Origin of the sequence: Vibrio sp. 3-2(1), assembly GCF_963887575.1 — a bacterium.
GTDB classification, from domain to species: domain Bacteria; phylum Pseudomonadota; class Gammaproteobacteria; order Enterobacterales; family Vibrionaceae; genus Vibrio; species Vibrio anguillarum.
The window spans coordinates 1-57,671 of record NZ_CAWPGB010000064.1 but is presented as its reverse complement, the minus strand read 5'-3'; the positions used below and the strand labels follow the sequence as shown (position 1 = coordinate 57,671).

Sequence of the window (57,671 nt, the reverse complement as noted above, 5' to 3'; positions counted from 1 at the left end):
ATTTTTAGTACAGAACATCGCGGCGGATATTAGTGCCAATGGCCCAGTATTTACCCAAATGGCGATTGAGAGCGCACTACCGGGCGTGGGTAAACCTTTTGTTGCATTTGCTCTGTTCTTCTTCGCCTTCACCACGATTTTGGCATACTACTACATTGCTGAAACGAACATTGCTTACATTCGCCGCACCTTTAAAGTCGATGGCCTGATGTTCCTTCTTAAAGTAGTGATCATCGCAACGGTATTCTACGGCACAGTGAGAACCGCGAACCTTGCTTGGGCAATGGGTGATGTGGGCGTGGGTTTGATGGCGTGGCTAAACATAGTCGGGATTTTGACCATCTTCTTTATGGCTAAACCAGCTATTGCAGCACTCAAAGATTATGAAGAGCAACAAAAACAAGGTGTCGATGAGTATCTTTTCAACCCAGTAAAACTCGGCATTAAGAATGCGACATATTGGGAAGGAAAATATAAACGCAAAACGGGACAAGAACCAACCGTAGAAGAGAGCTCCGTGGGTGTTGAACAACCATCATCCTAACGGATTAGCTAAACTCATCAGCAAAAAGCATTCAAGGTAAACGCAAAAAGGGTTAGCAAACGCTAACCCTTTTTCTTTTTCATCAACCCGTATTAGGCTGCGATTTCTTGTGTCGTCAACTTTTCGACAACAGCGTTTTGCGCTTTCTTTTCACCAATCGGCAAAATAACACGGCCGTATTCGTTATTCAGAACTTGAGCCATTGCAAAATAAATCGCACTTGCGCCACAGAAGATACCTTCAAAGCCGGCAATCGTGCCGATAAGCTCGCTACCAGTGAAATCACGCGCCGCTAGCAAAGCAAATAGAATGGTCAGTGAGCCGAATACCACTTGTTTAGCTCGTGGGTAGCACAATGAACCGATAAACATGAAACCAGTGAAAATACCCCACAACGCTAAGTACCAACCCATAAAATGAGCAGGGCTTGCTGGTAGTCCCATGTATGGCATGACAATCAGTCCAACCAATGTGAGCCAAAATAGACCGTAAGAGGTAAACGCTGTGGTGCCAAAAGTGTCACCACGTTTGAAACACATGATACCCACGATGACTTGACTTAAGCCGCCGTAGAAAATACCCATCGCCAAAATCATAGAGTCGATAGGGAAAAAGCCTGCGTTATGGATATTAAGCAGGATAGTCGTCATGCCAAAACCCATTAGGCCTAGCGGCGCTGGATTGGCCAATTTAGTAGACATTCGCGAGTACCTTAAAAAATGTTGATAAAAATTACGCGCGGATTTTAGTGGAGTAGCACACAAAATGGAAAGAACGTTAACGAAAACTAAGATTGTAAATTTAACCACTTGATTGTTCAAAAAGAGAGCAGAGCAACCGAATTCGATCGTGCTGCTCTCCTTTTGCTAAATGTCACTCTTTATTGACAGTTTATTTCATCCCAAAACCAGTTACTTTGCGTGGGTGATTCCCATACTCCGGGGTTGTTTTTAGCTATAAAACACTTTCCATTATGCGTAATTTTATCGCCATTTTTTGCAACAGTACCCCCTGCAACCCAGCTTGAAAAATCACTGCTTGGTGGCGTAGGCTCTGGCGTGACGGGCGGTTCTGGCTCATTGACCACTGGTGGTGGCTCAACAGGGTCAGGTGTTGTGGGCGCTGTTGGTTCACCCGTAATAAGCTTCCAAGGATCACCTTGAGTGGGTTCATTACCTTGTGACCACCACTTAGCTTCATAAGTAGCGCCTTTATAGCTCACCTTATCGCCCGTGTTATATACCTTTGTTGCTTCCCAGCCGACGATGCCATCCACTGGTGGCTCTGGTGGCGTACCGGGATCAATCGCATCCACAACACGCACTTGGGGCCAGCTAGAATGTGAACCATAAAAGTTAGTCACACATTTTTCGTAATCACCAGCAACAAGGGCTGAATACGCGGTTTGGAAACCAACCAGTTCACATTCAAACGAGTAGCCACCTGGGCGATCAGAGTAATATTTCCAATTACCATCCCAGTTGGTATACAGCACATCCGTCGCACCGTTCAAATTTAAGCTACCGTAAGGCGTTTGCTGCCAACAGGTATTCTTTTCATCTGACTCAATCGGTATTTGATAATGATCCGCTAGCCCTTCCCAGTAGCGAATGCGATTAACCGGTTGACCCTTATCTTTGTTCTGTTCACCGCACTCAATGCCGCCATTGATAACGTTAATTGTGGTGCCAAAACCATAGCCAATACCAGCATCGCTTTCACGTTGCGAAGGTGTCCATGTACGGTCAATTACGTGCAACATTGCCGGTTTCGGTGCTTGAGGAGTTAAGAAGAACCAAATCGCTGAGGCTAAATTCAACCAAGAATCCGCTACTAACCCGGGGTTATTGAGCAGTACTTTGGCATCACCATCAAACATCACTTCAGAAAAAGCGCCATAGTTGAAATGGTAAGAGAGCTGCTTCGCGCCACGACCAAAATAACCTTGCCCGGCGGCGCACGGCCAACGAGCATTTTGCCAATCATTTTGGCCACAACCGGTTGTGTAGCCACTTTGCCCTTCAGACCAACCCATTTCACGCACATGAACTAATGCTTGCTGCCATTCTTCAAGCCTATTCGGATTATCAGATACGTTGTCTTTCGCAATGTGACCACCCGTTTCTTGTGAGAAATGAGCAAAAGCCGTCACAATGGATTTTTTACAAATTGCGTCAGAATCTCGGCCATCCGTATATTCGCCACAAAATGCGGGGAATTTGCCAATTGCCCGTAAGAAGCGTGTGTAGGTGTATTCGGGAGCCGCCATTTGAGTTAAGAAATCCCACTCGTACTGTGGAAAGACTCGTTCAACACGCTTAACGTTTTCAGGGTTAGAACTTAACCCCGGCACTATTGCTTCAACAATCGCATTCGAACGCGTTTCTAGTGCTTTCGACCAGATGGCATACATAGGATCCGCTGTTTTGGCTTTTTCTGCCGCTTGTAGCTCTACTTTAGAGACAATATAACCCGCGGAATTTTCAGGGTCAGGTAAGATATTTAACGCGTAACTGTTTGCGGCTAAGACACTGCTAATCAGCACGGCTAAATGCTTTGTTTTCAACATATCAATCCCTTATTTTTTGCTTAGTGGGTACGGTGAAAATAGTATGGATAGCCGAGCCATTGTTGACAGTGAAACTTATTAATTAAATGTCAAAATGCGAGTGGTTTCATCATGATGTAAACCAATTATCGTACGGCGACATCGCCCTTTGAAGGCAAGTCGATAAATATGAAAAAGCCTCAAAAAAGCTTGAGGCTTTTAGAGTTCAATCTATTTTTCATCAGGTTAAGTGAACAACCAATGCCTCAAATTTCTCAAGCATCATCGCACCGGCAATGGCTTAGCGCACATGAGCGTGGCCAGTAAAAAAGTGATGAACTGGGCCGCGACCTTGGCCAACATTCAGTTCATCGGCATGGCCAATAGCTTGCGAGATATACTGTTTAGCCAAATACACGGATTTGTGCAGGTTATTACCTTGAGCAAGATAGGAAACGATCGCAGAAGAGAGCGTGCAACCCGTCCCATGGGTATTTGGGGTTGGAAAACGCTTCGCACTAAGTAATTCTGACGAAGATTGCATGATCAAAAGATCGTTGCTGTTTTCATCTTGTTCTAAATGCCCACCTTTTAGCAACACCGCCTTTGCACCCAACGCTCGTAAATCAGCCACCATGTCATTCATTTCAGCTTCAGATTGAGGAACCGGCTTGTCAGTAAGTACTGCTCCCTCAAATAAATTGGGGGTAATAATGTCAGCCAAAGGGATCAACATTTCTTTTAATGTACTGATTGCCGATTGCTCAAGTAATAAATCACCACTGGTCGCCACCATCACGGTGTCAATCACAAGGCTCTTGGGTTGGTATTGCTGCATTTTTTGGGCAACGAGCTTGATGATACTGGCATCGGCTAGCATGCCAATTTTAACGGCCACGATCTTCAAGTCGCTAAAGACGGAATCTAACTGGCTTTCGATGTGATCAAGTGGAATAGGGAAAATGGCGGAAACGCCTTGAGTATTTTGTGAGGTAATGGCGGTAATAACGGAACATGCGAAACTGCCGGTTGCCGATATCGCTTTGATGTCGGCTTGAATACCTGCCCCTCCACCGCTATCAGACCCTGCGATAGTGAGTACAACAGGTATGTTTAATAGCGTCGTTTCTTGTGTGTGTTTCTGTATTGGTTGTGCCATGGTCGCTCCTATGACAAGACATACAGGAACTGACTTTGACCGTGGTTTGGAAAGTTCGGTAATCGAATTTACAAAAGTTAGCCGTTGTTATTCGGCTCGTGACAAAGTGCTCATAGTTCCCTACGTCAGTATTAACTGAATCAGGTTCGACGGGTCTCGAATTTCGATCTCAGCCGATGCAGAATCTGCATCGGCTCCCCGACTATTTCGCAGCAATCATAACAGGGCACTCACCGAAGGAGTACGCTTTTTTAGAGGAATTATTCCCACTCAATCGTGGCTGGTGGCTTACCTGAAATATCGTAAACCACACGAGAAATACCATTCACTTCATTGATGATACGGTTAGAAACCTTACCCAAGAACTCATAAGGCAGGTGCGCCCAATGTGCGGTCATAAAGTCAATGGTTTCCACAGCGCGTAGCGATACAACCCAATCGTATTTACGTCCATCACCCATAACGCCTACCGAACGAACAGGTAAGAAAACCGTGAAAGCTTGTGACACTTTGTTATACAGATCAGCGGCATGCAGCTCTTCAATGAAAATAGCATCGGCGCGGCGCAGCAAATCACAGTACTCTTTCTTCACTTCGCCCAACACGCGTACGCCAAGGCCAGGACCAGGGAACGGATGGCGGTAAAGCATGTTGTAAGGTAGACCAAGCTCTAGGCCAATCTTGCGTACTTCATCTTTGAAAAGCTCACGCAGTGGTTCAACCAATCCCATTTCCATATCATCAGGCAAACCGCCAACGTTATGGTGAGATTTAATCACGTGCGCTTTACCTGTTTTAGAGGCAGCCGATTCAATCACATCTGGGTAAATCGTGCCTTGCGCAAGCCATTTCGCATTTTTCAATTTCTTTGATTCTTCATCGAAGATATCAACAAACACATGGCCGATGATTTTGCGTTTCGCTTCCGGATCAGACTCACCTTGCAGTGCGTTGAGGAAACGATCTTCTGCATTAACATGAATGATGTTTAAACCAAACTTGTTGCCAAACATATCCATTACTTGCTGAGCTTCATTCAGACGCAATAGGCCGTTATCAACGAATACGCAGGTTAATTTATCGCCAATCGCTCGGTGAGCCAGCATCGCCACAACTGACGAATCTACACCACCCGATAGGCCAAGGATCACCTCATCGTCGCCGACTTGCTCTTTAATACGAGCAACCGCATCTTCGATGATAGACTCAGCCGTCCATAGACGCTCACAACCACAAACGTTGAGAACGAAATTCTCAAGCATTTTTAGACCGTTTTTGGTGTGCGTGACTTCTGGGTGAAATTGCACGCCATAATATTTTTTCTCTTCATTCGCCATTGCCGCATAAGGACAAGTTTCCGTTTGCGCTGTTTTGACAAAATCAGCCGGAATTTGCACCACTTTATCACCGTGGCTCATCCAAACATCTTGCGTTAGCTCAAGGTCGCTAAACAGGGTCGATTCACCCATTAACTGTACGGCTGCATAACCGAATTCACGTTCCTCAGAACTGGCCACTTTTCCGCCCAACTGTTCAGCCATGGTTTGCATGCCATAGCAAACACCAAACACAGGGACGCCAGAGTCAAACACATATTGTGGCGCACGCGGAGAGTTGGCTTCAGTCACGCTTTCAGGGCCACCAGAAAGAATAATGCCATCTGGGTTGAATTCACGGATGTCCGCTTCTTCAACATCCCAGCTCCACAGCTCACAATAAACACCGATTTCGCGAACACGGCGGGCAACCAGTTGTGTGTACTGAGAGCCGAAATCTAAGATCAGAATACGTTGGTCATGGATATCTTTAGTCATTTAAGGTCAATCTCAATCATTAATGTAGTGGATGGGGAGCATCGCGCTCCCCATAAGCTTCAAGCTATTCGTGGTTGGTCATTAACCCAAGCGGTAGTTTGGCGCTTCTTTGGTAATTTGAACATCATGCACGTGTGACTCTTTCATACCTGCACCAGAGATACGAACAAACTCGGCTTTAGTGCGCAGATCTTCGATAGTGGCCGAGCCAGTTAAGCCCATGCTTGAGCGTAAACCACCCATTTGTTGATGAACGATCTCTTTTAGACGGCCTCGATAAGCGATACGACCTTCGATCCCTTCAGGTACAAGCTTGTCAGCTGCATTGTCAGATTGGAAATAACGATCAGAAGAGCCTTGAGACATTGCACCCAGCGAACCCATACCGCGGTAAGCTTTATATGAACGGCCTTGGAACAAAATAACTTCACCCGGAGCTTCTTCAGTACCCGCAAACATGGAGCCGACCATCACACAAGATGCACCAGCAGCAATCGCTTTACAAATATCGCCAGAAAAGCGAATACCGCCATCAGCAATCACAGGAATACCGTATTGATCAGCCACTTCAACTGCATCAGAAATCGCCGTAATTTGAGGAACACCAACACCCGTTACAATACGCGTTGTACAGATTGAACCCGGGCCAATACCGACTTTGACCGCGCTTACGCCCGCGTCAATTAGAGCTTTCGCACCGGCACCCGTTGCAACATTGCCGCCGATAATATCGAGATCAGGATAAGCGGCGCGCGTTTCACGAATACGGTTAAGTACACCTTCTGAATGGCCATGAGAAGAGTCAATCAGTAGAACATCCACTCCCGCTTCCACTAATGCTTTTACGCGCTCTTCATTGCCAGCACCGGCACCAACAGCCGCACCAACACGTAAACGCCCTTGTTCATCTTTACAAGCATTCGGTTTGCGTTCTGCTTTATGGAAATCTTTCGCGGTGATCATACCAGTCAGTTTGAATTCATCATTCACTACCAAGACTTTTTCAACACGCGCTTTGTGCATGCGCTCTTGTACATCCTGACGAGATGCGCCCTCTTTAACTGTGGCTAAGCGATCTTTTGGTGTCATGACTGCTTCAACTTTTTTTGTTAAATCAGTAACAAAGCGAATATCGCGGCCGGTGATGATGCCGACAAGCTCATTGTGATCGCTCACCACAGGGAAACCGGCAAAACCATGTTTCTCTGTCAAAGCAATCACATCTTGAATGGTTGCGTCAGGGCGAACTGTTACTGGCGCTGTGACTACACCCGCTTCAAAAATTTTGACAAGACGGACTTGTTCAGCCTGCTCTTCAATGGGCATATTTTTGTGGATAAAACCAATACCACCCTCTTGGGCAAGAGCGATCGCAAGGCGAGCCTCTGTAACTGTATCCATAGAAGCTGAGATCATCGGAATGTTCAGTGCGATATTTTTGGTCAGCTGAGTATGGAGATCGGCTGTGTTTGGGAGAACAGTGGAGTGTGCTGGTACGAGAAGAACATCATCGAATGTCAGCGCTTCTTTGGCAATTCTTAGCATTTGCAATATCTCACAATTAAGAGGAGTGAATAAAAGGTAAATCCAAGTTGTCTCAATTTGCCCCAATACACAATGAACAGGATAAATCGATTTGGATTTGATATTGCGGTCGGATTATACGCCCGAGGTAATCGCTTGACCACTCATTTTTTCATTTTTAATTTGCATTCCAACCCTTGATATGTATTATATTGCCGCTAATTTCCATACCCTCGTCTAGGGGATTAGCCTTGCCTTCTTTGACCAACGAAAACATCTACACTGTCTCTCGTCTCAATGCTGAAGTACGCCTGTTACTTGAAAATGAAATGGGCATTGTGTGGCTCGTTGGTGAAATATCGAACTTCTCCGCTCCTGTTTCTGGCCATTGGTATCTCTCACTCAAAGATTCTCGCGCGCAAGTAAAATGTGCGATGTTCAAAGGCAATAATCGCTTTGTGACCTTCAAACCTAAAAATGGCCAGCAGGTACTTGTTAAAGCGCGTCTTTCTCTTTATGAACCCAGAGGTGACTACCAAGTCATTATCGAGAGCATGCAACCCGAAGGAGATGGTCGTCTCCAGCAAGAGTTTGAAAAGCTGAAGATGCAGTTGGCCGCGGAAGGGCTGTTTGCACAATCCAATAAGCGCCCCTTGCCGGAAAATCCTCAATGCGTCGGAGTTATTACTTCAAAAACTGGCGCAGCCCTGTTTGATATTCTTGATGTGCTCAAGCGGCGCGATCCAAGCTTGCCCGTCATCATTTATCCTACACTGGTTCAAGGCGAACAAGCGGCCATTCAAATTGCTCAAGCAATTGGTAGAGCAAATGCGAGGCAAGAGTGTGACGTATTGATTGTGGGTCGCGGTGGCGGTTCTTTAGAGGACTTATGGTGTTTTAACCACGAGATCGTAGCGCGCACAATTGCCGCTAGTCAGATCCCAATTATCAGTGCCGTCGGGCATGAAATCGATGTGACGATTGCTGATTTTGTGGCTGACGTACGTGCCCCAACCCCCTCCGCTGCTGCAGAATTAGTCAGCCGAGACAACAGTAATAAGCGACAAGCTTTCGCCTCATACCAACACAAGCTACAAAGTGCGATGCGCTATTACACTAGTCAACAAGCGCATCATTTACGCGCTTTGGTTCACGCGCTAGAGAAACAGCACCCCACTTATCGCTTGCAGCGTCAAAGCCAGCAACTTGATGACACAGAAATGCGCCTACAGCGGGCGATACAGCGCTATATTTCGACTCAGCGCGAGCACATTGGCCAGCAATACCATCAACTGCAGTTGCATTCTCCCGTACAAATCTTAGCGAAGCAGCAGCATCGACTAGCCAAAAGCGAGCAACGATTGCTGGACGTAATGGAGAAAAAACTCCTGCGCACAGCACACCGTTTAACGCTAGCTGCAGAGAAGCTTGACGCAGTAAGCCCATTAGCGACACTAAAACGAGGCTATTCGATCACGCGAGATAGCTCAGGCAAAGTGATTCACCGCGCTTGCGATCTAAAAACTGGCGATCAATTGATCACGCGAGTGGCGAATGGCGAAGTTTTCTCTACCGTTAATTAATCACTTAATCTTGTGCTTGAAACTCAAATCGAATCTTAGATTTTGATTTGAGCTCATTGCATGAATTACAGAAAAAGTTTGCTGCGCCACACGCCTGCAATTTTTCCAGCTCCGAATCACACTCAGGGCAAAAACCAATTTTGTTAAAGTGATGTTTGCACTGAGCACAATGGTAACGCCCATCCCACGCCAGTGGATTTTGGCAACAAGGGCAAAGATTTTCCTGCATATTGATCCCATCTCTCTTTGTGTCTTTCACATAACATCTTTCACATTGTGTGATTTTGGTAGATGTTTTATATCGTTCGTTTTAATAGATAGTTCGTTTTAATAGATAGCTCGTTTGCGTAGATAGTTCGTGCATGTGATAGCCGACACTTCATCAAACGGCACGTATGGTCTCGGATTATCGAGAGTTCAGCTTTGATCTCTATCACAATACCTTCAGGCTCACCAACCACCTCATACACATTAGGCTATGATCGATAAAAGATCTCAGCCTGATCATTTGCTTTATCTGCTCCGTTCAGCGATCTACTCTCAAAAGAACATTTATATAACCACACACCGAAAGCATAAGTTACATATTCTGCATATGGATTTATAGCGATATAAAAATCCAAATTATAGCTAATAAATCAAAAAAACCAGAATATATTAAAATGATCTTTTGGCGAAATGTTCTACTCATTTTGTTTGATACTTATACAAAGCAGCAACGTTGCCATGCTCTGTTTTTCACTCAATCATTTTGGTACTGCACTTCATTTCCAGACCGCCACGTTAGTGAGGCTCTATCGCCAATGATAAATTTTAGGCAAAAAAATACCCAAGTCTAAACTTGGGTATTTCAGTTATGAGGAAGGCTACTTGCTGCGTCCTTTCATCATCGTCATTAAGCGTTTACGTTTACGCTCTTGAGATAAGGTCAGCTTATTCACTTTTCCTTCAAATGGGTTATCACTGCTTTGGAACTGGATACGAATAGGCGTACCCATGATTTCTAAAGACTTACGGTAATAGTTCATCAAATAACGTTTGTAAGAATCTGGCAGCTCATTCACCAAGTTACCGTGTACAACGATAATCGGCGGGTTATAACCACCTGCGTGAGCGTATTTAAGTTTTACGCGGCGGCTACGAACCATAGGCGGTTGGTGATCATCGGTTGCCATTTTAAGAATGCGAGTCAATACCGATGTACCAACACGTGTTGTCGCCGATTTATACGCTTCTTGAACCGATTCAAATAGATGACCAACACCCGTACCATGCAATGCAGAGATAAAGTGGATACGAGCAAAATCGACAAAGCCTAAACGGCGATCGAGCTCTTTCTTGACACGTTCTTTGACGTCGTTATCGAGCCCATCCCACTTATTGACTGCAAGCACTATTGAACGTCCGGCGTTTAGTGCAAAACCTAGCAGGCTAAGATCTTGATCTGAGATATTCTCACGAGCGTCAATGACTAACAGAACAACGTTTGCATCTTCAACGGCTTTTAAGGTTTTGACGACCGAGAATTTTTCAACCGTTTCGTTAATGCGAGTACGACGACGCACGCCAGCAGTATCAATCAATACATACTCGCGCTCATCACGCATCATCGGGATGTAGATGGAGTCTCGCGTCGTTCCGGGCATGTCGTAAACCACAACACGCTCTTCACCGAGAATGCGGTTGGTGAGTGTCGATTTACCGACATTCGGACGGCCAATGATCGCCAGTTTTATCGGCTGATCTTGCAGACGTTTGTATTCAGCTTCGGCTTCTTCTTCGGTGTAATCTAACTTTTCTTCTTCGGCATCTTCAAAGTCGGTTAGATCTTCGATTTCGCCTTCAGCCTGCTCGATCATTTCTTCAGCAAGTGGATTCAAAGCTCGGTCGATAAGGATCCCAACACCACGACCATGAGCGGCAGCAATTTGGTACATTTGATCGACGCCCAATTGCCAAAACTCAGCACTTGCAGCATCAGCGTCAATGCCATCCACTTTATTCACGACTAAAATAGCGCGCTTTTCAATCTTACGCAGATGTTGGGCGATCACTTCATCAGCCGCCGTTAAACCAGCGCGACCATCAACCATAAATAGCACAACATCAGCTTCATCAATCGCGGCCAATGACTGTTGAGCCATTTTCGTTTCTACACCCTCTTCACTACCATCAATACCGCCAGTATCGATAACAATGAAGTCGTGCTCACCCAATTTAGCTTGGCCATATTTACGGTCACGCGTTAAACCGGGGAAATCCGCCACCAACGCATCGCGAGTGCGAGTTAATCGGTTAAACAACGTAGATTTACCGACATTGGGACGCCCAACAAGAGCAACAACAGGAACCATACTAACCTCTACAATATTTTCTCTTATGTAGTTATAGGTAAACACTTGCTAGCAAGCATTAAATTTTTACCTATAACCACATCTATTTATTCAATAAAACGGCCCCTAACTGTTACCAGCCAGGAGCCGAATGTGAATTATATCACGATTTATTTTTTAATCGTCAGTTTCTTTACATTGCCATTACGGGTCATGCTGACATAACCATCATCGACAGCGAGAGGACTCACCGCAAAACCGCTCTTATCAACCAACTGTTGGGCAACGAATTCGCCACTGCTGCGATCAATCCAATGTAGATACCCTTCACTGTCACCTAGCACAAGGTAGCCATTGATAATCGCTGGCGCAGTTAGCAAACGGTGTTCAAGCTGTTTGTTGCTCCAAAGTTCGGTACCGCTTCTTGTATCCACAGCCACCACATGATCTTTGTCGGTCACCACAAATAATCGGCCACCATCGCTAGCCATGTCTGTTGCTGAAGAGTAATTCCGCTTCCAAGCTGGTTTGCCCGAACGCAGATCAATGGCGATCAACTGGCCATTAAAACCAACCGCATACAGCATGCCGCCAATCACGATAGGTGAGGCATCAACATCGACTAGGCGGTCAATTTCAGTGGCACCTTTAGGCATGCCAATCGGTTGTTGCCAAATCAACTGACCACGCTCAACGATAGCGGCAGCAAGACGGCCACCTGAGGTTCCCCAAAAAACACCGCCCGATACCGCAACAGGTTTGCTGTCACCTCTCAACGTTAAATTAGGAACTTCAGTACTGATGGTCCATTTTTGCTCACCCGTCGCTTGGTCTAAACTCACCAAAGTGCCACGACTGGTATTAACAATGATCATGTTCGCATCTGCAGCCGGAGCTGCTAGCACTTCACCGTCGACTTTAACTTGCCATACAAGCTCACCCGTAGCTTCATTAAGCGCAGTGACTAAACCGTTTTCACTACCAATGTAAATTTGGCTATAGGCCGCCGCTATACCGCCGGATAAACGCATGGTGCCATCTTGTTCAAGATCGGTTTTCCACAGCTCTTTACCCGTTTTAGGGTTCAAGGCTTTCACCAAACCATCACGGCTAGCAATAAATACTTTGTCGTAAGCGTATTCTGGAGATAACTTTGAGAAGTAATGCCCTACGCCATCACCAATCGATGTGCTCCACTGAGTTGTGGGCGTAAATTCACTGGTTACCATTGGCACAGGAGCCATGATAATGGTGTCTTCTTCACTAGCACACCCTGCAAGTGCTCCCAGCACAACGGCAGAAACGAGCACTTTGTTGAACAACTTTTTCATCAACTTGTGCCCTTATTTGGCAAGATCGTCCAGTTTCATCTGTAGCGTTTGGCTTGCATCGTCAGCTTGTTGTGCTTCCGTGTATGCCGCATAAGCCGCGTCCGTGTCGCCTTTACGCAGTGAGATATCACCACGCAGTTCCGCAATGCGTCCCGCCCACCCTTTCTCTGTGATGGTCGTAAGATCAGCTAAGGCGGCATCAAACTGGCCTTGTTCCGCTTTAATACGGGCCACGCGATAGGTCGCTAACGGTAGAATAGCATCATCTTTGGTGTTTGCTTTTGCCCATTCAAGCTGCGCTAAAGCTTCATCAATTTGACCCGCTTCTACTTGAACTTTTGCAAGTTGTAGTGCGGCTAAGACGGCATATTCTGTACCTTTATTACTATCAATAAAGCTCTCAACAACCATCTCTGCTTCTGCGCCTTTTGCAGCTAACTGAGTTACCGCTTTGCTATAACTTTCAGAAGCGGCTTCTTGCGCAGCAATAACGCTATCTTGGTAGTAACGCCAACCAAACAAGCCACCAAGGCCAATTACAGCACCAAAGATCACTGCTTTACCGTTCTCTTTCCACCAATCTTTTATCGCTTCAACTTGTTGTTCTTCAGTATCGTAGAGTTCCACTTCCTGTCCTCTTTAATAGATGTCTCAAATGCGCTTGCTTACACAAGATGCGTCAGTTTGCTCGCGACTTCAGTTTGAGAAATCGTAATTTGTTCACCACCGATAAGATCTTTGAGAACTACTGTGCTTTCTGCGACTTCATCTTCGCCTAATACCAAAGCCACCGCAGCGCCCACTTTATCAGCACGTTTAAATTGTTTTTTGAAGTTACCACCACCAAAATGGTTCATAACACGCAGCCCCGGAACCTGTTCACGCAACTGCTCAGCAAGTTTCATTGCTGCCATCATAGTGCCTTCACCCGCACTGACCATGTACACATCGACACTGCGACGCACGTCGGTCAGTTCCAGTGTTTCCATCATCAGCACTAAGCGCTCTAACCCCATGGCAAAACCCACTGCCGGTGTCGCTTTGCCACCCAGTTGTTCTACCAAGCCATCATAACGTCCACCGCCACAAACCGTACCCTGAGCACCTAAGCTTTCGGTGATCCACTCAAATACGGTGCGGTTGTAGTAGTCTAGGCCGCGCACCAAGCGCTCGTTAACTTGGTATTCGATACCCGCAGCGGTAAGAAGTTCACATAAGCCTGCAAAATGTTGCTTGGATTCTTCATCTAGATACTCAGACAATTTGGGTGCGTCACCTAAAATCGCTTGAATATCTGGATTTTTAGTATCGAGTACACGCAGTGGGTTGGTGTACATGCGACGTTTGGCATCTTCATCCAACACCTCTTGATGCTGCTCTAAATAGTCAATCAAAGCGGTGCGGTAATTGGCACGCGCTTCAAGAGAACCAATTGAGTTCAGTTCCAAACGAACATGTTTGTCGATGCCCAATTCACGCCACAAACGCGCGGTCATCATAATCAGCTCGGCATCAACATCAGGGCCATCCAGGCCAAACACTTCAACCCCACATTGGTGGAATTGACGGTAGCGCCCTTTTTGCGGACGTTCATGACGGAACATCGGCCCCATGTACCATAAACGTTGCTCTTGGTTGTAGAGCAAACCATTTTCGATACCAGAACGGACACAACCTGCGGTACCCTCAGGGCGAAGCGATAAACTGTCACCATTGCGATCTTCAAAAGAATACATCTCTTTTTCAACCACATCGGTCACTTCACCGATCGCACGGCTAAATAGATGTGTCATCTCAACGATAGGCATACGTACTTCATTGTAGCCATATGCACTAATCACGTTTTTCACTGTGCCTTCCACTTTTTGCCAAAGTGGAGACTGAGTTGGGAGGCAGTCGTTCATGCCTCGAATTGCTTGAATTGTTTTTGCCACAATACTTACCGTAAGGTCGTTGAGATTAATTTTGTTCGATTTGAGTCACGTTGATTCGGTTCTTCTCATCGAGAATAGAGGCCTTCGCGCGAATTTTCGCTTCGAGTTGGCTGACCAGATCATCGTTATCAAAACGCTCTTTCTGGCGGACGCCGTCTTCGTAGAATGCACTTTTCTTGTTGCTGCCAGCCAAACCAAGATGAGAAGCTTCAGCTTCACCTGGGCCATTAACCACGCAACCGATGATCGAGACATCCATAGGTGTCAAAATATCTTCCAAACGTTGCTCTAACGCATTGACTGTGGCGATCACATCAAACTCTTGACGTGAACAGCTTGGACAAGCGATGAAGTTAATGCCTCGTGAGCGAATACGCAGCGATTTAAGAATATCAAAGCCGACTTTGATCTCTTCGATCGGATCCGCAGCCAGTGAAATACGCAGCGTATCGCCGATGCCTTCGGCAAGCAGCATACCTAAGCCCACTGCCGATTTAACTGCACCGGCTCTTGCGCCTCCTGCTTCCGTAATACCAAGATGCAGAGGTTGGGCAATCTGTTTAGCCAGTAAACGGTAGGAATCAACGGCGAGAAAAACATCCGATGCTTTAACGCTGACTTTGAATTGATCAAAGTTGAGTCTTTCAAGAATATCGACATGACGCATCGCTGACTCGACTAAAGCGGCCGGTGTTGGCTCACCATATTTCATTTGGATCTCTTTTTCGAGCGACCCACCATTCACGCCAATCCGAATGGGTATGTTCTTGTCACGTGCGCAATCGACCACGGCGCGAATACGTTCTTCGTTGCCAATGTTACCAGGGTTGATACGCAAGCAATCAACGCCATATTCGGCGACTTTCAACGCAATGCGGTAATCAAAATGGATGTCAGCCACCAGCGGGATGGATACTTGCTGCTTGATCAACTTGAACGCTTCCGCCGCGTCCATTGTCGGTACAGAAACTCGTACGATATCAGCCCCGACTTTTTCTAACGCTTTAATTTGAGCGACCGTTGCCGCAACATCGGTAGTGCGCGTGTTGGTCATAGATTGAACAGCAATAGGAGCACCATCACCGATGGGCACATTACCGACATAAATACGCGTCGATGAACGACGCTTAATTGGAGATTCGTGTTGCATAGTATTTTCTAAGGTAAGGTGAATCGAGCGACTTTACCGGAAGTATACCCAGAAAGGTCTACAGGTTCACTTGCAAATGTCATTGAAACGCTTTCAGGCGCGCCAAGAATGATTTGAAACGGAGCTTCACCTTGCAAGGTTACGGTTTGCCCTGATTTTTTAATCCCAGTGGAAAGGGTTTTACCTGCTGCATCTTTCACCTGAATCCAACAATCTGCGCTGAATGTGAGTGTTAGAGGAGCGTATGGATTCGTTGCATCCTGCGGTGGCGTCTTATCCAATACAGGATCGTCGCTCGCACTCAGGTCGGCTTCGGCTGTATCATCTTCAGGTGAAGGGATAAGTTCTGCAGCCTGAGTGTTGATTTCTACAGGGGCATCCACCGCTTCTGCTTCTACTTCTACTTGAGATTCGTCAACCGTAGGTACTAATTCAGGAACGGTCGTGAAATCCTCATCTCGCAAACGTTCAACCGATGTCGACGTGATTGATGGTGAACTCTCAAGCACAACATTCTCTTGTTCTTGGTTTTGCCACCACCATAATGAGGAAATACCAATAATGATGGCAAAAATACCCCATGTCAGCGTCATAATACGGCTATCGTGTTTCTCTCGCTTGGTTTTCTTCGAAAAACTTTGCATCGGTTGTTCAGCGACAACCGTAGGATAGCAATCATCAAAGGAAGCTAAAATAACTGACTCTTTGATCCCGACGGCCTTCGCATAGGAACGTAAATAACCGCGAGTAAACGTCGCCACTTGGTCCGAGGCGAAGTTATTCTCTTCTAAACTCTGAATGATAGAGAGACGTAACCGCAACCTATCGGCAACTTGCTTTTGCGTTAATCCCAACGCTTCACGCTTTGCCTTTAATAAAGTACCGGGTTGCACCGTGTCTGTTTTTACATCTGCAATAATCTGTTCTTGTTCAGTAGTCATCCGTTTTGTACATCTCATTATGTTATGGCTCGAATGGCACCGTCATCACTTTTATTGTTATTAGTTCGTAGTAATAAAATGGTGCATTCCAACACGGTGAAAAATTTGCATTCATTGATGCAGGCGACAGTTCAAATTTAACATTACGTCAGTTAGCAATTCTAATGGATATTTGACGTTAAACAACATGGCTTTAGGAAAGAAATTACAGCTAGGTCAATATTTTTCATAAAATTGACGTCAAAATCGCGGAAAATTATTTCAAATGGTAAAAATGCACAAAGCCAGAGGAATCTCTGGCTTTGCTTTATCATCCGATTTAGACCGATTTGACAGGAATGACATCGCCACCCATTTGTTTCATTTTGGTCCGTTTGGTTCTATCAATCACATCACCCACTAGCTGCCCACAAGCGGCATCAATATCATCACCACGAGTTTTACGCACCGTCACTGTGTGTTCATACTGCATCAGTGTTTTTTGAAAACGGTCAATACGTGAATTACTCGGTTTTTTATAAGGTGAACCGGGATAAGGGTTAAATGGGATCAGGTTAATTTTGCACGGCGTGCCTTTCATCAACTTAGCCAATTCGTGCGCGTGGTCCATATCGTCATTGACGTGATCCAGCAACACATATTCCACCGTAACCTTGCCACGGTTTGCATTTGAAGTGGCGATATAACGACGCACTGAGGCCAAGAAATCTTGAATATCCCAGCGATCATTGATCGGCATAATTTCGCTGCGTAATTTGTCATTGGGTGCATGCAATGAAATCGCTAATGCAACATCGATTTGCCCTGTCATTTGATCAAGACCAGAAACCACGCCCGAAGTCGACACGGTGACACGACGTTTTGACAAGCCAAAACCTAAATCATCCAGCATGATCTCTAACGCTGGGATCAAGTTTTTCATGTTGAGCAAAGGCTCGCCCATCCCCATCATGACTACGTTAGTAATCGGACGACGACCCGTCTCTTTCTCAAGGCCAATTTCTCTCGCTGCGCGCCAAACTTGCCCGATAATTTCAGACACTTTGAGGTTACGGTTAAAACCTTGCTGAGCCGTTGAACAGAATTTGCATTCCAGAGCACAGCCAACTTGGGAAGAGACGCACAAAGTCGCTCGGTCTTCCTCTGGGATGTAAACCGTTTCAACATCTTGATCTCCTACACGCATCGCCCACTTAATCGTACCATCAGACGAATGTTGTGCTTGTGAAACGATCGGCGCGCGAATTTCACAGCGTTGTTGCAGTTGCTCACGCAGTTTCTTGTTGATATTGGTCATTTGTTCGAAGTCATCACAACCAAAATGGTAGATCCACTTCATGACCTGATCAGCGCGGAACGCTTTTTCACTGAGCTCTTCAGCAAAAAATTTACGCAGACCTTGGCGATCAAAATCAAGCAGATTGACTTTTTCAATAGTCATGTGGCCTCTCAACGACGGAAACAATAAATAAGGGCGCGAATTGTACAGCCTTTATGCAGTAACAACAAGGGTTGTACAACCCTTCAATTACTAAGTCATTCAATGCTTGGCGGATTGTTTTTACTCTGCAGCTCCCAATCATACGAGTATAAAAAAGCCTCACAACGTGAGGCCTTAATCGAAAGAATTTGGGATAGAAAACGCCAAGATTAACGAGAGAAAATCTCTGATTCAGGGAAGAAAAAAGCGATTTCACGTGCCGCCGATTCAGGACTATCACTGCCATGAACTGAGTTATGGCGCATGCTTAATGCGTAATCAGCACGAATGGTTCCACATGCCGCTTCTTCTGGGTTAGTTTTACCCATTAATTCGCGGTAACGAGCAATAGCATCTTCACCTTCAAGCACTTGAGCCATGATCGGCCCTGAGGTCATAAATTCTTTTAGTGCTGGAAAAAACGCTTTGCCTTCATGCTCAGCATAAAAGCCGCTCGCTTGCTCTTCGTTCAAATGTACCATTTTCGCGGCGATAATACGCAAACCTGATTTTTCGATACGGTGATAGATTTCACCAATCAAGTTACGTTCTACCGCATCGGGTTTAATGATAGAAAATGTTCTTTCTAGAGCCATAAGGTTATCCTTTTTCTTTTGTTTTTTTAGTTATAGTGAACCGCCCACAACAGAGAGTTGAGCGGTTTTTCATTATTGAGCTTGGTCGGTCAAAATGCGTGCTAATGTACGCACCCCCATCGCCGTTGCACCTGCGGCCCATTTATCGCTTGCTGATTTGCGGTAAGTACCGGCGCAGTCAAAGTGCAGCCACCCTTTTTTGTAATCTTCAACAAAGTAAGAGAGGAAGGCCGCTGCGGTACTTGCTCCCGGTGAATAATCACCTGAGCTGATGTTAGAGAGATCCGCAAAGCTTGAAGGTAACATAGAGCGATGAAACTCAGCCAAAGGCAGAGGCCATAAGCCTTCTTTCTCTTGGTGAGCTGCCACCAATGCCTGCTGGGATAAGCTCTCATCAAAGCTGAGTAGTGCATGGTAATCATTGCCGAGTGCATTTTTGGCGGCACCCGTTAATGTCGCGCAATCAATAATAAGCTGCGGTTTTTGCTCGTTAGCATAAATCAAGCCATCGGCCAACACTAGGCGGCCTTCTGCATCGGTGTTCATTATTTCAACTGTGGTGCCGTTTTTATAAGTGATGATATCACCTAGTTTCAAGGCGCGTCCGGAAACCATATTTTCTGCACAACACAAAATGAGTTTCACACGTTTATTAAAACCACGCATGATAGCCAAACCAAGACCACCGGTGATCGTTGCAGCGCCCCCCATATCTGCTTTCATCGCCGACATAAAGTTGGACGTTTTTAAACTGTAACCACCAGAATCAAAAGTAATGCCTTTGCCAATTAAGCAAGCAAAAACAGGAGCACTTTCTTTTCCTGTCGGATTGTAATCGAGTTGCAGCATGGCTGACGTACGCTCGGAGCCGCGACCAACCGCATAAATACCTTCCCAACCTTCGGTGAGTAGATCTTTATCTTTGACAATGCGGTAGCTGACATGCTCAGGGGCTAGCGATTTGATGAACTCAGCCGCCATGGTCGCTAACTGACGCGGCGCGACTTCTTCAGCGCTTTTATTGATGATATCACGCGTCCATTCCGTCGCTTTAATACGATATTCTAACTCGGCTTGATCTGACTCACTCAGCGGTTGCCATTCTAGTGTGTTGAGTTTTTTCGCTTCACGATAACCTTGGTAGAAAGCCCAAATATTTTCTAAGTGCCAACCGTCACCTTGTAGGCTGATAGCTCTGATAGCTTGCCCATCAAGCTTACGTGCCGCGCGCTGAACCGCGCTGAGTTCATGCTCACTCTCAATAGCATGAATTGTGGCACCATTTTCTGAAAACGAAACAATCGCCTTTTCTCCCCACTGAGGCTGGGCAGCTTGTTGGCTGATAAATACGGACATCTTTGTAGACATGGTTTCTCCTTGCCTGAATATGGCCTCACCTGTGCCATTACGATTAAATAACCAAGGGATGTTAGCATTTTGTAGGGTCAAAATGTCAACTTGATAAAAAAACGGACCATTCGGTCCGCTCTTTTTAGTTAAAATTGTTAACTCTGTGATGTTTTACTGAATAACCATCATGTTAGCAATAGTCTTAGTCGATCTCTTCCATCCAACATAGAATAATCGCTTCGAGAATTTTTTCGTTGGAACGGTTTGGCTCATCATCAAACTCTTCCAGTTCCATCACCCACTGGTGTAGATCCGTAAAACGTACATTTTTAGGATCTACGTCTGGGTATTGCTCACAAAGCTCGATCGCAATGTCACGAGAATCGGTCCATTTCATTTTGCTTTCCTTTTACAAACAGTCAACGGGCGTTAATACGCTCAATAGGATTAATGATCTTCAGAAGCCAGATTGAGTGTATACTTTGGAATTTCAACCACTAAATCTTCGTTAGCGACTCTAGCTTGGCAGCCAAGGCGAGATTCAGGTTCAAGACCCCACGCTTTATCAAGCATGTCATCTTCCAACTCATCACTCTCATCAAGTGAGTCAAACCCTTCGCGAACGATAATATGGCAAGTCGTGCATGCGCAGGATTTTTCACACGCATGTTCAATAGCGATACCATTTTTCAGCGCCACATCCAGTACGGTTTCTCCTGCTTGCGCTTCCAGAACGGCACCTTCAGGACAAAGCTCTTGGTGAGGTAACACAATAATCTTAGGCATAATTTTTCTCTTTAAATATCATCTACCGATTGACCAGCAAGTGCACTGCGAATGGATTTATCCATACGGCGTGAAGCAAAATCTTGGCTGGCTTTGTCTGTCTCTTTAATTCCTTGCTCGATGGCATCGGCGCTATCACCATTACGCAGCACAATTAAATCTTCTATTGCATTCAGAAGGATCTGCTTTTCTGACTCAGATAACAATTCATCACCATCGGCCTGTAAGGCAGAGATCAAACCTTCGATAACACGATCGGCTTCTACACGTTGCTCTGCCAGAGCGCGAGTCTGCATATCTTGTTTGGCAAACGTCATCGAATCTCGCAGCATATTTGCTACTTCATTATCACTCAGTCCATACGAGGGCTTAACTTGAATTTCCGCCTGAACTCCCGTACTTTTTTCCATCGCTGTCACGGAGAGTAAACCATCTGCATCAACTTGATAAGTTACGCGGATATGCGCGGCACCCGCCGTCATTGGTGGAATACCTTTTAGTGAAAAACGAGCCAATGAGCGGCAATCGTCTACCATCTCACGTTCGCCCTGCACCGTATGGATGCTCATGGCTGTTTGACCATCTTTGAAGGTGGTGAATTCTTGAGCTTTCGCAACAGGAATGGTGGTGTTACGTGGGATGATTTTCTCCACTAAGCCACCCATGGTTTCAATACCCAGCGACAGGGGAATGACATCCAGCAGTAACATTTCTGAATCGGGTTTATTACCCACCAAAATGTCGGCTTGAATTGCTGCACCAATCGCGACAACTTCATCAGGGTTGATGCTAGTTAGTGGTGTGCGACCAAAAAATTCACCAACTAAATCTCGAACCAGTGGCGTACGAGTTGAACCGCCGACCATCACCACTTCCAACACTTCATCTGCAGTAATCTCGGCATCTTTGAGTGCTCGACGACACGATAGTAAGGTTCTTTTTACTAGTGGCGTGATGAGTTGGTTAAACTCATCGCGAGTTAAACGCCCTTGCCAACCCAGCACAGAAACCTCGATACTATCAGTATCAGATAAGGCAATTTTCGCTTCGGTGGCCGCATCAAGCAATGCTCGTTGCTGCTCAGCAGTGAGCGGTTCAGCTAAGCCGATTTGGCTCAAAAAATGGTCAGCAATCAAATGGTCAAAATCATCACCACCGAGCGCGGAATCGCCACCAGTCGCGAGTACCTCAAACACGCCTTTCGACAGACGTAAGATAGAGATATCAAACGTACCGCCACCTAAATCATAAACCGCAATCACACCTTCTTGCGCTGAGTCTAAGCCATAGGCAATCGCTGCTGCGGTAGGTTCATTGAGTAAACGCAGTACGTGCAAGCCGGCAAGTTGAGCGGCATCTTTGGTGCCCACGCGTTGCGCATCATCAAAATAAGCAGGTACGGTAATCACCACGCCCGCTAATTCACCACCTAACGACGCTTCGGCACGCTGAGCAAGAGATTGAAGAATATCGGCGGAAACTTGAATCGGGTTCTTATCACCTTGCGCCGTTTGCAAAATAGGCAAACCGTTGTCACTGGCTTTGAAGCGATAAGGCAATGTGGGATAACGCGCCTGAATGTCAGCCAGTGAACGGCCGATCAAACGCTTCACAGAAATGATGGTATTGGCAGGATCAACTTGCGCGTGTGCTCTGGCATCAAAGCCTACGCAACGCTCTTGAGCCGAATAGTGGACCACCGAAGGGAGGATCGAGCGTCCTTGTTCATCAGCAAGCGTCGTCGCATTACCGCTTCGAACCGATGCGACTAATGAGTTGGTTGTCCCCAAGTCGATACCCGCTGCGAGTTTATGCTGATGCGGCGCAGAGCTTTGACCGGGTTCTGCAATTTGAAGTAATGCCATGGGTTGGTCCTTATTATCGAACTAGCCGAGTAACTGTTCTTCGACTTTTTCTATTTCATTTTTGAGCTTGGCAATAAATTTAAGCTTGCGAACCGTATCAGCCGCAAGGTTCCATTGAGCCTGATTAAGTTGTTGCTCAACCAAGGTAAGATGCTGTTTATACATCTTGCTAACTCTGTTTTCAAAATCGAATAACGCACTTTCAACATCAGACTGTGAGGCGATGGCTTCAAGCTCTTCTCGCAGCTCCATTTGCTCCATTAAAAACAGCGGATCTTGCATGGTTTGGTGTTCTGCGCGTAACTCTATGCCTTGTTCAAGCAACAAGTATTCTGCGCGACTGATCGGCGATTTTAATGTTTGATAAGCATCATTGATTTGTGAGGCGTTTTGCACAGCAAGCAGGCGATCTCGCTCAGACGCAGTGGCAAAATTGTCGGGATGAAACCGTTTTTGCAGCGCACGAAACTGAGAAGAAAGAAGGCTACCATCCAGTGCAAACTGACTTGGTAGCCCAAATAATTCAAAATAGTTCATTAACACATTGCTCCTAGTGCTCGACACTAGGCTCAAGTGAGCCTAGTCACGCCGAAAGCCAATCCGTTACACGTTGAAGCTTTCACCACAACCACATTCGCTTTTTGCATTCGGGTTGTTGAACTCAAAACCTTCGTTTAGCCCTTCTTTGACATAGTCAAGCTGTGTGCCATCAAGGTAGACGAGGCTTTTCGAATCGATAATCACTTTGACACCATGATCTTCAAACACTTCGTCTTCTTCGTTAACGTCATCAACGAATTCAAGCACGTAAGCCATACCCGAGCAGCCTGTTGTTTTCACTCCAAGACGTAAACCTACGCCTTTGCCTCGGTTATCTAGGAATGCTCGAACGCGATGCGCTGCTGTTTCAGTTAAGGTAATGGCCATACTACAACCTTAGATTCTTAGTTTGAACTTATGGGAGTGAACCATCATTCACTCCCTTAATATTATTGTTGGTGTTTCTTTTTATAATCGGCAACGGCAGCTTTGATCGCATCTTCCGCCAAAATCGAACAGTGAACTTTCACTGGTGGAAGCTCTAGCTCTTCCGCGATTTCAGAGTTCTTAATGGCTGCCGCTTCGTCAATGCTCTTACCTTTGACCCATTCAGTAACCAGTGAGCTCGAAGCAATCGCGCTACCACAACCGTAGGTTTTAAATTTTGCATCTTCAATGATGCCTTCTGGCGTCACTTTAATTTGTAGCTTCATTACGTCGCCACAAGCTGGAGCGCCAACCATACCACTACCAATGGTTGGATCTTCTTTATCAAAAGAGCCAACATTACGTGGGTTTTCATAGTGATCAATTACTTTTTCGCTGTATGCCATGATAGTTACCTCTAATCCTCTATTTCCTTGGGAATAAACCAGTGCCTTTTAAAGGACTAGTGATGTGCCCATTCAACGGTGTTTAAATCCACACCCTCTTGATACATATCCCATAGAGGAGACATGTCACGTAATTTGCTTACGGCTACGCGGATTTGTTCAACGGCGTAGTCCACTTCCTCTTCGGTCGTAAAACGGCCAAATGAGAAACGAATTGAGCTGTGCGCCATTTCATCGTTCAAACCAAGCGCACGCAGTACATATGACGGCTCTAAGCTGGCCGACGTACAAGCACTACCTGATGATACTGCTAAGTCTTTCAAAGACATCAGCAGCGATTCGCCTTCAACAAAGGCAAAACTAATATTCAGGTTGTGCGGAACACGCTGATCTAAATCGCCATTCACACTCACGGCTTCCATGTCTTGTACACCAGCGAGTAGACGATCACGCAATGCTTTTGCGTGGTCAAAATCTTTTTGCATGTCTTGCTTAGCAATGCGGAATGCTTCACCCATACCTACGATTTGGTGCGTTGGTAATGTGCCTGAACGGAAACCACGTTCATGGCCGCCACCGTGCATTTGTGCTTCAAGACGGATACGAGGTTTACGGCGGACATATAATGCGCCAATCCCTTTAGGTCCATACGCTTTATGCGCAGAAAGGGAGATAAGATCCACTTTCATTTCTTGCACATCAAGGGGAATTTTACCGGCAGATTGCGCTGCATCTACGTGAAAAATTATCTTGCGTTCACGGCAAAGCTCACCGATCGCCATGATGTCCTGAATTACGCCAATTTCGTTATTCACGTGCATGATCGACACCAAAATTGTGTCATCACGCATTGCCGCTTCTAATTTTTTTAGATCAATCAAGCCATTCGATTCTGGCTCAAGATAGGTCACTTCATAACCTTCACGCTCAAGCTGACGACATGGATCAAGCACCGCTTTATGCTCGGTTTTACAGGTAATGATATGCTTACCTTGCTTGGCATAGAAATGCGCCACACCTTTGATCGCGAGGTTGTCTGACTCTGTCGCACCGGATGTGAATACGATTTCGCGAGGATCAGCATTAAGCAGTTCAGCAATTTGCTCACGCGCAGTGTCTACGGCTTCTTCTGCCTGCCAGCCATAACGGTGCGATCGCGATGCTGGATTACCAAAAACACCATCCATCGTCATGTACTGAACCATCTTTTCAGCCACGCGAGGGTCAACTGGACAGGTAGCTGAATAGTCAAAATAAATAGGCAGTTTCATTTTCTACTCCAATGTAAACATTGCCGCTATGAGCGGGCATTAAGACCTACGGGCACCGAGCCGATAATCACGGTATTGGTATTTTTATTGGTTAACCCGTGGTTCACCGTCAGGCCCAAGCCTTGGCGGTCAGAAATTTCTAGTACTTCATTATCAATCATTAACTCGCCAAGAGTAATGTTGTTCAGAAAGTCACTAATGCGAGAGCTAAGATCTCGCCATAACGTATGTGTTAAGCAGCGAGTACCACCTTGGCAGTCGGCTCTTCCATTACATTTTGTTGCATCAACTGATTCATCAACAGCGGCAATCACAGTACCAATCGAAATTGAGCAGGCATCTGCACCTAGGCGGTATCCACCACCTGGACCACGCACACTAGCAACTAGCCCCGCTTTACGCAGTTTAGAAAACAGCTGCTCAAGGTAAGAGAGCGAAATGCCTTGCCGTTCGGAAATATCCGCCAGTGGCACTGGGGTTTGTTGCGAATGCAGAGCCACATCTAACATGGCTGTAACCGCATATCTTCCTTTAGATGTAAGTCTCATATCACCGTATCCACATTGATTATGTGGTTGGAATTTTTCCATACCTGACTAAATAGGTCAAGTATTTATTTGACTAATTTAGTCAGGTATTTAACCCCATTATTAATCTGGATAATTATTGATTGCTGCGATGCTTCTCAATTGAGGTCAACACACCACGTAATATATTGATTTCTTGAGACTCTGGACGCGAACGAGAAAATAGCCGACGGAGTTTATTCATGATCTGTCCCGGCTGTTCCTTTGAAATAAACTGTGTCTGTATCATTACCTTTTCAAGATGCTGATAGAACATTTCTAATTCGTGATGCAGAGGATACGCTTCTTCTGGCTGGGCTTGATAACCTTTTTTTTCATTATTTAGATAGGCAACACGCACCTCATAACTCAATGTTTGTACGGCCATAGCAAGGTTTAACGAACTGTATTCAGGATTAGCCGGAATGCACACATGAAAATGGCATTTTTGCAGTTCATCGTTGGTCAGCCCGGTTTTTTCTCGGCCAAACACTAAAGCAACCGGGTATTGCTGCCCTTCTTGCGCCAATTTTTCACCACATTCACGTGGTTCAAGCATTGGCCATTCTAAAGTTCGTGAGCGTGCACTTGACCCAACCACCAGGCCACAATCTGCGACAGCCTGCTCTAGCGTATCCACGACCTCCGCATTTAAAGCAATGTCGCTTGCTCCAGCAGCTAGAGCGATCGCTTGAGCGTCTACCTCGCATTGAGGCGAAACCAAAATCATTTTACTTAGTCCCATGACCTTCATCGCTCGGGCAGCAGAACCAATATTTCCTGAATGAGATGTCCCTACTAAAATGATTTTTACATTGTCTAGCATTACGTTGTACGCCACTCTATTTTAAACGACAGAATACTAACATAAACCTGACTAAAATGGTCAGGTCCTTTAGCTACACATGAACAACCGAGCAAAAAATAGCCACTTCCTTTTTAATAAAACTTTGTTATACTGCTGCCCGCTTTTTCGTTCTTTAACATCCGTTGGGAAAACTGTATGCATCCAATGCTAAACATTGCTATTCGCGCTGCGCGAAAAGCTGGTAACCATATTGCTAAATCACTAGAAAATACTGAGAAAATCGAAACAACTCAGAAAGGGACTAATGACTTTGTTACTAACGTAGACAAAGAAGCAGAAACTATGATCATCGATACAATCAAAAGTTCTTACCCAGAACACAGTATCGTTGCTGAAGAAAACGGGCTTATCGACGGTAAAGATAAGGACGTTCAATGGATCATCGACCCACTGGATGGCACAACAAACTTCGTCAAAGGTTTACCCCACTTCGCCGTTTCCATCGCGGTTCGCATTAAAGGCAAAACAGAAGTTGCTTGTGTTTATGACCCAATGCGCAATGAGCTGTTTACCGCTCAACGTGGTGCTGGTGCGCAATTAAACAACTCACGCCTTCGTGTTAAACAGTTAAAAGATCTTCAAGGCACTATTCTCGCTACTGGTTTCCCATACAAACAAAAGCAACATGCCGAATCTTTCATGAAAATCATGTCTGCACTGTTTGTTGAATGTGCTGATTTCCGTCGTACTGGTTCTCCTGCGCTTGATTTATGTTACCTAGCTTCAAACCGTGTCGATGGTTACTTTGAACTGGGTTTAAGACCTTGGAATTTAGCCGCTGGCGAGCTGATCGCTCGTGAAGCAGGCGTTATTCTTACCGATTTCTCTGGCGGTACTGAATACATGAAATCGGGCAACATTGTAGGTTCAAGTGCCCGTGGTGTTAAAGCGATTCTGAAACACATTCGTGATAACGGTAACAGCGCTATTCTTAAATAGTTGCACTAAATACCATCAATACCGTCAAAATTGATTCAAGCCTCGTATAGCAATATACGAGGCTTTTTTAGTTTCGTTTTATTAGAGTGACCGCGGTGGGATGGGTTAGAAAAAAGCCGCAGAATATTCTGCGGCTTTGGCTATTTAAGAAACTTTCAGGCTGCTAAGGAAGTTCGTCGAACTCCGCACCCTCTTTTTCCACTTGAGGTGGAAGTAGGTGCTCACGGGTAATTCCTAACTTCAATGCCAACGCTGATGCGACATAGATAGATGAATAAGTACCCACGGTGATACCGAGCAGTAAAGCGGTGGCAAAACCATGTATGTTCGCCCCACCTTGCACAAAGAGTGCGATCACCACCAGCAAGGTGGTTCCCGATGTAATCAAAGTCCGGCTCAAAGTTTGGGTAATTGAGCTGTTCATGATCTCGGCTGAATCACCTTTACGCAATTTACGGAAGTTTTCACGGATACGGTCAAATACCACAATCGTATCGTTGAGCGAGTAACCGACAACGGTCAGCAAAGCGGCAACAATCGTTAAATCAACCTCAATTTGCATGATAGAGAAGATGCCAAGCGTGATGATCACATCATGTGCCAGTGACATCACCGCGCCCGCAGCGAGCCGCCATTCAAAACGAACGGAGACATAAAGCAAAATACAGATGAGCGAAGCCAAAATCGCTAAGCCTCCGGCTTCAGCTAATTCATCGCCCACATTCGGGCCAACGAACTCAATGCGGCGCATCTCGACACTTTTTCCTGTCCCCTCTTTAATAGCAGAAAGAATTTGGTTGCCTAACGTCTCGCCAACCATGTCAGCACGTGGACGAAGACGGACCATCACTTCGCGCGCGGAACCGAAATTCTGCACCGTCGCATCGCCAAACCCTTTCGCTTCCAAAGCACTGCGGATATCTTCAAGATTAGCTGGGTGTTCAAACCCAACTTCAATCAAAGTACCGCCGGTGAAGTCCAGTCCCCAGTTCAACCACTTGGTTGATAAAGTGAAAATAGACGCACCAATCATTAAAAGAGAGAATAAAAACGCAAATTTAGACCAACGCATAAAGTCGATCGTTTTATCTGCTTTTAGAATCTGAAACATAGTAATTCCTAGCCTTAGATCGACAATTTTTTAATGCGTTTACCACCATATAACAGGTTCACAATACAGCGAGTCCCGATAATAGCGGTAAACATTGAGGTTAAAATACCGATAGAAAGTGTGACGGCAAACCCTTTGATGGCTCCAGTACCCACAGCAAATAGAATGATTGCCGTAATCAACGTAGTGATGTTGGCATCAGCAATGGTACTGAACGCGTTAGCATAGCCTTGGTGGATAGCTTGTTGTGGGTTTCGTCCATCACGGAGCTCTTCACGAATACGCTCAAAGATCAGAACGTTAGCATCCACGGCCATACCAACCGTCAATACGATACCCGCAATACCCGGCAAGGTCATTGTCGCCCCTGGGATCATCGACATCACACCAATAATGAGCACAAGGTTCGCCATCAATGCAATATTGGCAATCAAGCCAAAACCACGGTAGTAAAGCAGCGTAAAGAGCATCACCGCAACCATACCCCAGATGCAGGCTTGAATACCCATATCGATATTTTGCTGCCCCATTGATGGACCAATGGTACGCTCTTCAACAATAGAGATTGGCGCAATTAACGCACCTGCACGCAGTAAAAGTGCAAGGTTTTGAGCTTCTGCAGCAGAGTCAATTCCCGTGATACGGAAGTTACGCCCAAGAGCCGACTGAATCGTTGCTTGGTTGATCACTTCTTCATGCTTATCCAGAATCACTTTGCCATCAGGTGTCCGACGGCCGCTGTCTTTGTACTCTGCAAATACCGTTGCCATAAGCTTGCCAATGTTCTTTTTAGAGAACGCCGACATCTTATTTCCGCCTTCGCTATCTAACGAAATGTTCACTTGCGGGCGACCATATTCATCCATGCTAGAGCTGGCATCCGTGATACTTTGACCACCTAAAATCACGCGTTTTTTCAAGACAACCGGGCGACCATTACGATCAGATTTGATTTCACTCCCAGCAGGAGCACGACCAGAAGCCGCGGCGGCTAAATCAGCCTTGTCATCAACTTCACGAAATTCAAGAGTCGCGGTTGCGCCAAGAATTTCTTTAGCACGAGCAGTATCTTGAACCCCCGGTAACTCAACTACAATGCGGCTGGCACCTTGACGCTGCACTAAGGGTTCAGCGACCCCTAATTCGTTAACACGGTTACGCAAAATCGTGATGTTCTGCTCAACGGCGTAATTTCGAACTTCCTGCAAACGCTGCTCAGTAAATTGAGCAATCAGCGCAAAGCGACCGTCAGCCTTAGACGTAGTAAAAGTCATATCAGGATGTTTCGACGTTAATGCTTGCTGTGCTTGCTCTAATTGCTCATCGTCACGCAAAGTGACTTCCACTCGGTCGTTGCCCACTGAGCGAATGGCGCGGTAGCGAATTTTGTCATCACGCAGTTCGCTGCGAAACGCTTCTTCTTGCTGGCCAATCAATTTTTCCATTGCGGCATCCATATCCACTTCCATTAAGAAGTGAACACCACCACGCAGATCAAGGCCAAGCTTCATCGGTGCCGCGCCAATCGATTCCAACCAAGAAGGCGTTGAAGGAGCAAGGTTAAGTGCAACAATTGTATCTTTGCCTAACGCTTCACTCACCACATCACGCGCACTGATTTGAGTATCGGTATCGTTAAATCGAACAAGAATCGATCCATTCTCTAGAGCAATGGATTTATGAGAAAGGCTCTCTTTATCAAGAGCTTTGGTGACGGCATCCAGCGTTGACATATCAACAGAGGCGCCACGCGCCCCTGTAATTTGAATTGCCGGATCTTCACCGTAAATATTTGGAAGTGCATATAAAGCAGAGAGAGTGATGGCGAACACCACTAACAAATACTTCCATAACGGATAACGGTTTAGCACAGCAAGGATCCTTTAGCTGTTATAAAGACTTAAGCGTACCTTTTGGTAGCACCGCTGTAATGAAATCTTTTTTGATCACAATTTCATTGTTCACATTCAGTTCGATAGAGATGTAATCGCTGTCTTCTGCGATTTTAGTGATTTTACCCACTAAACCGCCACTGGTTAACACTTCATCACCTTTAGTCATGGCGGCCATCAAACTTTTATGCTCTTTAACACGTTTAGCTTGTGGGCGGTAAATCATGAAGTAGAAAATAACCGCAAACATACCAAGCATGATCAGCATTTCATAACCGCCACCTTGTGATGCACCTTCACCTGCTGCGTGTGCTACAGAAATTAAACTCATTGAAAACGTCCTCTAAAATATTGTTGTGTAATGTAATTCTAATTGGGCTGCGTTGGCTTAATTTCAAGTTTATCACTTCACAAATTAAGCAAAACGCAGCAAAACCGTTATTGGCCCATTGGTGGAACTTCACGATTGCGACGAGCATAAAACTCCTCAACAAACGCGTCGAAGCGATCTTCTTCAATCGCTAAACGAATGCTTGCCATCAGGCGTTGGTAATAACGTAAGTTATGAATAGTATTTAAACGCGCACCCAGAATTTCGTTACAACGATCCAGATGGTGTAAATACGACTTCGAATAATTTTTGCAAGTGTAACAGTCACAATGCGGATCCAGCGCAGTTGTATCGGTTTTATGTACTGCATTACGGATCTTGATCACACCACCCGTCACAAATAGATGGCCATTACGTGCATTTCGCGTTGGCATCACACAGTCAAACATATCGATACCGCGACGTACCCCTTCCACTAAGTCTTCAGGTTTACCGACACCCATCAGGTAGCGTGGTTTGTCTTCTGGCAATTGTGGACAGGTGTGCTCAAGTACACGGTGCATGTCTTCTTTAGGTTCACCCACCGCTAAGCCACCAACAGCGTAGCCATCAAATCCGATCTCGGTTAAGCCTTTCACGGAAACATCACGCAAATCTTCGTAAACACTGCCTTGCACGATACCAAATAGCGAGTTGGTGTTCTCTAATTTGTCGAAATGGTCACGTGAACGCTGCGCCCAACGTAAAGACATCTCCATTGATTTTTTCGCTTCGTCGTGCGTCGCAGGGTACGGCGTACACTCATCGAAAATCATCACAATGTCAGAGCCCAGATCTTTTTGAATTTCCATCGACTTTTCTGCGTCCATGAAAATCTTGTCACCATTTACTGGGTTACGGAAATGCACCCCTTCTTCTGTGATTTTGCGAATATCACCCAAGCTAAACACTTGGAAACCACCTGAATCGGTGAGGATCGGGCCTTGCCAGTTCATAAAATCATGCAAGTCACCGTGCATTTTCATCACTTCTTGGCCAGGGCGCAGCCACAGGTGAAAAGTATTACCGAGCAAAATTTCTGCGCCCGTCTCTTTTACTTCTTCCGGTGTCATACCTTTTACTGTGCCGTAAGTACCTACAGGCATGAATGCCGGTGTTTGCACTGTGCCACGTTCAAAGGTTAATTGCCCACGGCGAGCATTTCCGTTTTTCTTTTTAAGTTCGTATGTTAACTTCACGAAGCCTCCAATGTCAGAGAAACAGTCTGACGTATCATGATTAGGTGCAAGCACCCCTCTAGAGCGGTCGCCAATTCCTAGCGAAAAACGAAGCGGAGCTTCTTCTCCTAGCGTAATGCTAGCACTCGTTAATTGGTGTTCTTGGTGATAAACATCGCATCACCATAACTAAAGAAACGATATTGATGTTTCACGGCATGCGCGTACGCGGCCATAGTATGCTCATAACCTGCAAAAGCGCTGACGAGCATAATCAGTGTCGACTCTGGTAAGTGGAAGTTAGTGATTAAGCAATCCACCAACTGATACTCATAACCAGGGAAGATGAAAATTTCAGTGTCACCGAAAAAAGGAACCAGCTCAGTGCCCTTTTTAAGCGCATCTTGCGCGGCACTTTCCAGTGAGCGCACCGACGTAGTTCCAACAGCGATCACTCGACCACCACGCGCTTTCGTCGCGTTGACGGCATCGACTACCTCTTGTGGCACTTCAACATATTCTGCATGCATATGGTGATCGTGAATATTGTCGACTCGTACTGGCTGGAAGGTTCCAGCGCCAACATGCAAGGTTACATAAGCAAATTCGACGCCTTTCGCTTTGATTTGCTCAAGCAGAGCCTCATCGAAATGCAAACCGGCGGTCGGTGCAGCGACAGCTCCCGGTTTTTGGTTGTATACGGTTTGATAACGCTCTTTATCAGCATCTTCATCAGGGCGGTCAATATAAGGCGGCAAAGGCATATGGCCAATCTCGTTTAAGATCTCCAGTACCGTCTTTGACGCTGTAAAACGAATCTCGAACAGCGCGTCATGGCGAGCCACCATGTGTGCATGATATTCGTCATGCTCTCCTAAATACAACTCACTGCCCGGTTTTGGCGGCTTAGATGAGCGAACATGAGCTAAAATCGTCTGTTCATCCAACATTCGTTCGACCAATACTTCCAGTTTGCCGCCTGAAGCTTTGCGCCCAAACATGCGAGCCGGGATGACACGTGTATTGTTAAAAACCAATAAATCGCCGGGCTGAACTCGGTCAAGAACGTCTTTAAATGAGCCATCCGCCAGTTCACCGCGGTTACCGTCTAATTGCAGTAAGCGACTCGCCGTACGTTCAGCCGTTGGGTAACGAGCAATCAGCTCATCGGGAAGTTCAAAGTGAAAGTCTGAAACTTGCATAGTTCTTATCTTGTTCGTTTTGAGTGGATGACGTAATTTTTTTAAGCGCCGTAGTATATACGTAAACACCTTCGCTCGTCAGACCCAGATCTAAATTTAATGTAATTAAACATGAAAATGGCACCCAATCTTTACGCATCAATCAAAGTAAAAATAGCGGGAGCTCTCAGATATTTTGCGCAGAAAAAACTATAGTTGAATCAGGTCAATAATAAAAAGGAGCTCGTTATGATCAAAATTGAAGACATGATGACTCGCAACCCCCATACCCTGTTGCGTACACACACGTTAGCCGATGCTAAGCACACTATGGAAGCGTTGGATATTCGCCATATCCCTATCGTCGATCCACACAAAAAACTACTCGGTATCATTACTCATCGAGATATTCTTGCCGCGCAAGAGTCGAGCTTAAAAAACATCCCTGAAGATCAATCATATACACTGACAACACCGTTATATGAGGTGATGCATACTGAAATTATGACGGTTGACCCGCGAGCTGGGTTAAAAGAGAGTGCTATCTACATGCAAAAACATAAAGTAGGCTGCTTACCCGTTGTAGATAAAGGCCAACTAGTGGGCATTATTACTGACACGGACTTTATTGGGGTAGCTGTTACCTTACTTGAGCTACAAGAAGAGAGTGAACCGGACGAAGTCGATATTGAATAACGCTCACTCCCTAATATAAGTGCCTCACATAAAAAAGAGCGGCTTACGCCGCTCAAAGGTGTTACACAGATAATGATTGGGAAGTATCGCTAATTAAAATTGGTCTTCTTCAGTAGAGCCCGTTAACGCGGTCACGGAAGAGCTGCCACCTTGGATGGTATTGGTCATCCGGTCAAAGTAACCCGTTCCCACCTCTTGTTGGTGTGCAACAAAGGTATAACCTCTTGATGCTGCTTCAAACTCTGGACGCTGAACTTTCTCAACGTAATGACGCATACCTTCGCCTTGCGCGTAAGCATGTGCTAACTCAAACATGTTGTACCACATGTTATGAATGCCCGCTAAGGTGATGAATTGATATTTGTACCCCATGTCCGACAACTCTTGCTGGAAACGAGCAATGGTGTCTGCGTCCAAGTTTTTCTCCCAGTTGAAAGAGGGAGAACAGTTATAAGCCAGCAGTTGATCTGGGTATTGCGCTAGAATTGCTTCGGCAAATTGGCGGGCTTCATCCAAATCAGGCTTAGCGGTTTCACACCACACGAGGTCAGCATACGGCGCGTAAGCGAGGCCGCGTGAAATCGCTTGCTCAATCCCAGCATTCACGCGATAGAAACCTTCTTGAGTACGCTCACCTTGGATAAAATCACGATCGTATGCGTCGCAATCCGAGGTCAGTAGATCCGCCGCATTTGCATCAGTACGAGCAATAACCAGTGTCGTTGTCCCCGCTACATCAGCAGCTAAACGAGCGGCAATCAATTTTTGAACCGCCTCTTGAGTCGGAACTAGAACCTTACCGCCCATGTGTCCGCATTTTTTTACTGACGCCAACTGATCTTCAAAGTGCACACCGGCCGCCCCGGCTTCAATCATCGACTTCATCAACTCGTAAGCATTGAGTACGCCACCAAAACCGGCTTCAGCATCGGCAACAATCGGTAAGAAGTAATCAATACCACCTTCATCTTCCGGTGATTTTCCGGCCGCCCACTGAATTTGATCGGCACGACGAAACGAGTTGTTGATGCGCTTGACCACCGATGGAACAGAATCGACTGGATAGAGCGATTGGTCTGGGTACATGGTGGAAGCGGTGTTGTTGTCTGCCGCTACTTGCCAGCCGGAGAGATAAATCGCCTCAATTCCCGCTTTGGCTTGTTGTACCGCTTGACCACCGGTCAATGCCCCCAAGCAGTTTACGTAACCTTTTTTGGCACTGCCGTTAACCAGTGACCACAATTTATCAGCGCCACGTTGGGCCAAAGTGTTGGCTGGAGTGATTGAACCGCGCAGGTCAACCACTTCAGCAGCAGTATAAGTACGCTTTACATTTTTCCAGCGTGGGTTGGTTGCCCAATCTTTTTCTAGAGCTTCGATTTGTTGGCGGCGAGTTAATGTCATGGTCTATCCCTCTTATTTTGATGCGCAAGCGCACTGTCATCCTTTTCTCAGCAGTACGACCTATTCTGCTTTTGAAAACAGCTTCACGTTATTGGTTGTTAGTTATTGGTTATTGGTTATTGGTTATTAGATATTGGTTTTAAATCTCATCAATCTAGGTAGTCATAACCCGGAACGGTGAGAAAATGAGTCAGCTCATCGCTGGTAGTTAAGCGAGCCATCAATTGTGCCGCTTCGCTAAATCGTCCTTGTGCAAATCGCTGCGTGCCGATTTCCTGTTTCACGACTTCAATTTCTTGCGCAAGATACTGCTCAAAAAGCGCTTTGGTAACAATCTGACCATTATCCAAGGCTTTTCCATGCTTGATCCATTGCCATATTGACGCTCGAGAAATCTCTGCGGTCGCCGCATCTTCCATCAAACCATAAATGGGGACACAGCCATTGCCGGAGATCCATGCTTCGATGTACTGAAGTGCAACTCGAATATTATGACGCATGCCCTGCTCGGTACGTTCCCCTTCACATGGGATCAACAGCTCATTGGCATGAATCGGCGCATCAGACAGACGCGTAACATCTAATTGGTTACAACGCTCGCCCAGTACTTGGTCAAAGACCGCTTTTGCCGTATCCGCTAAACCGGGATGGGCAACCCAAGTACCGTCATGACCATTATTGGCTTCGAGTAATTTATCGTGATGAATTTTATCGATAACCAACTGATTTTCTTGGGGATCTTTAGCTGGAATGAAAGCGGCCATACCGCCCATCGCAAATGCGCCGCGCTTATGACAGGTATAGATCAGCAAGCGTGAATAGGCGTTAAGAAACGGCTTTTCCATTGTGACAACTTGGCGATCTGGTAGCACCCGATCCGGATAATTTTTCAATGTCTTGATATAACTGAAAATGTAATCCCAGCGGCCACAATTTAAGCCGACAATGTGTTCTTTAAGCGAGAACAATATTTCGTCCATCTCGAACACGGCAGGTAAGGTTTCAATCAATACGGTGGCTTTAATGGTGCCAGTTTCTAACCCAAAATACTCTTCGGTAAAATGGAAAACGTCACTCCACCACTTTGCTTCTTGATAGGCCTGAAGTTTTGGAAGATAAAAATAAGGGCCACTGCCTTTTTTAAGCAATGATTTATAGTTGTTGTAAAAGTAGAGTGCAAAATCAAACAGCGAACCCGGAATACTTTGCCCTGCATATTTAACATGCTTTTCTTTAAGGTGCAGACCGCGTACCCGACAGATGAGCACCGCTGGGTTATCTTTAAGCTGGTAGCACTTACCATTGTCAGGATTGGTATAGCTAATGGTTCCTTCAATGGCATCACGCAAATTGACTTGCCCATCCAGCACTTTATCCCATGCTGGTGACATCGAATCCTCAAAATCCGCCATGAACACTTTGACGTTAGCATTCAATGCATTGATCACCATTTTTCGGTCGGTTGGCCCCGTAATCTCCACTCGACGATCTTGTAAATCGTGTGGGATACCGAGAATTTTCCAGCTTCCTTCGCGAATATCTTGCGTATCCTTGAGAAAATCCGGCAGTTCTCCGTTATCAATACGTGTTTGTCGCTCTTCTCGTGCATCCAGCAGCGAATCAACACGGCTTGCAAATTTAGCACACAGAGTGGACAAGAAGATTTGGGCTTCTGAAGGGAAAATAGCTTGGTGATGTGAGCCAACGGCACCAACAACCTCAAGCTTGGCTTCGTGGTGTTCTTTGCTGAGTGCTAACTCTGTTTCTGGGGTCTGTGCAAACATAACGTTCTTCCTTAAAACCATTCCAACTACATTTGTAATTTAAAAACCACAAATTCAAATGCTCATTTTTTGCTATCCACTGACTTATCTCTACCGACACTTTCTCTCAGTCAATCCAATATTTCAAGCCTAACCAAGCTAGACATAAGTCTTACAAAACCTTATTAAACCTTACATCAACTCATCATTCAGCAAAAGAGACAAAGTTAATGAAAGGTTAAAAACAAAGTTTTATCCCGTTTCAAACCTATGTTTGATTTCCTTGTTAAATATGAAAGTTATTACGTTATTTTATTACACAACTCAAAAAGGCAGATTTTAGTTTTAAACAGACGTTCGAAATGATGTGAGACGCAGTAAGGCTTGAATTTACGACTAACCGAGCGAGACAGATGGCTTCTTTTTAAACGCAAGAGAAAATAGGATGTGTAAAATTGTGGCTGTAAAGATTTTTGATTTTATGAAAACTTCATCAAGAATTGTTTGTAAAATTTTACAAGTTTAAAAACACTAACAGAATAAAAAACTGAAAAAAGCCACATTAAAAGTGACTTTTTGATTTTTTAGGCAAAGGAAAGAGTAAGACTAATCGCTAAAGTAAACCAGAAACCACATCCGCTAACTGCTTAAAAGTGTGAGTTCGCGATGAACTTGGCCGCCAGACTAAACCAATCTCTCGATACGCTTGCTGGCCAGGAGGCTCGATGACCACTAAATTTTGGTTTTCAACTAAGCCATGATTGATTGCCATTTGTGGAATGAAAGTCGTCCCTAAACCATTGGCGACCATCTGCACTAAGGTATGTAAACTGGTTGCGGTAAATGGATTAATTTTCTCTTTAGCGGTCAACTTGCAAGCCGACACAGCATGATCCGTTAAACAGTGCACATTTTCGAGCAAAAACACCGATTCATCAGGCAGGTCAGCATACTTGATTGGCACACGGATGCTATCCATTTGATGACGGCTGATCACCATTTTGAATGGATCAATCCCCACGACTCGGCTCTCCATTTTGCCGATATCGACAGGCAAAGCCAAAATCAACACATCAAGCTCTCCATGACGCAGTGCAGCCAAAAGGTTCGTCGTCGTATCTTCTCGTAATAATAAGTTCAACTTCGGAAAGCGGACATTCACTTCTTGCACTAAATCACACAGTAAAAATGGAGCAATGGTTGGAATACAACCCAGCTTAAGATGACCTTGCATCTCATCGCCTTGGCAAACCTTGCCGAGTTCCACTAAATCTTGTCCTTTGGCAAGTAACTCTCTTCCTTGGCTAACAACCAGCTCTCCCGCTTGGGTAAACACTAACGGAGCTTTCTTATCCTTTTCATAAAGCGGGCAACCTATTAATTCCTCTAAATTTTGGATCCCTTTACTTAGGGTAGATTGACTAACGAAACAACGTTCAGCGGCATCACTAAAGTGCCGTGTTTCGTAGAGTGTTACTAAATAGTGCAACTGCTTCAAACTGGGCCATTTATTCATCGTTCTACTACTATCTTATTTGAGTACCGTTTCTGATTCCGTCATTAGAGCTCATCGCTTTTTTCGATGAGACCAATCTATTTATTTCGCTTTTTACTATCCTACAATCTGTACTATAGTTTGTCTCGTTCAAAAACGGACTGGACCAGTGCTCATCACTGGTTTGGAACTAAACCTTATTCTTAGGAGCAAAAAAATGGTACTAGTTGGTCGTAAAGCCCCTGATTTTACTGCAGCAGCTGTTCTTGGTAACGGTGAAATCGTTGATAGCTTCAACTTCGCAGAATTTACTAAAGGTAAGAAAGCGGTTGTTTTCTTCTACCCACTAGACTTCACTTTCGTTTGCCCATCAGAGCTTATCGCTTTTGACAAACGCTTCGAAGATTTCCAAGCGAAAGGCGTTGAAGTAATCGGTGTATCTATCGATTCTCAATTCTCTCACAACGCATGGCGTAATACCGCTATCGAAAACGGCGGTATTGGCCAAGTGAAATACCCGCTAATCGCTGACGTGAAGCACGAAATCTGTAAAGCGTACGATGTTGAGCACCCAGAAGCAGGCGTTGCTTTCCGTGGTTCTTTCCTCATCGACGAAGATGGTCTTGTACGTCACCAAGTTGTGAACGACCTACCACTAGGCCGTAACATCGACGAAATGCTACGTATGGTTGATGCACTTAACTTCCACCAAAAGAACGGTGAAGTGTGCCCAGCACAGTGGGAAGAAGGCAAAGCCGGTATGGATGCATCTCCAAAAGGTGTTGCAGCATTCCTAGCTGAGCACTCAGACGACCTAGGCAAGAAATAATTCTCCTTAGCCCGCGCTCAACTCGGGTCAATGGTTGGACATATAATAAAGCGTAAAACGCATCGCCAATCAGTTAAGAAGTAAAGTCCTTATCCAAGCCCAAAGCTAACGCTTTGGGCTTTTTCGTTGTCGTTCATTTAGTGAAAATGAGGCAGCATTGGTTGGTAAACTTTACCCCTATTTCTCACCTCAATCACACAGACGTCACTACTCTAACTTGCTAACATTAACCAAATTTTTCCAGCAGGATTTTGCTATGAATATTCAAGTTGAAGTGTGTATTGATAATATTGAATCGCTACACAACGCCATTAAAGGCGGGGCTACTCGCATTGAATTGTGTTCGTCGCTCGCATTGGGTGGACTGACGCCCAGCTTTGGTTTAATGAAAAAGGCCGCACAAATATCGAGCGTTCCTGTTTACGCGATGATTCGTCCGCGTCAAGGCGACTTTCTTTATGATCAGGATGATCTCGATTCGATGTTGATCGATATAGAGATGGCAAAACAGGCGGGACTAGACGGCATCGTCTTTGGTATTTTGAATCCGAATCGCACCATCAACCTTGAAGCAAGCTTACTGATGATGCAAGCCGCGCAAGGGTTGGGTACCACTTTCCACCGTGCGATTGATCAATGCCACAGCTATGAACAAGCGATTGAAGACATTGCAAAATTAGGGTGTGAGCGTGTACTTACTTCAGGGTTAGCGCCAGATGCCTATGCAGGACGAGCCGTAATTGCACACATGGTGAAACTGGCGAATGGTCGATTCTCTATTATGGCTGGGGCTGGCTTAAACGCATCAAACGTGACTGACATTATCCGTGAAACGGGCATCACTGAAGTGCATTTGTCCGGCAAAACCACGCGTGCAAGTAGCATGGATATGATCGCCAATGCGGTGAAAATGGGCCAAGAGTCTGTCGATGACACCCTCATCCCAATTACCGATCCGGCAAAAATCCAAAAGGTATTGCGCCAGCTTTCTTAACTTCGGCGACCGTTATGTCTTGATGTAAGGTGAATAACTTTCCTTCACCTTACTTTACCCAAAAGGCTATTTTAGGATGTCATCAATCGATTGTTTACCTAAGTGGCGCACATCCTTACCTTTGACAAAATAGATGATGTATTCGCAGATATTCTGGCAGCGATCGCCCACGCGTTCGATGGCTCGTGCAGACCACATGACTTGTAATATATGTGGGATATTTTTAGGGTCTTCCATCATATAGGTCATCAGTTGGCGGATCACGGCTTCGTATTCGGCATCCAGCTTGTCATCCAAGCGGTACACTTCAGCAGCCGATTCAAGATCCATCCGCGCAAAAGCATCCAACACTTGGTGCAACATTGCAATGGCTTGCCGACATAAGGGTTCAAGAGAAACTCGAAATTTGCTCTCTTTAGGTGAAGGGCTTTCGATAGTGACGTAGGCAATTTTGGTGGCAACATCACCAATTCGTTCAAGGTCGGTAATGGTTTTGATGATCGCCATGATCAAGCGCAGATCCTTGGCTGTCGGTTGTCGCTTAGCGATAATACGCGTGCAAGCCTCATCAATAGAAACTTCCATCGCATTCACTTTGTGATCATCCCGAACGACTTTTCTGGCCAGATCGGCATCATCTTTATGCAATGCTTGCATCGCAAAAGAGAGTTGTTGCTCCACCAACCCGCCCATAGTCAATACATGAGTGCGAATCGATTCAAGTTCAACATTGAACTGTCCTGAAATGTGGCGACCTAGATGCATCATCGTTCCTTTTGAATATCGCTATTGACGAAAGTATTAACCATATCGACCAGTAATATAGTCTTCCGTCTGTTTTTTCAATGGGGAGGTGAAAATAGAGTCAGTATCCGCATACTCAATCAATTTTCCCATATGGATAAAAGCCGTATGATCGCTCACTCTTGCCGCTTGTTGCATGTTATGTGTCACAATCACCACTGTGTATTTGGTTTTGAGATCGTTAATCAACTCTTCGATGGTCAAAGTAGAAATAGGGTCTAACGCGGACGTTGGCTCATCAAGCAACAACACCTCTGGCTCAATAGCAATCGCTCTGGCGATCACTAAGCGTTGCTGCTGCCCACCCGAAAGGCCAAATGCATTTTCATGTAGGCGATGCTTCACTTCATCCCATAACGCAGCGGCTCTTAAAGCTCGCTCAACGGAGTCATCTAAAGTACGGCTATTTTTAATCCCTTGCAGACGAAGTCCATACACCACGTTTTCATAAATGGATTTCGGAAATGGGTTAGGTCGTTGGAATACCATCCCCACTCGGCGGCGCAACGTGGCAACATCTACATCTGGGTGATAGACGTTTCTACCATGAAGTTTGACTTCACCTTCAACTCGACACCCTTCGACCAGATCGTTCATCCGGTTAATACAGCGCAGTAAGGTTGACTTACCACAACCGGAAGGGCCGATAAACGCCGTTACTTGTCCTTTGGGAATACGCATTGAGATATGGCTCAGCGCACAAGTCTGTTTATAGAACAGATTCAGATCTTCAATCGCAATCGCCGTTTGTTGATCGCTCAGATTATTGACATCTAACGGGGCGTGATAACCCAAAGTTTGATTGATGGAAAACATAATTAATCTTGCCCTAACGTTCGATATTTCTCACGCAAGTTATTGCGGATACTGATGGCCGTTAAATTCAGTGCCACAATCACTGTCACCAATAAAAATGAAGTGGCGTACACCAGTGGCCTAGCCGCTTCGATGTTGGTCGTTTGGAAACCAACATCGTAAATATGAAAACCTAAGTGCATGAATTTTCGCTCAAGATGTACAAAGGGAAACTCGCCATCCACAGGCAAACTTGACGCCAGTTTGACCACACCCACCAGCATCAAAGGGGCAACCTCACCCGCGGCTCGCGCAATGGCGAGAATAAGCCCAGTAATAATCGCAGGGCTTGCCATCGGCAATACTATGCGCCAAATCGTCTCAAAATGGGTAGCGCCCAATGCTAACGAGCCATGGCGTACTGCGCTGGGAATCCGTGTTAACCCTTCTTCCGTCGTCACAATTACTACGGGTAGAGTTAACACCGCTAATGTGAGCGCCGACCACAGTAAGCCAGGCGTACCAAAAGTAGGGGCCGGTAACCTTTCGCTATAGAGTAGCGTATCAATCGATGAGCCTATGGTGTAAACAAAAAAACCAAGACCAAACACCCCATAAACAATCGATGGCACACCAGCAAGGTTGATAACCGCAACACGAATGATACGAGTAAACAGATTCTCTTTTGCGTATTCGTGCAGATAAATAGCCGCCACAACACCAAGTGGCATGACGATAATCGACATCAACAACACCAACAGCACGGTGCCAAAGATGGCTGGAAATACGCCGCCTTCAGAGTTCGATTCTCGGGGATCTTCTGATAGGAAGAGCCACACCTGCTTCCCCCACTGGACCAATTTTTGCCCCAAAGTCATATCATTGGGATACCAAATATCGAGAATTTGGCTAAGTGGAATCGCCACTCGTTGCCCACTCATCTCTTCAACAATCAACGACGGCCCATTCATTTGCTGGCGCAGCGCATCTAGCTTTTGTTCGGCAATAGCTAATTGGCTATCCAAATCCTGCTTTTTATGAAAATAGTGATCTAAATAGGTTCGTTCTAGCTTTCCATTAAGTTCTTTACGACGCTTCTCTAAACGTAATTTTTCGGCGGCAAAGCCAATGACTCTGATCTCTTGGTCAATCACATCGTCAATTTGCTCTCTCAATAACGCGACATCCTGCATTCCTGCAGCGAGCATGGTCTGAACATCCGAACTCTCGCTTCCATCAGTTTGAACATAAATAATCGGCTTGCCATAAAACTGTCCGTTACTCTTACGTTCTATTACCGCCCACCCGCTAGGCATTTTTTTATCCGACAGTTTAACATCCAGTATCGAAACAAAGTCCGCATGATTTCGTTCTCGGTTAGCGACTTTGATACTGAGCCGCTTCACTTCCCCAGCATCCAGTATGGCTTTGGGCCACGTAATGTCTAATGCTCTTAAGTGTGTTAATGGCACATTTTCCTCAGAGTAGAGCTGACCAACCAGTGCTTGCCCCTCTTGAGTTTGCCATTGATAAAGTGGCGTCGGCCAAAAATAGGTTAATCCTTTCCAACCAATAAACAGGAGCAAGCCCAATACCGAAATCAGGCTGATGCTGACAGCACCGCCTGTTAACCATATCCAAGGTGAACCTGATTGAAACCACTTAAACATTTATGATGATTTTTCCCAATTGATTACAAAGCACCTTGATTACAAAGCGCGATATTTGGCACGCAACCTTTGTCTGACCCATTCAGCAATCGAGTTGACACAAAAGGTGAACATGAGTAGCAATAGTGCCGCTAAAAAAAGCAACCGATAATGGGAGCTCCCCACTTCCGACTCTGGTAACTCAACCGCAATCGTTGCCGATAAGGTGCGCATCCCTTCTAAAATATTCCAATCTAAAATGGGTGTATTACCCGTCGCCATAAGAACGATCATTGTTTCTCCGACGGCTCGCCCCAAACCCATCATGATCGCCGAGAATATGCCAGGACTTGCCGTTAACAACACGACTTTGGTTAATGTCTGCCAAGGTGTTGCGCCTAATGCTAATGACCCATCAGAAAGATGTTTAGGTACAGAAAAGATCGCATCTTCCGCAATAGTGAAAATGGTTGGAATGACGGCAAAGCCCATCGCAAAACCAACCACCAGCGCATTACGCTGATCAAAATCGATGCCGTTTTGCGCGAGATAAATCTGAATATCGCCATCAAATAGCCAAACTTCAATTTGGCTGCTATACGAAAAGATAACCACTGCACTAACGACTAATACGGGGATTAGTATCAATGCGTGCCACCCATTTGAAAAATTTCGCACCCATGCTCTCGGTAACAGGTGCCAACCTAGCCCAACGAGTAACATCACAATGGGTAAAAATAGCAGCAGCGCTCCGACCGCCGCGAGATGGCTTTCAATTAATGGCGCAAACCACAACCCCGCTAAAAAACCAATAATGACGGTTGGTAACGCTTCCATCAATTCAATCGACGGCTTCACCACTCGGCGCATTCTCGGTGACATAAAATAAGCCGTGTAAATCGCGCCAAACACCGCAATCGGTATCGCAAATAACATTGCGTATGCTGCGGCCTTAAGAGTGCCAAAAGCTATCGGTACTAGGCTAAACTTAGGCTCAAATTCATCGTTCGCTGACGTCGATTGCCACACATATTGAGGCTCTGGATAACTTTCGTACCACACTTTTTGCCACAATGATGAGAGTGATATTTCAGGATAATCATTATCCACTTTTGCCACGCTGATCTTCTGCTCGCTCAACGTAGCGAGATAAAGCTCATTATTGGACATGGCGGCCAATTGAGGGGCTTTGTTGTACATCCTCTCAAACAACACCAGTTTTTCACTGGTCGTATAGTGACTTTGGATTGTGCCATTAGGGTAGAAACTGTAGAAACCTTTGCGATAAGTATCCGGCAGTAACAGCGTCACCTGCGGCGCTAATTTAAACTTACGAATCTGAGTCAGTTGACGTTCTTCATTTTGCAGCACATCAAACCATTGTGACACTAAGCCGTTACGGTGAGTCACCAGTAGCGAATAAGCACCGGACAATAAGTTGATTTGTGTCACGGCTCGATCGGAATTACCTTGGCTTAAATCAACCACTTCTCGCACGAAATAACCTTGACGACTCTTAACTGCAACAACCAATTCGGACCCTGAGCGAAGATAAAGCGTTTTACCATCTGGCGTAAAAAGCAATTGGTCCAAAGAAGGAAATGAGCCTTGAAACACAAAGCGCTGAATTGGCTCGACGTTATCACTCGTTAAGGTTTGTACTATCACCTCATCATTATCGAGATAAGAAGCAAAGAAAAGTGCCTCATCAGTAACGGCGAAGGCAAACTGGCGTAACGTTTGCGTTTTATGAGTCAGCCGAAATGTAGAAGGTAAACTGACGCGCTCAAGATAAGGAGAAAACTGGCGACCTTCCACGCTATGCAGATAACTGAATTTAGGGCGAGCAATAAAGACCTCTCCCGCCACATTGCTAGCGGCAAACCATCCATCCAGCGGGGGAGCTTGGCTAAAAAGATCAACGCGAATAAGGAGACTATCCGACCACAATGCGTGTTCCGTTTTGCCGTCCAAGGGCCAAAAGTTCATGCTGCCGTCAAGGTCAACAACAAAGGCATTCTCGCCGTATTCATCTATGGCCAAAAATTGAGGATTGGAAGTGGTTATACTCACTTGCGCCACGTTCCTTTCAATTTTTGCGCTACCAAAAAGAGGGAAAACAACCATCGCAAGATAGACAAAAATCAGCACTAAAGCGCCAAGTACACTCACGCCACCAAAACTCACTGCAAGGCGAACCAAACGGTCTTTTATCAACCGTTTTCTGTCACGTTCCTTCAATGAAAATTCACTTGGTGCCATTGCTCTCTCTACCCTTTTTCCTGTCTGCGTATAATATGTAATTTTCGTGACAAGTATATTACAACTCGCAATAAACGACTGAAAATAAAACAACTATACTCAACTTGCCTACTTGAAATAAAAATGTCACATAAAAGGCATAGTTTGCATAATCATCAATACCCGAATTGATTGCTGTGCAGAATCGCACAATCAGCACACAGAGGGTGAGTCAGTAAAAAACGTCAATTGAGTTAAAAGGTAACATGAATGAGTACGGACAAGTTGTATATCGACAAGGAATTGAGCTGGCTTTCGTTTAATGAACGCGTATTGCAAGAAGCCGCAGATAAAACCGTGCCTTTAATCGAGAGAATACGGTTTTTAGGTATTTTTTCTAACAATCTTGATGAGTTCTATAAAGTTCGCTTTTCCGATGTAAAACGGCAAATTTTGATCAACCGAGAACGTGGTGGTAACGATACTACCAAGCATTTGCTGACACGAATGCAAAGTAAGGCGTTCAAACTCAACCAAGATTTCGACAATCTCTATAATGAGCTTATTTTAGAAATGGCACGTCGCCGTATCTTCTTGGTTAATGAAACGCAGTTGGATGAGACTCAGAAAAAATGGATCACTAAGTATTTCCATAAAGAAGTGCGCCCGCATATTACACCGCTGCTCATGACTGACGACATTGATGTCATGCAATTTTTGAAAGATGAATACGCCTACATTGCCGTTGATCTCAAACACAATGACCGCAGCCAATATGCGCTGATTGAAATCCCGACAGACCACCTACCGCGCTTTGTCATGGTGCCGGAGCAAAAGGGCAAACGCCGCAAAACCATCATCTTATTGGACAACATCATTCGCCACTGCCTCGATGAGATTTTCCGCGGATTTTTTGACTATGAAGAGCTCACGGGTTACGCGATGAAAATGACACGTGATGCGGAATATGACTTGCGACGGGAAGTCGAATACAGTTTGTTAGAACAGATGTCAGAAGGGTTGAATCAACGCTTAAGTGCTATGCCCGTACGCTTTGTTTATGAACGTGAAATGCCGACAAAAATGCTTAAATTCTTGTGCGAAAAACTCAAAATATCGCACTATGATAGCCTTCTTCCTGGTGGTCGTTACCATAACTTTAAAGATTTCATTGGGTTCCCAAACGTGGGGCGTGACTATTTAGAAAACAAGCCGCTACCACCCATGCAATGTGCTGACTTTGAAGGTTTTGCCAATGCATTTGATGCGATTCGCGCTCAGGATATTCTACTTCACTATCCTTACCACTCATTTGAACACATTACCGAGTTGGTAAGACAAGCGTCGTTTGATCCCAAAGTGATCAGCATCAAAATTAATATTTATCGTGTTGCCAAAGATTCTCGCCTAATGAACTCGCTCGTCGATGCGGTACACAATGGCAAACGGGTGGTGGTAGTGGTTGAGTTACAAGCACGGTTTGATGAAGAAGCCAACATTGAATGGTCACGTATTTTAACCGAAGCGGGGGTCCAAGTGATTTTCGGTGCTCCCGGATTAAAAATTCACTCTAAATTGCTGCTCATTAGCCGCAAAGAACAGGATAATATCGTTCGCTACGCACATATAGGCACGGGCAACTTCCATGAAAAAACCGCCCGTATCTATACGGACTTTTCACTCCTGACCGCCGACAATGAAATTGCTACCGAAGTACGAAACGTGTTTGGCTATATTGAAAACCCTTACCGCCCAGTTAAATTTAGCCATCTCATTGTGTCGCCAAGAAACTCTCGTATTCAGCTTTATCGATTAATCGACAGTGAAATCGCCAATGTGAAACTTGGTAAAAAAGCCGCAATCACTTTAAAGTTAAATAACTTAGTGGATAAAGGGTTAATCAATAAACTGTATGGCGCAAGCAGCGCGGGCGTACAAATTAAGATGATCGTCCGGGGTATGTGTTCACTGGTTCCGGGAATTGAGGGCGTGAGTGACAATATCAAAATCATCAGCATCGTTGATCGCTTTTTGGAACACCCTCGTGTCATTATTACGCACAATGATGGCAACCCGCTGGTGTATATCTCCTCTGCCGACTGGATGACGCGCAATATCGATCATCGTATCGAAGTAACGACACCAATTCGTGACCCACGTTTGAAACAGCGTATGATTGACATTATGAATTTACAATTTACCGATACAGTGAAAGCGCGCTGGATAGACAAAGAGATGAGCAATAATTATGTAGAACGTGGTAACCGTAAAAAAGTGCGTTCACAATTTGCCATCTACGACTATCTTAAGAATGTAGAAAGACAGACCAGAAAGAGCAAAGAACCCTTACATGACAATCAACCCAACTAATACTATTCGCGATATTGCGGCCATCGATTTAGGCTCTAACAGCTTTCATATGGTGGTGGCCAAAGTCGTCGATCAAGATCTGCAACTGGTGAGCCGCCATAAGCAACGTGTACGCTTGGCGGCTGGGTTAGATGAACAAAAAAATTTGGATGCCGATGCCATAGAGCGAGGACTTGAATGCTTAGCGATGTTTGCCGAGCGGTTGCAAGGTTTCGAACCTGAAAACGTGCGTATCGCGGCCACGCATACACTGCGTCAAGCCAATAATGCTCATACATTCTTGCAACGAGCCAAACAAGTACTGCCTTTCCCTATTGAAATCATTCCCGGAGCTGAGGAAGCACGCTTAATTTATTTAGGCGTGGCACATACTCAACCTCAAGCAGCGTCTATGTTGGTGGTGGATATCGGTGGCGGCAGCACCGAGATGGTGATTGGCCAAGGGTTTGATCCAGACCTAATCAACAGCAAGCAAATGGGATGCGTCAGCTATACCGACCGTTACTTCGCTGATGGTAGGCTTTCAAGCAGAAACTTCGCTCATGCGATATTAGCCGCCGAGCAAAAAATCGAATCTATTGCGGCGAAATATCGCAAAAAAGGGTGGGAAGTCGCCTTCGGCTCGTCAGGAACCATCAAAGCCATTCACGAAGTACTGATTGGTTTGGGCTTTGATGATGGCATCATCACGCTTGAGCGAGTCAATAAACTCATTGAAAAACTCTGTGAATGGCAAAGTATTGATGAGATCGAACTCAGCGCATTGACTGACGATAGAAAACCCGTTTTTGCTGCGGGAGTTGCCATTTTAAGCGCGGTTTTAAAATCGCTGCGTGTGAAAGAGATGCATTTTTCTGATGGTGCATTACGAGAAGGTTTGCTTTATGAGATGGAAGATCGGTTCAAATATTCCGATATCCGTTTACGCACCACTGAAAACCTCGCGATGAAGCATCTAGTCGACTTAGAGCATGCCGCTAAAGTCAAAGGCCATGCAAAAGAGTTTCTACAGAATGTGACCCCAGAGCTAGGATTGAAAAAAGGCAGCGAACTGTTTGATCTTTTGGAATGGGGAGCGTTATTGCATGAGGTGGGATTGAGCATCAACTTACAAGGCTTTCACCGACACTCTGCTTATATTCTGCGTCACACCAACATGCCCGGTTTTAACAGCGAGCAACAGCAAGTGCTGTCGACCTTAGCGCGCTTTCAACGCAAATCCCTCAAGCTGCAAGAAATGAATGATTTCACCTTGTTTAAGAAAAAGCACATTATTGGCCTCATCCGCGTGTTGCGTTTAGCGATTGTTGTCAATAGCCAACGTAATGATGATCCCCTTCCTGAGCTGACACTCAGCGCAAAAGATGATGAGTGGAAACTAGAATGTGAAGATGCCAATTGGTTAGAAAATAATAAATTATTACATGCGGATCTGATGTGCGAACAACAGTATTGGCGAAGTGTCAGTTGGCAGCTCAATGTTTAAATTGAATTGGGTTTGATTAAAAATAGCGAGCGAACAGCTCGTTATTTTATGCCCACTTTAGCTAGTTCTTGCTGAGCAAACTCGGCACTGACAGGCACATAACCATCTTTCCCAACGATCGCTTGTCCTTGCTTAGAAAAAATGAAACGGATAAATTCTCGCTGCATGGGTGGCAGATCCTGATTAGGATGTTTATTCACATACACATACAAATAGCGAGATAACGGATAAGCACCTGATAGAATATTTTCATAACTTGCGGCAATAAACTGATCGCCTTGTTTGGCTATCGGAATCAATTTCACACCAGAAACCTGATAACCAACACCAGAATAACCGATAGTATTGATCGATGAAGCAACCGATTGTACAACCGATGCCGATCCCGGCTGCTCGTTTACTCCCTTTTTGAAATCGCCACCACACAGTGCATTTTGTTTGAAATAGCCATAAGTTCCCGACACCGAATTTCGGCCAAACAGTTGAATTCCTCGCTTAGCCCAATCCTCATCAACGCCCAATTGCGCCCAAGTATTGGTCGGTTGTGTAGCACCGCAGCGCAACGTGGATGAGAAAATACTGTCTAATTGAGTAAAATTAAGCCCTTTGATTGAATTATCTCGATGTACAAAAATACCAATGGCATCTATCGCAACCCGCAATGCCGTCGGCTTATAACCGTGAGCGCGTTCAAATGCTTCAATCTCACGACCACGCATCGGGCGACTCATTGGGCCAAATTGCGCTGTTCCTTCAGTTAAAGCAGGAGGCGCAGTGGAAGAACCTGAGGCTTGTACTTGAGCATTGATATTTGGGTAGATCGTCTTAAACTCTTCAACCCAGAGCGTCGTCATTCCTGCCAGGGTGTCTGACCCCACTGAAAGTAAACTACCAGCAACACCGTTAGTTTTTGAGTAATCCACGAGCGGCTGAGCGATCACGGCGTTCGTGGTAACCAGCAAGTAAAAATAGAGAAAGGCTGTAAATATGCGATGTATCATGACAGCACAACCAAACGTTTAGGCAAAATAAAAGAGAATTTGCTGCCAACACCCACTTCACTGTGAATCTGCAAATGCGTGTCATGATGTGACAATGCATGCTTAACAATCGCGAGCCCAAGCCCACTTCCTCCGGTATCTCGCGAACGTGCTTTATCGACACGATAAAAACGTTCCGTTAAACGATGTAAATGCTGTGGCTCAATCCCTTCCCCTTTATCCACCACGTCTAAACAAGCACCTTGCGCGTTTTGATACCAACGCACATTAATTTCCGCTCCCGGAGGCGTATATTTGACGGCGTTATAAACAAGGTTTGATATAGCACTGCGCAGTTGATCTTCATCGGCCAATACTTTAAGTCGCTTATCGACATCAAAATGCAGTCGGTGATGATGATCGCCACTTAAACTGATCGCTTCTTTTTCAAGTACTTCCAACATAGCCGGAACATCAACCACTTCATCCAGCTCATGCATAGGCGCCGCTTCAATTTTTGACAACGTCAGCAGTTGATTGACTAAACTGTTCATACGGTTTAACTGCTCAGTCATCACTCCATGTGCCTTAGGCCACATAGGCCCTACCAGCATGTCAGGGTCTTCTGTCATTTCAAGATACCCTTGCAACACCGTCATCGGCGTTCTCAGTTCATGAGAAACGTTAGCAAAGAAATTTCGGCGCATGCCTTCTAACTGTTTCAATTGAGTGACATCACGCACAACCATCAAATGCTCACCTTCTGTGTAAGGCACAATACGCAGCTCTAACATGCGCTCAACATTAAGTGGAGAGCGCATTTCAAGTGGTTCTGTGAAATCATCTTTTTGCAGATATTTGATAAAATCAGGGGCACGCAATAAATTTGAGATAGGTTGACCTGCATCATCTGGCCAGCGAAAACCGAGCAGGTGCTGTGCAAGTCGGTTACACCAAACAATATTCCCTTCGTCACGGAACACCACCACCGCATCGGGTAGCGACTCAGCCCCGTTACGAAAGCGGCGGATCAAATTGGTCAGTTCTTTGCGTTTTTTACGTTGACGTTGCTGTAAACGGTAAATCCCATTAAACAGGTATTCCCAATTTCCAGTCCCGGAAGGCGGCGTTAAACGTTTTTCATCCCACAACCAAGCCGACAAGCGCATTTGGTTATGCAAATGCCAAATCAGTTGCAACGCCGTAGCCGCTAGCAGCAGCCAAGCCATATGGCCAAAGATCCAGCCAACGATAATCCAAGGAGAGTAAAAAAAAGCCAGCTCCCAAGCCAGCCTTTTCCACGTTAAACGTTCAACCATTTCGTACCTTAATTAATCCTTTATGTTCTGGATGAAAAGCGATAACCGGCACCACGTACTGTTTGAATTAATTTATCGTGGCCAGCCTCTTCTAACGCTTTTCTCAGACGGCGTATATGAACATCGACAGTGCGGTCTTCAACATAAACGTTGGTACCCCACACATTGTTCAATAACTGCTCACGGCTATAGACGCGTTCTTGGTGCGTCATAAAGAAGTGTAGCATTTTGAATTCCGTCGGCCCCATCTCTAAGGCATTATCATTAGCCGTTACTCGATGAGAGACAGGATCTAACTTCAATCCTTGCACGTCGATCACATCTTCCAGTGCTGTCGGTGTGACGCGCCGGATAACCGCTTTCAAACGAGCTACCAACTCTTTAGGCGAAAAAGGTTTGGTTATGTAATCATCCGCACCCACTTCAAGGCCGCGAACTTTATCTTCTTCTTCACCACGGGCGGTTAACATCACAACCGGAATGTTGCGTGTTAATTCTTCACGCTTCATATGCTTAATAAAGTTGATACCACTCCCGCCGGGCAACATCCAATCTAATAACACAAGATCGGGAAAGGGTTCAGCCAGTTTACTCACCGCCGTGTCGTAATCTTCCGCTTCAACAGCTTGATAACCTTTTTGCTCAAGCACGAAACACAACATTTCGCGAATGGGTGCTTCGTCTTCAACAACCAGAATCCTTCTAGACATTTGAATAACCTTTCTATGTAATCAACGCTATGCATTATGGGAAACAATTATGACACTTTTGTGACCTTTGCAAACAATTTTTCATATAAGTTTCTTATCAAGTTCATGATTATATTTTGAAATTGATTTAAGACTTTAGCTTTCAAATCCCCTATCATGTTGCGTCTTCTAATTAAGTAAGAGAAAGAATATGTGGTTTAAAAACTGTATGGTTTATCGTGTTAATCGCGATGTAGAATTCAACGCCGATCAGCTCGAAAAACAACTGGCCGAATTTCGTTTTACGCCATGCGGCAGCCAAGATAAGCAAAAATTTGGTTGGGTTAACGCAATGGGTAAACACGGCGACATGATGACCCACGTTTCTGAAGACCGTATTCTGATCTGCGCGAAAAAAGAAGAAAAGATGTTACCTGCTTCGGTCATTAAAGATTCTTTGAATGCCAAAGTTGAAGCGATGGAAGTGGAAGAAGGGCGACCTCTCAAGAAAAAGGAGAAGGAAAGCCTCAAGGAAGATATTGTCATCGATCTCCTACCTAGAGCATTTAGCCGCAGCAATCTCACTTTTGTGCTTATTCTACCCAAACAAGGCTTCATTCTAGTCGATGCCGCAAGCTACAAAAAAGCTGAGGACGTTTTGGCGCTGCTACGCAAAACCATGGGTAGCCTACCCGTAGTACCTGCGATCCCAGAACAAGCGGTAGAAACAACACTTACTCAGTGGGTTAAAAGTGGCGAACTACCACCAGGGTTTAGCTTGTTGGATGAAGCTGAATTAAAGTCGTTATTAGAAGATGGCGCAGTGATCCGCTGTAAGAAACAAGAACTGACAAGCGATGAGATCTTAAGCCATATTGAAGCCAATAAAGTTGTCACTAAACTGGCATTGAACTGGCAAGATCGCCTGAGCTTTATTCTGGCTGAAGATTGTAGCATTAAGCGTTTGGCATTTAGCGATGAGCTCAAAGAACAAAATGAAGATATTCCACGAGAAGAGCAAGCGGCTCGCTTTGATGCCGATTTCTCATTAATGTGTGGTGAAATGTCGGCATTTTTGCCTAACTTATTTGACGTTCTCGGCGGCCTTCCTCACCCGAACGCTTAACAAAAGCATCATGCAAAAGCCCAATACCCTTAAAAGTGTTGGGCTTTTTTGTATCGCTTACGATCCCTACTAGGCATAAGGTTATTTTTAACGTAAAATTTGCGCCCCTCCAATACCATCAGGTGGTATTGGCCTGACTTGAGATCAGATTAGAGAAAAACAATGAGCACACATACCCCTTTTGTCCCCGAGCTACTATCACCGGCGGGCAGTCTAAAAAACATGCGTTATGCGTTTGCTTACGGTGCAGATGCCGTTTATGCCGGCCAACCTCGTTATAGCCTTCGTGTACGCAACAACGAATTTAACCATGAAAACCTGCAAATCGGTATCGATGAAGCACATGCTTTGGGTAAAAAATTGTACGTGGTTTGTAATATTCAACCCCACAACTCAAAACTTAAGACATTCATCCGAGATCTAAAGCCTGTGGTTGAAATGGGACCTGATGCGCTCATTATGTCTGACCCTGGGCTTATCATGATGGTTCGTGAAGCATTTCCTGAAATGCCTATTCACCTTTCAGTTCAAGCCAATGCTGTTAACTGGGCAACAGTTAAGTTCTGGGCATCCCAAGGCGTTGAACGAGTGATTCTATCACGCGAACTTTCGTTGGAAGAAATTGAAGAAATTCGTGAGCAATGTCCAACGACCGAACTCGAAATTTTTGTTCATGGCGCATTATGCATGGCTTATTCAGGTCGCTGTCTATTGTCTGGCTACATTAATAAACGTGATCCAAACCAAGGAACATGCACTAATGCATGTCGTTGGGAATACAAAGTTGAATCAGCCAAAGAAGACGAAACAGGTCAAATTGTCGAGAAATTTGATCCAGCAGCAGTTCAAACTATCAAGGTACAAGAAGAGCGCCCTGATAATACACTTGGTTTAGGCAAACCGATTGATGATGTGGTTTTGCTTTCAGAAAGCCATCGTCCAGAAGAGAAGATGGCCGCTTTTGAAGACGAACATGGCACCTACATAATGAACTCAAAAGATCTACGAGCCGTACAGCATGTAGAACGATTGACGAAAATGGGCGTGCATTCATTAAAAATAGAAGGTCGTACTAAATCTTTCTATTATTGCGCTCGCACAGCTCAAGTGTATCGCAAAGCAATTGATGACGCAGTTTCAGGTAAACCATTTGATGAAAGCCTGATGGGCACTTTAGAAAGCCTTGCACACCGTGGCTATACCGAAGGTTTCTTGCGACGCCATACACACGATACTTATCAAAACTATGACTATGGCTATTCAGTCTCAGATTCACAGCAATTTGTTGGTGAATTTACGGGTAAACGTCGTGGTGAAATGGCTGAAGTTGAAGTTAAAAACAAGTTTATCTTAGGTGATAGTTTAGAGCTGATGACCCCAAAAGGGAATGTTGTCTTCAGACTTGAAGCAATGGAAAACCGCAAAGGTGAAACTGTTGATGACGCAAAAGGAAACGGTCACTTTGTTTATATCCCGGTTCCTGAAGAGTTGGATTTAAACTTTGCTCTGTTAATGCGTAACTTGAATGCTGGCCAAGATACTCGTAATCCCGTAGGCAAGTAGTTATGGCATTATTGATCACCAGTAAATGCATTAACTGTGATATGTGTGATCCGGAATGCCCAAATGGCGCAATCTCTATGGGCAACCGGATCTATGAAATTGATCCTAATCTATGTACTGAATGCAAAGGACATTACGACAAGCCCACCTGTCAATCCGTATGTCCGATAACAAACTGCATCATTACCGATCCAGAACACATAGAGACTGAACATCAACTACTTGAAAAATTCGTCGTTATTCAAGGTTTAGCCTAATCATTGTAAAAGAGCCCAATCGTTAAGATTGGGCTCTTTTTTATCGGTGTGCTAAGCCTTTACTGTTGAGATAGTTCAACATATGAGGTCGAGATTCTTGTGCTAATTTAGCCGTTACCTCTGTAGACCAAGCCGCTTGCTTGGTATTGGAAGAACGCGTCTGATAATAAGCCCTCATCGTCTCATCATATTGCTCTATTTCAGCATAACTCAAAGCATGGTAGGTATTCTCATGAACAATTACCTCAGGAGATAAACGAGGTTTTAGTTGTGGATTCTGAGCCGGATACCCCAAACACATACCAAATAACACTGCGCAATATGGAGGAAGCTCTAATAACTCATCCACTTCTTTAGGTGAATTTCTTAAGCCGCCAATATAAACACCACCCAATCCCATCGATTCTGCCGCCAATAAACAGTTTTGTGCCATGATCCCAGCGTCTACAGCGCCAATCAAAGTGAGTTCAATCAGCTCTGGTTTTACCTCAGGATTAATGGCGTAATGACGTTGGTAGTCAATGCAGAACACTAAAAACTCAGCAGCGCTTGCAACATAAGCTTGGTTGCCCGCCAGTATAGCCAACTGCTCGCGTTTATCTTTATCCGTAACACGAATGATTGAATTAACCTGTAATAGGCTCGATGATGATGCCGCAATACCAGCAGAAATAATTGTACTCAGCTGATCTGGAGTTATCTTCTGATCGGTAAAAGATCGGATAGAACGATGTGCAAGAATAGTTTCAATGACTGGATTCATCTTATATTTTTCCCTACGAGGATATTGCCACTATCTTAGCAAGCATTACCTACTGACGCCGTAAAAATGCAAACTTAAAATTAGCACAGAAAAGATCGGTTTAATGCAGTATGGAGGCGATACTTTTATTGAAGAACAGGAATGTCCTAAAAAATAATAAGGAGATGAAAAATAGTAAAAAGCCTCAGCATTTCTGCGGAGGCTTGATAGATGGCAGGGGTGGAGAGATTCGAACTCCCAACACGCGGATTTGGAATCCGCTGCTCTGCCAGTTGGAGCTACACCCCTAAATAATTTATGCTTCTCATTGAAGAAAACCTCAACATGACTGCTGAGGCTCTTAATAAGTGGCGGAGCGGACGGGACTCGAACCCGCGACCCCCGGCGTGACAGGCCGGTATTCTAACCAACTGAACTACCGCTCCGCAGCGTGTCTGGTTAGACAATATTCAAAGCCTGGCGATGTCCTACTCTCACATGGGGAGACCCCACACTACCATCGGCGCTGTTGTGTTTCACTTCTGAGTTCGGCATGGAGTCAGGTGGGTCCACAACGCTATGGTCGCCAAGCAAATTTCTTAATTCGGAAAGCTGTTTCGTTCTCATTCACACATTCAATGTTCTTTCATTGAGTCCACAAAACCCCTTCGGTGTTGTATGGTTAAGCCTCACGGGCAATTAGTATTGGTTAGCTCAACGCCTCGCAGCGCTTACACACCCAACCTATCAACGTTCTAGTCTCGAACAACCCTTTAGGACAC

51 protein-coding genes, 2 tRNA genes, 2 rRNA genes and 1 riboswitch (1 of these 56 running past the window's edge) are annotated in these 57,671 nt (G+C 45.2%); of the genes, 11 read left to right on the top strand and 44 right to left on the bottom strand.

Annotated elements, in window-relative coordinates:
- Positions 1 to 544: the end of an alanine/glycine:cation symporter family protein gene (locus AACQ79_RS16780; RefSeq protein WP_170899421.1), read on the top strand. 1,001 nt of this gene lie to the left of the window's left edge; 544 of the gene's 1,545 nt are visible here — the last part of the coding sequence; its start codon lies beyond the left edge, outside the window; its stop codon occupies positions 542 to 544.
- A 92-nt stretch (positions 545 to 636) separates the two neighbouring features.
- On the opposite strand, the gene AACQ79_RS16775 is transcribed toward AACQ79_RS16780, so the two are convergent.
- The 5 genes from AACQ79_RS16775 to guaB form a co-directional block, all read right to left on the bottom strand.
- Positions 637 to 1,245 (bottom strand): acetate uptake transporter, encoded by a 609-nt coding sequence (locus AACQ79_RS16775; RefSeq protein ID WP_010320388.1) that lies wholly within the window; start codon positions 1,243 to 1,245, stop codon positions 637 to 639.
- Between the two features lie 179 nt (positions 1,246 to 1,424).
- Complete coding sequence (locus AACQ79_RS16770; RefSeq protein ID WP_170899420.1) at positions 1,425 to 3,113, bottom strand: chitinase; 1,689 nt, start codon at positions 3,111 to 3,113, stop codon at positions 1,425 to 1,427.
- Positions 3,114 to 3,393: 280 nt separating this feature from the next.
- Complete coding sequence (gene thiD / locus AACQ79_RS16765) at positions 3,394 to 4,251, bottom strand: bifunctional hydroxymethylpyrimidine kinase/phosphomethylpyrimidine kinase (protein ID WP_170899419.1); 858 nt, start codon at positions 4,249 to 4,251, stop codon at positions 3,394 to 3,396.
- A 100-nt stretch (positions 4,252 to 4,351) separates the two neighbouring features.
- A riboswitch (TPP riboswitch) is annotated at positions 4,352 to 4,462 on the bottom strand.
- Between the two features lie 49 nt (positions 4,463 to 4,511).
- Positions 4,512 to 6,065: a glutamine-hydrolyzing GMP synthase gene (gene guaA / locus AACQ79_RS16760; RefSeq protein WP_170899418.1), complete on the bottom strand. Its 1,554-nt coding sequence runs from the start codon at positions 6,063 to 6,065 to the stop codon at positions 4,512 to 4,514.
- An 81-nt stretch (positions 6,066 to 6,146) separates the two neighbouring features.
- Entirely contained in the window at positions 6,147 to 7,610 is a 1,464-nt protein-coding gene (gene guaB, locus AACQ79_RS16755) for an IMP dehydrogenase (protein WP_010320392.1), read from the bottom strand.
- 230 nt (positions 7,611 to 7,840) lie between these two features.
- Between guaB and xseA the strand changes: the two genes are divergently transcribed.
- On the top strand, positions 7,841 to 9,172 hold the full coding sequence (xseA, locus tag AACQ79_RS16750; protein ID WP_170899417.1) for an exodeoxyribonuclease VII large subunit: 1,332 nt from the start codon (positions 7,841 to 7,843) through the stop codon (positions 9,170 to 9,172).
- Positions 9,173 to 9,176: 4 nt separating this feature from the next.
- On the opposite strand, the gene AACQ79_RS16745 is transcribed toward xseA, so the two are convergent.
- From AACQ79_RS16745 to trmJ, 19 genes are all read right to left on the bottom strand, one after another.
- Positions 9,177 to 9,401: a zinc ribbon domain-containing protein gene (locus tag AACQ79_RS16745; protein WP_199871416.1), complete on the bottom strand. Its 225-nt coding sequence runs from the start codon at positions 9,399 to 9,401 to the stop codon at positions 9,177 to 9,179.
- Positions 9,402 to 10,038: 637 nt separating this feature from the next.
- Positions 10,039 to 11,526, bottom strand: a complete 1,488-nt coding sequence (gene der, locus AACQ79_RS16740; RefSeq protein ID WP_029388206.1) for a ribosome biogenesis GTPase Der — start codon at positions 11,524 to 11,526, stop codon at positions 10,039 to 10,041.
- A gap of 149 nt (positions 11,527 to 11,675) precedes the next feature.
- Positions 11,676 to 12,836 carry an outer membrane protein assembly factor BamB gene (bamB, locus tag AACQ79_RS16735; protein ID WP_026027694.1) on the bottom strand — a complete coding sequence of 387 codons (1,161 nt, stop codon included), beginning with the start codon at positions 12,834 to 12,836 and terminating at the stop codon, positions 11,676 to 11,678.
- Between the two features lie 12 nt (positions 12,837 to 12,848).
- Entirely contained in the window at positions 12,849 to 13,463 is a 615-nt protein-coding gene (locus AACQ79_RS16730) for a YfgM family protein (protein ID WP_013857490.1), read from the bottom strand.
- Between the two features lie 38 nt (positions 13,464 to 13,501).
- Complete coding sequence (hisS, locus tag AACQ79_RS16725) at positions 13,502 to 14,770, bottom strand: histidine--tRNA ligase (RefSeq protein ID WP_017044251.1); 1,269 nt, start codon at positions 14,768 to 14,770, stop codon at positions 13,502 to 13,504.
- A gap of 25 nt (positions 14,771 to 14,795) precedes the next feature.
- Positions 14,796 to 15,920: a flavodoxin-dependent (E)-4-hydroxy-3-methylbut-2-enyl-diphosphate synthase gene (ispG, locus tag AACQ79_RS16720; protein ID WP_010320399.1), complete on the bottom strand. Its 1,125-nt coding sequence runs from the start codon at positions 15,918 to 15,920 to the stop codon at positions 14,796 to 14,798.
- Between the two features lie 8 nt (positions 15,921 to 15,928).
- On the bottom strand, positions 15,929 to 16,879 hold the full coding sequence (gene rodZ, locus AACQ79_RS16715; protein ID WP_081989732.1) for a cytoskeleton protein RodZ: 951 nt from the start codon (positions 16,877 to 16,879) through the stop codon (positions 15,929 to 15,931).
- A gap of 301 nt (positions 16,880 to 17,180) precedes the next feature.
- Positions 17,181 to 18,302 (bottom strand): bifunctional tRNA (adenosine(37)-C2)-methyltransferase TrmG/ribosomal RNA large subunit methyltransferase RlmN, encoded by a 1,122-nt coding sequence (locus AACQ79_RS16710; RefSeq protein ID WP_026028096.1) that lies wholly within the window; start codon positions 18,300 to 18,302, stop codon positions 17,181 to 17,183.
- Between the two features lie 209 nt (positions 18,303 to 18,511).
- The gene (gene ndk / locus AACQ79_RS16705; RefSeq protein ID WP_013857494.1) at positions 18,512 to 18,937 is read right to left on the bottom strand and encodes a nucleoside-diphosphate kinase; all 426 of its coding nucleotides are present in this window, start codon (positions 18,935 to 18,937) and stop codon (positions 18,512 to 18,514) included.
- Between the two features lie 72 nt (positions 18,938 to 19,009).
- Positions 19,010 to 20,305 (bottom strand): aminopeptidase PepB, encoded by a 1,296-nt coding sequence (gene pepB, locus AACQ79_RS16700; RefSeq protein ID WP_026028095.1) that lies wholly within the window; start codon positions 20,303 to 20,305, stop codon positions 19,010 to 19,012.
- Positions 20,306 to 20,489: 184 nt separating this feature from the next.
- Positions 20,490 to 20,684 carry a Fe-S cluster assembly protein IscX gene (gene iscX, locus AACQ79_RS16695; protein WP_010320404.1) on the bottom strand — a complete coding sequence of 65 codons (195 nt, stop codon included), beginning with the start codon at positions 20,682 to 20,684 and terminating at the stop codon, positions 20,490 to 20,492.
- A gap of 50 nt (positions 20,685 to 20,734) precedes the next feature.
- A complete protein-coding gene (gene fdx, locus AACQ79_RS16690) occupies positions 20,735 to 21,073 on the bottom strand; it encodes an ISC system 2Fe-2S type ferredoxin (protein WP_010320405.1) in 339 nt (112 codons plus the stop codon).
- Positions 21,074 to 21,084: 11 nt separating this feature from the next.
- A complete protein-coding gene (gene hscA, locus AACQ79_RS16685) occupies positions 21,085 to 22,938 on the bottom strand; it encodes a Fe-S protein assembly chaperone HscA (protein WP_170899416.1) in 1,854 nt (617 codons plus the stop codon).
- 21 nt (positions 22,939 to 22,959) lie between these two features.
- Complete coding sequence (hscB, locus tag AACQ79_RS16680; RefSeq protein ID WP_170899415.1) at positions 22,960 to 23,475, bottom strand: co-chaperone HscB; 516 nt, start codon at positions 23,473 to 23,475, stop codon at positions 22,960 to 22,962.
- Positions 23,476 to 23,541: 66 nt separating this feature from the next.
- Positions 23,542 to 23,865 carry an iron-sulfur cluster assembly protein IscA gene (gene iscA, locus AACQ79_RS16675; protein WP_010320408.1) on the bottom strand — a complete coding sequence of 108 codons (324 nt, stop codon included), beginning with the start codon at positions 23,863 to 23,865 and terminating at the stop codon, positions 23,542 to 23,544.
- A 62-nt stretch (positions 23,866 to 23,927) separates the two neighbouring features.
- Positions 23,928 to 24,311, bottom strand: coding sequence for a Fe-S cluster assembly scaffold IscU (gene iscU, locus AACQ79_RS16670; protein WP_010320409.1), 384 nt, complete (start codon positions 24,309 to 24,311; stop codon positions 23,928 to 23,930).
- Positions 24,312 to 24,367: 56 nt separating this feature from the next.
- Entirely contained in the window at positions 24,368 to 25,582 is a 1,215-nt protein-coding gene (locus AACQ79_RS16665) for an IscS subfamily cysteine desulfurase (RefSeq protein WP_013857499.1), read from the bottom strand.
- 26 nt (positions 25,583 to 25,608) lie between these two features.
- Positions 25,609 to 26,130 (bottom strand): Fe-S cluster assembly transcriptional regulator IscR, encoded by a 522-nt coding sequence (gene iscR / locus AACQ79_RS16660; RefSeq protein WP_026027698.1) that lies wholly within the window; start codon positions 26,128 to 26,130, stop codon positions 25,609 to 25,611.
- Positions 26,131 to 26,245: 115 nt separating this feature from the next.
- Complete coding sequence (gene trmJ, locus AACQ79_RS16655; RefSeq protein ID WP_026027699.1) at positions 26,246 to 26,974, bottom strand: tRNA (cytosine(32)/uridine(32)-2'-O)-methyltransferase TrmJ; 729 nt, start codon at positions 26,972 to 26,974, stop codon at positions 26,246 to 26,248.
- A 177-nt stretch (positions 26,975 to 27,151) separates the two neighbouring features.
- Between trmJ and suhB the strand changes: the two genes are divergently transcribed.
- Entirely contained in the window at positions 27,152 to 27,955 is an 804-nt protein-coding gene (suhB, locus tag AACQ79_RS16650; protein WP_013857502.1) for an inositol-1-monophosphatase, read from the top strand.
- A 163-nt stretch (positions 27,956 to 28,118) separates the two neighbouring features.
- On the opposite strand, the gene secF is transcribed toward suhB, so the two are convergent.
- From secF to queA, 5 genes are all read right to left on the bottom strand, one after another.
- A complete protein-coding gene (gene secF, locus AACQ79_RS16645) occupies positions 28,119 to 29,066 on the bottom strand; it encodes a protein translocase subunit SecF (RefSeq protein ID WP_013857503.1) in 948 nt (315 codons plus the stop codon).
- Positions 29,067 to 29,080: 14 nt separating this feature from the next.
- The gene (secD, locus tag AACQ79_RS16640) at positions 29,081 to 30,937 is read right to left on the bottom strand and encodes a protein translocase subunit SecD (RefSeq protein WP_017044259.1); all 1,857 of its coding nucleotides are present in this window, start codon (positions 30,935 to 30,937) and stop codon (positions 29,081 to 29,083) included.
- A gap of 19 nt (positions 30,938 to 30,956) precedes the next feature.
- Positions 30,957 to 31,289: a preprotein translocase subunit YajC gene (gene yajC / locus AACQ79_RS16635; protein WP_013857505.1), complete on the bottom strand. Its 333-nt coding sequence runs from the start codon at positions 31,287 to 31,289 to the stop codon at positions 30,957 to 30,959.
- A gap of 107 nt (positions 31,290 to 31,396) precedes the next feature.
- Positions 31,397 to 32,527 (bottom strand): tRNA guanosine(34) transglycosylase Tgt, encoded by a 1,131-nt coding sequence (gene tgt / locus AACQ79_RS16630; RefSeq protein WP_026027700.1) that lies wholly within the window; start codon positions 32,525 to 32,527, stop codon positions 31,397 to 31,399.
- Positions 32,528 to 32,655: 128 nt separating this feature from the next.
- Positions 32,656 to 33,708 (bottom strand): tRNA preQ1(34) S-adenosylmethionine ribosyltransferase-isomerase QueA, encoded by a 1,053-nt coding sequence (gene queA / locus AACQ79_RS16625; protein WP_170899414.1) that lies wholly within the window; start codon positions 33,706 to 33,708, stop codon positions 32,656 to 32,658.
- A gap of 228 nt (positions 33,709 to 33,936) precedes the next feature.
- Between queA and AACQ79_RS16620 the strand changes: the two genes are divergently transcribed.
- Positions 33,937 to 34,383: a CBS domain-containing protein gene (locus AACQ79_RS16620; RefSeq protein ID WP_038171482.1), complete on the top strand. Its 447-nt coding sequence runs from the start codon at positions 33,937 to 33,939 to the stop codon at positions 34,381 to 34,383.
- Positions 34,384 to 34,476: 93 nt separating this feature from the next.
- Here AACQ79_RS16620 and aceA read toward each other — a convergent pair whose 3' ends face one another.
- From aceA to AACQ79_RS16605, 3 genes are all read right to left on the bottom strand, one after another.
- A complete protein-coding gene (gene aceA / locus AACQ79_RS16615) occupies positions 34,477 to 35,787 on the bottom strand; it encodes an isocitrate lyase (RefSeq protein ID WP_088728655.1) in 1,311 nt (436 codons plus the stop codon).
- A gap of 149 nt (positions 35,788 to 35,936) precedes the next feature.
- On the bottom strand, positions 35,937 to 37,571 hold the full coding sequence (aceB, locus tag AACQ79_RS16610; protein ID WP_170899413.1) for a malate synthase A: 1,635 nt from the start codon (positions 37,569 to 37,571) through the stop codon (positions 35,937 to 35,939).
- A gap of 592 nt (positions 37,572 to 38,163) precedes the next feature.
- Positions 38,164 to 39,066: a hydrogen peroxide-inducible genes activator gene (locus AACQ79_RS16605; RefSeq protein ID WP_170899412.1), complete on the bottom strand. Its 903-nt coding sequence runs from the start codon at positions 39,064 to 39,066 to the stop codon at positions 38,164 to 38,166.
- A gap of 196 nt (positions 39,067 to 39,262) precedes the next feature.
- On the opposite strand from AACQ79_RS16605, the gene AACQ79_RS16600 reads away from it, so the two are divergent.
- Complete coding sequence (locus AACQ79_RS16600; RefSeq protein WP_010320425.1) at positions 39,263 to 39,874, top strand: peroxiredoxin C; 612 nt, start codon at positions 39,263 to 39,265, stop codon at positions 39,872 to 39,874.
- 157 nt (positions 39,875 to 40,031) lie between these two features.
- Positions 40,032 to 40,868 (top strand): copper homeostasis protein CutC, encoded by an 837-nt coding sequence (locus tag AACQ79_RS16595; protein ID WP_170899411.1) that lies wholly within the window; start codon positions 40,032 to 40,034, stop codon positions 40,866 to 40,868.
- A 66-nt stretch (positions 40,869 to 40,934) separates the two neighbouring features.
- Here the strand turns inward: AACQ79_RS16595 and phoU are convergent, their stop codons facing one another.
- Genes phoU through AACQ79_RS16575 form a run of 4 tightly spaced genes read right to left on the bottom strand, consistent with a single transcriptional unit; the run spans position 40,935 to position 46,378 of the window.
- Positions 40,935 to 41,633: a phosphate signaling complex protein PhoU gene (gene phoU / locus AACQ79_RS16590; RefSeq protein ID WP_010320427.1), complete on the bottom strand. Its 699-nt coding sequence runs from the start codon at positions 41,631 to 41,633 to the stop codon at positions 40,935 to 40,937.
- A 36-nt stretch (positions 41,634 to 41,669) separates the two neighbouring features.
- On the bottom strand, positions 41,670 to 42,488 hold the full coding sequence (pstB, locus tag AACQ79_RS16585) for a phosphate ABC transporter ATP-binding protein PstB (RefSeq protein WP_010320428.1): 819 nt from the start codon (positions 42,486 to 42,488) through the stop codon (positions 41,670 to 41,672).
- Between the two features lie 2 nt (positions 42,489 to 42,490).
- Positions 42,491 to 44,137 carry a phosphate ABC transporter permease PstA gene (pstA, locus tag AACQ79_RS16580; RefSeq protein WP_170899410.1) on the bottom strand — a complete coding sequence of 549 codons (1,647 nt, stop codon included), beginning with the start codon at positions 44,135 to 44,137 and terminating at the stop codon, positions 42,491 to 42,493.
- Positions 44,138 to 44,176: 39 nt separating this feature from the next.
- Entirely contained in the window at positions 44,177 to 46,378 is a 2,202-nt protein-coding gene (locus AACQ79_RS16575) for an ABC transporter permease subunit (RefSeq protein ID WP_170899409.1), read from the bottom strand.
- Between the two features lie 249 nt (positions 46,379 to 46,627).
- On the opposite strand from AACQ79_RS16575, the gene ppk1 reads away from it, so the two are divergent.
- Together ppk1 and ppx are read left to right on the top strand one after the other, a co-directional pair.
- Positions 46,628 to 48,727 carry a polyphosphate kinase 1 gene (ppk1, locus tag AACQ79_RS16570; protein WP_013857518.1) on the top strand — a complete coding sequence of 700 codons (2,100 nt, stop codon included), beginning with the start codon at positions 46,628 to 46,630 and terminating at the stop codon, positions 48,725 to 48,727.
- Entirely contained in the window at positions 48,708 to 50,213 is a 1,506-nt protein-coding gene (gene ppx / locus AACQ79_RS16565; protein WP_170899408.1) for an exopolyphosphatase, read from the top strand. Before ppk1 ends, ppx begins: the two co-directional genes overlap by 20 nt.
- Positions 50,214 to 50,254: 41 nt before the next feature.
- On the opposite strand, the gene AACQ79_RS16560 is transcribed toward ppx, so the two are convergent.
- The 3 genes from AACQ79_RS16560 to phoB are packed head-to-tail and all read right to left on the bottom strand — an operon-like array spanning position 50,255 to position 53,222.
- Complete coding sequence (locus AACQ79_RS16560) at positions 50,255 to 51,214, bottom strand: PstS family phosphate ABC transporter substrate-binding protein (protein WP_088731897.1); 960 nt, start codon at positions 51,212 to 51,214, stop codon at positions 50,255 to 50,257.
- Positions 51,211 to 52,512, bottom strand: a complete 1,302-nt coding sequence (gene phoR / locus AACQ79_RS16555) for a phosphate regulon sensor histidine kinase PhoR (RefSeq protein WP_013857521.1) — start codon at positions 52,510 to 52,512, stop codon at positions 51,211 to 51,213. Before phoR ends, AACQ79_RS16560 begins: the two co-directional genes overlap by 4 nt.
- 20 nt (positions 52,513 to 52,532) lie before the next feature.
- Entirely contained in the window at positions 52,533 to 53,222 is a 690-nt protein-coding gene (gene phoB / locus AACQ79_RS16550) for a phosphate regulon transcriptional regulator PhoB (protein WP_013857522.1), read from the bottom strand.
- 190 nt (positions 53,223 to 53,412) lie between these two features.
- Between phoB and rdgC the strand changes: the two genes are divergently transcribed.
- The 3 genes from rdgC to AACQ79_RS16535 all read left to right on the top strand — a co-directional run bounded on the left by rdgC (position 53,413) and on the right by AACQ79_RS16535 (position 56,147).
- Complete coding sequence (gene rdgC / locus AACQ79_RS16545; protein ID WP_010320437.1) at positions 53,413 to 54,327, top strand: recombination-associated protein RdgC; 915 nt, start codon at positions 53,413 to 53,415, stop codon at positions 54,325 to 54,327.
- 162 nt (positions 54,328 to 54,489) lie between these two features.
- Complete coding sequence (gene trhP / locus AACQ79_RS16540) at positions 54,490 to 55,890, top strand: prephenate-dependent tRNA uridine(34) hydroxylase TrhP (protein WP_017042130.1); 1,401 nt, start codon at positions 54,490 to 54,492, stop codon at positions 55,888 to 55,890.
- 2 nt (positions 55,891 to 55,892) lie between these two features.
- A complete protein-coding gene (locus AACQ79_RS16535) occupies positions 55,893 to 56,147 on the top strand; it encodes a YfhL family 4Fe-4S dicluster ferredoxin (RefSeq protein WP_013857525.1) in 255 nt (84 codons plus the stop codon).
- Positions 56,148 to 56,187: 40 nt separating this feature from the next.
- Here the strand turns inward: AACQ79_RS16535 and nfsA are convergent, their stop codons facing one another.
- The 5 genes from nfsA to AACQ79_RS16510 form a co-directional block, all read right to left on the bottom strand.
- Complete coding sequence (gene nfsA / locus AACQ79_RS16530; RefSeq protein ID WP_017047921.1) at positions 56,188 to 56,910, bottom strand: oxygen-insensitive NADPH nitroreductase; 723 nt, start codon at positions 56,908 to 56,910, stop codon at positions 56,188 to 56,190.
- 211 nt (positions 56,911 to 57,121) lie between these two features.
- Positions 57,122 to 57,198, bottom strand: a tRNA-Trp gene (locus tag AACQ79_RS16525).
- 60 nt (positions 57,199 to 57,258) lie between these two features.
- Positions 57,259 to 57,335 (bottom strand) — tRNA-Asp (locus AACQ79_RS16520).
- 29 nt (positions 57,336 to 57,364) lie between these two features.
- A 5S ribosomal RNA gene (rrf, locus tag AACQ79_RS16515) occupies positions 57,365 to 57,480 on the bottom strand.
- Between the two features lie 87 nt (positions 57,481 to 57,567).
- Positions 57,568 to 57,671, bottom strand: a 23S ribosomal RNA gene (locus AACQ79_RS16510); the annotation flags it as partial.

Bases quoted from the DNA above. Each gene is read 5' to 3' on its own strand.
- AACQ79_RS16775 (WP_010320388.1), bottom strand. From the start codon at position 1,245: ATGTCTACTAAATTGGCCAATCCAGCGCCGCTAGGCCTAATGGGTTTT.
- AACQ79_RS16770 (WP_170899420.1), bottom strand. From the start codon at position 3,113: ATGTTGAAAACAAAGCATTTAGCCGTGCTGATTAGCAGTGTCTTAGCC.
- thiD (WP_170899419.1), bottom strand. From the start codon at position 4,251: ATGGCACAACCAATACAGAAACACACACAAGAAACGACGCTATTAAAC.
- guaA (WP_170899418.1), bottom strand. From the start codon at position 6,065: ATGACTAAAGATATCCATGACCAACGTATTCTGATCTTAGATTTCGGC.
- guaB (WP_010320392.1), bottom strand. From the start codon at position 7,610: ATGCTAAGAATTGCCAAAGAAGCGCTGACATTCGATGATGTTCTTCTC.
- AACQ79_RS16745 (WP_199871416.1), bottom strand. From the start codon at position 9,401: ATGCAGGAAAATCTTTGCCCTTGTTGCCAAAATCCACTGGCGTGGGAT.
- der (WP_029388206.1), bottom strand. From the start codon at position 11,526: ATGGTTCCTGTTGTTGCTCTTGTTGGGCGTCCCAATGTCGGTAAATCT.
- bamB (WP_026027694.1), bottom strand. From the start codon at position 12,836: ATGAAAAAGTTGTTCAACAAAGTGCTCGTTTCTGCCGTTGTGCTGGGA.
- ispG (WP_010320399.1), bottom strand. From the start codon at position 15,920: ATGCAACACGAATCTCCAATTAAGCGTCGTTCATCGACGCGTATTTAT.
- rodZ (WP_081989732.1), bottom strand. From the start codon at position 16,879: ATGAGATGTACAAAACGGATGACTACTGAACAAGAACAGATTATTGCA.
- AACQ79_RS16710 (WP_026028096.1), bottom strand. From the start codon at position 18,302: ATGACTATTGAAAAAGTCAATCTGCTTGATTTTGATCGCCAAGGTCTG.
- ndk (WP_013857494.1), bottom strand. From the start codon at position 18,937: ATGGCTCTAGAAAGAACATTTTCTATCATTAAACCCGATGCGGTAGAA.
- pepB (WP_026028095.1), bottom strand. From the start codon at position 20,305: ATGTCTACAAAGATGTCCGTATTTATCAGCCAACAAGCTGCCCAGCCT.
- iscX (WP_010320404.1), bottom strand. From the start codon at position 20,684: ATGAAATGGACCGATTCTCGTGACATTGCGATCGAGCTTTGTGAGCAA.
- fdx (WP_010320405.1), bottom strand. From the start codon at position 21,073: ATGCCTAAGATTATTGTGTTACCTCACCAAGAGCTTTGTCCTGAAGGT.
- hscA (WP_170899416.1), bottom strand. From the start codon at position 22,938: ATGGCATTACTTCAAATTGCAGAACCCGGTCAAAGCTCTGCGCCGCAT.
- hscB (WP_170899415.1), bottom strand. From the start codon at position 23,475: ATGAACTATTTTGAATTATTTGGGCTACCAAGTCAGTTTGCACTGGAT.
- iscA (WP_010320408.1), bottom strand. From the start codon at position 23,865: ATGGCCATTACCTTAACTGAAACAGCAGCGCATCGCGTTCGAGCATTC.
- iscU (WP_010320409.1), bottom strand. From the start codon at position 24,311: ATGGCATACAGCGAAAAAGTAATTGATCACTATGAAAACCCACGTAAT.
- AACQ79_RS16665 (WP_013857499.1), bottom strand. From the start codon at position 25,582: ATGAAACTGCCTATTTATTTTGACTATTCAGCTACCTGTCCAGTTGAC.
- iscR (WP_026027698.1), bottom strand. From the start codon at position 26,130: ATGAGACTTACATCTAAAGGAAGATATGCGGTTACAGCCATGTTAGAT.
- trmJ (WP_026027699.1), bottom strand. From the start codon at position 26,974: ATGCTAGACAATGTAAAAATCATTTTAGTAGGGACATCTCATTCAGGA.
- suhB (WP_013857502.1), top strand. From the start codon at position 27,152: ATGCATCCAATGCTAAACATTGCTATTCGCGCTGCGCGAAAAGCTGGT.
- secF (WP_013857503.1), bottom strand. From the start codon at position 29,066: ATGTTTCAGATTCTAAAAGCAGATAAAACGATCGACTTTATGCGTTGG.
- yajC (WP_013857505.1), bottom strand. From the start codon at position 31,289: ATGAGTTTAATTTCTGTAGCACACGCAGCAGGTGAAGGTGCATCACAA.
- queA (WP_170899414.1), bottom strand. From the start codon at position 33,708: ATGCAAGTTTCAGACTTTCACTTTGAACTTCCCGATGAGCTGATTGCT.
- AACQ79_RS16620 (WP_038171482.1), top strand. From the start codon at position 33,937: ATGATCAAAATTGAAGACATGATGACTCGCAACCCCCATACCCTGTTG.
- aceA (WP_088728655.1), bottom strand. From the start codon at position 35,787: ATGACATTAACTCGCCGCCAACAAATCGAAGCTCTAGAAAAAGATTGG.
- aceB (WP_170899413.1), bottom strand. From the start codon at position 37,571: ATGTTTGCACAGACCCCAGAAACAGAGTTAGCACTCAGCAAAGAACAC.
- AACQ79_RS16605 (WP_170899412.1), bottom strand. From the start codon at position 39,066: ATGAATAAATGGCCCAGTTTGAAGCAGTTGCACTATTTAGTAACACTC.
- AACQ79_RS16600 (WP_010320425.1), top strand. From the start codon at position 39,263: ATGGTACTAGTTGGTCGTAAAGCCCCTGATTTTACTGCAGCAGCTGTT.
- phoU (WP_010320427.1), bottom strand. From the start codon at position 41,633: ATGCATCTAGGTCGCCACATTTCAGGACAGTTCAATGTTGAACTTGAA.
- pstB (WP_010320428.1), bottom strand. From the start codon at position 42,488: ATGTTTTCCATCAATCAAACTTTGGGTTATCACGCCCCGTTAGATGTC.
- pstA (WP_170899410.1), bottom strand. From the start codon at position 44,137: ATGTTTAAGTGGTTTCAATCAGGTTCACCTTGGATATGGTTAACAGGC.
- AACQ79_RS16575 (WP_170899409.1), bottom strand. From the start codon at position 46,378: ATGGCACCAAGTGAATTTTCATTGAAGGAACGTGACAGAAAACGGTTG.
- ppk1 (WP_013857518.1), top strand. From the start codon at position 46,628: ATGAGTACGGACAAGTTGTATATCGACAAGGAATTGAGCTGGCTTTCG.
- ppx (WP_170899408.1), top strand. From the start codon at position 48,708: ATGACAATCAACCCAACTAATACTATTCGCGATATTGCGGCCATCGAT.
- AACQ79_RS16560 (WP_088731897.1), bottom strand. From the start codon at position 51,214: ATGATACATCGCATATTTACAGCCTTTCTCTATTTTTACTTGCTGGTT.
- phoR (WP_013857521.1), bottom strand. From the start codon at position 52,512: ATGGTTGAACGTTTAACGTGGAAAAGGCTGGCTTGGGAGCTGGCTTTT.
- phoB (WP_013857522.1), bottom strand. From the start codon at position 53,222: ATGTCTAGAAGGATTCTGGTTGTTGAAGACGAAGCACCCATTCGCGAA.
- rdgC (WP_010320437.1), top strand. From the start codon at position 53,413: ATGTGGTTTAAAAACTGTATGGTTTATCGTGTTAATCGCGATGTAGAA.
- trhP (WP_017042130.1), top strand. From the start codon at position 54,490: ATGAGCACACATACCCCTTTTGTCCCCGAGCTACTATCACCGGCGGGC.
- AACQ79_RS16535 (WP_013857525.1), top strand. From the start codon at position 55,893: ATGGCATTATTGATCACCAGTAAATGCATTAACTGTGATATGTGTGAT.
- nfsA (WP_017047921.1), bottom strand. From the start codon at position 56,910: ATGAATCCAGTCATTGAAACTATTCTTGCACATCGTTCTATCCGATCT.